The organism is Mesonia sp. HuA40, assembly GCF_008017835.1.
Taxonomy (GTDB): Bacteria; Bacteroidota; Bacteroidia; order Flavobacteriales; family Flavobacteriaceae; genus Mesonia.
On sequence record NZ_VRLT01000056.1, the window covers coordinates 1 to 57,671 of the forward strand.

General features: G+C 35.8%; 53 protein-coding genes and 1 tRNA gene (1 of these 54 running past the window's edge). 31 read left to right on the forward strand and 23 right to left on the reverse strand.

The window, feature by feature from the left end; translation table 11 throughout:
• Positions 1 to 204: hypothetical protein (locus FT993_RS12430; protein ID WP_222708309.1), on the forward strand; the 204-nt coding region annotated here is incomplete at its 5' end.
• A 34-nt stretch (positions 205 to 238) separates the two neighbouring features.
• Positions 239 to 1,120: a T9SS type A sorting domain-containing protein gene (locus FT993_RS08750; RefSeq protein ID WP_147862168.1), complete on the forward strand. Its 882-nt coding sequence runs from the start codon at positions 239 to 241 to the stop codon at positions 1,118 to 1,120.
• Between the two features lie 115 nt (positions 1,121 to 1,235).
• On the opposite strand, the gene FT993_RS08755 is transcribed toward FT993_RS08750, so the two are convergent.
• From FT993_RS08755 to FT993_RS08765, 3 genes are read right to left on the reverse strand one after another with little or no spacing between them, the layout of a single operon-like run.
• The gene (locus tag FT993_RS08755; protein WP_147862169.1) at positions 1,236 to 3,305 is read right to left on the reverse strand and encodes a M13 family metallopeptidase; all 2,070 of its coding nucleotides are present in this window, start codon (positions 3,303 to 3,305) and stop codon (positions 1,236 to 1,238) included.
• A 28-nt stretch (positions 3,306 to 3,333) separates the two neighbouring features.
• A complete protein-coding gene (locus FT993_RS08760; RefSeq protein ID WP_147862170.1) occupies positions 3,334 to 3,858 on the reverse strand; it encodes a nuclear transport factor 2 family protein in 525 nt (174 codons plus the stop codon).
• A 22-nt stretch (positions 3,859 to 3,880) separates the two neighbouring features.
• The gene (locus tag FT993_RS08765; RefSeq protein ID WP_147862171.1) at positions 3,881 to 4,453 is read right to left on the reverse strand and encodes a hypothetical protein; all 573 of its coding nucleotides are present in this window, start codon (positions 4,451 to 4,453) and stop codon (positions 3,881 to 3,883) included.
• Between the two features lie 145 nt (positions 4,454 to 4,598).
• On the opposite strand from FT993_RS08765, the gene FT993_RS08770 reads away from it, so the two are divergent.
• Positions 4,599 to 5,543 (forward strand): NAD-dependent epimerase/dehydratase family protein, encoded by a 945-nt coding sequence (locus tag FT993_RS08770; protein ID WP_147862172.1) that lies wholly within the window; start codon positions 4,599 to 4,601, stop codon positions 5,541 to 5,543.
• A 72-nt stretch (positions 5,544 to 5,615) separates the two neighbouring features.
• On the opposite strand, the gene FT993_RS08775 is transcribed toward FT993_RS08770, so the two are convergent.
• From FT993_RS08775 to FT993_RS08785, 3 genes are all read right to left on the reverse strand, one after another.
• Complete coding sequence (locus tag FT993_RS08775) at positions 5,616 to 6,362, reverse strand: succinate dehydrogenase/fumarate reductase iron-sulfur subunit (RefSeq protein WP_147862173.1); 747 nt, start codon at positions 6,360 to 6,362, stop codon at positions 5,616 to 5,618.
• Positions 6,363 to 6,432: 70 nt separating this feature from the next.
• Positions 6,433 to 8,436, reverse strand: a complete 2,004-nt coding sequence (locus FT993_RS08780; RefSeq protein ID WP_147862174.1) for a fumarate reductase/succinate dehydrogenase flavoprotein subunit — start codon at positions 8,434 to 8,436, stop codon at positions 6,433 to 6,435.
• 12 nt (positions 8,437 to 8,448) lie between these two features.
• Positions 8,449 to 9,111 carry a succinate dehydrogenase cytochrome b subunit gene (locus tag FT993_RS08785; protein WP_147862175.1) on the reverse strand — a complete coding sequence of 221 codons (663 nt, stop codon included), beginning with the start codon at positions 9,109 to 9,111 and terminating at the stop codon, positions 8,449 to 8,451.
• Positions 9,112 to 9,547: 436 nt separating this feature from the next.
• Between FT993_RS08785 and FT993_RS08790 the strand changes: the two genes are divergently transcribed.
• Positions 9,548 to 10,840 (forward strand): aminopeptidase P family protein, encoded by a 1,293-nt coding sequence (locus FT993_RS08790; RefSeq protein ID WP_147862176.1) that lies wholly within the window; start codon positions 9,548 to 9,550, stop codon positions 10,838 to 10,840.
• Between the two features lie 80 nt (positions 10,841 to 10,920).
• On the opposite strand, the gene FT993_RS08795 is transcribed toward FT993_RS08790, so the two are convergent.
• The gene (locus FT993_RS08795; protein WP_147862177.1) at positions 10,921 to 12,471 is read right to left on the reverse strand and encodes a serine hydrolase; all 1,551 of its coding nucleotides are present in this window, start codon (positions 12,469 to 12,471) and stop codon (positions 10,921 to 10,923) included.
• Between the two features lie 44 nt (positions 12,472 to 12,515).
• Between FT993_RS08795 and FT993_RS08800 the strand changes: the two genes are divergently transcribed.
• Positions 12,516 to 13,292, forward strand: coding sequence for an alpha/beta fold hydrolase (locus FT993_RS08800; protein WP_147862178.1), 777 nt, complete (start codon positions 12,516 to 12,518; stop codon positions 13,290 to 13,292).
• 207 nt (positions 13,293 to 13,499) lie between these two features.
• Here the strand turns inward: FT993_RS08800 and FT993_RS08805 are convergent, their stop codons facing one another.
• Positions 13,500 to 14,849, reverse strand: coding sequence for an aspartate kinase (locus FT993_RS08805; RefSeq protein WP_147862179.1), 1,350 nt, complete (start codon positions 14,847 to 14,849; stop codon positions 13,500 to 13,502).
• A gap of 101 nt (positions 14,850 to 14,950) precedes the next feature.
• On the opposite strand from FT993_RS08805, the gene FT993_RS08810 reads away from it, so the two are divergent.
• Both FT993_RS08810 and FT993_RS08815 read left to right on the forward strand, forming a co-directional pair.
• Positions 14,951 to 15,613 carry a hypothetical protein gene (locus tag FT993_RS08810; protein WP_147862180.1) on the forward strand — a complete coding sequence of 221 codons (663 nt, stop codon included), beginning with the start codon at positions 14,951 to 14,953 and terminating at the stop codon, positions 15,611 to 15,613.
• Positions 15,614 to 15,627: 14 nt separating this feature from the next.
• On the forward strand, positions 15,628 to 15,816 hold the full coding sequence (locus FT993_RS08815; protein ID WP_147862181.1) for a hypothetical protein: 189 nt from the start codon (positions 15,628 to 15,630) through the stop codon (positions 15,814 to 15,816).
• Positions 15,817 to 15,871: 55 nt separating this feature from the next.
• On the opposite strand, the gene thiL is transcribed toward FT993_RS08815, so the two are convergent.
• The gene (thiL, locus tag FT993_RS08820; RefSeq protein WP_147862182.1) at positions 15,872 to 16,930 is read right to left on the reverse strand and encodes a thiamine-phosphate kinase; all 1,059 of its coding nucleotides are present in this window, start codon (positions 16,928 to 16,930) and stop codon (positions 15,872 to 15,874) included.
• Between the two features lie 331 nt (positions 16,931 to 17,261).
• On the opposite strand from thiL, the gene FT993_RS08825 reads away from it, so the two are divergent.
• The 11 genes from FT993_RS08825 (at position 17,262) to FT993_RS08875 (ending at position 25,725) form a co-directional block, all read left to right on the forward strand.
• Positions 17,262 to 17,591 carry an iron-sulfur cluster assembly accessory protein gene (locus FT993_RS08825; RefSeq protein WP_147862183.1) on the forward strand — a complete coding sequence of 110 codons (330 nt, stop codon included), beginning with the start codon at positions 17,262 to 17,264 and terminating at the stop codon, positions 17,589 to 17,591.
• Positions 17,592 to 17,825: 234 nt separating this feature from the next.
• Positions 17,826 to 19,274 carry a Fe-S cluster assembly protein SufB gene (gene sufB, locus FT993_RS08830; RefSeq protein WP_147862184.1) on the forward strand — a complete coding sequence of 483 codons (1,449 nt, stop codon included), beginning with the start codon at positions 17,826 to 17,828 and terminating at the stop codon, positions 19,272 to 19,274.
• Between the two features lie 9 nt (positions 19,275 to 19,283).
• Positions 19,284 to 19,682 (forward strand): hypothetical protein, encoded by a 399-nt coding sequence (locus FT993_RS08835; protein WP_147862185.1) that lies wholly within the window; start codon positions 19,284 to 19,286, stop codon positions 19,680 to 19,682.
• A gap of 1 nt (position 19,683) precedes the next feature.
• The gene (gene sufC, locus FT993_RS08840; RefSeq protein ID WP_147862186.1) at positions 19,684 to 20,439 is read left to right on the forward strand and encodes a Fe-S cluster assembly ATPase SufC; all 756 of its coding nucleotides are present in this window, start codon (positions 19,684 to 19,686) and stop codon (positions 20,437 to 20,439) included.
• Between the two features lie 45 nt (positions 20,440 to 20,484).
• Positions 20,485 to 21,798 carry a Fe-S cluster assembly protein SufD gene (sufD, locus tag FT993_RS08845; RefSeq protein WP_147862187.1) on the forward strand — a complete coding sequence of 438 codons (1,314 nt, stop codon included), beginning with the start codon at positions 20,485 to 20,487 and terminating at the stop codon, positions 21,796 to 21,798.
• 3 nt (positions 21,799 to 21,801) lie between these two features.
• On the forward strand, positions 21,802 to 23,022 hold the full coding sequence (locus tag FT993_RS08850; RefSeq protein ID WP_147862188.1) for an aminotransferase class V-fold PLP-dependent enzyme: 1,221 nt from the start codon (positions 21,802 to 21,804) through the stop codon (positions 23,020 to 23,022).
• Positions 23,019 to 23,438: an META domain-containing protein gene (locus tag FT993_RS08855; protein ID WP_147862189.1), complete on the forward strand. Its 420-nt coding sequence runs from the start codon at positions 23,019 to 23,021 to the stop codon at positions 23,436 to 23,438. The genes FT993_RS08850 and FT993_RS08855 overlap by 4 nt, the downstream gene beginning before the upstream one ends.
• A gap of 2 nt (positions 23,439 to 23,440) precedes the next feature.
• A complete protein-coding gene (locus FT993_RS08860) occupies positions 23,441 to 23,869 on the forward strand; it encodes a SufE family protein (protein ID WP_370450890.1) in 429 nt (142 codons plus the stop codon).
• Between the two features lie 4 nt (positions 23,870 to 23,873).
• Positions 23,874 to 24,203, forward strand: coding sequence for an SUF system Fe-S cluster assembly protein (locus FT993_RS08865; protein WP_147862190.1), 330 nt, complete (start codon positions 23,874 to 23,876; stop codon positions 24,201 to 24,203).
• A gap of 8 nt (positions 24,204 to 24,211) precedes the next feature.
• Complete coding sequence (locus FT993_RS08870) at positions 24,212 to 24,724, forward strand: DUF2480 family protein (RefSeq protein WP_147862191.1); 513 nt, start codon at positions 24,212 to 24,214, stop codon at positions 24,722 to 24,724.
• 71 nt (positions 24,725 to 24,795) lie between these two features.
• Entirely contained in the window at positions 24,796 to 25,725 is a 930-nt protein-coding gene (locus tag FT993_RS08875; RefSeq protein ID WP_147862192.1) for a DUF3078 domain-containing protein, read from the forward strand.
• A 75-nt stretch (positions 25,726 to 25,800) separates the two neighbouring features.
• On the opposite strand, the gene FT993_RS08880 is transcribed toward FT993_RS08875, so the two are convergent.
• Genes FT993_RS08880 through FT993_RS08895 form a run of 4 tightly spaced genes read right to left on the reverse strand, consistent with a single transcriptional unit; the run spans position 25,801 to position 32,375 of the window.
• Positions 25,801 to 29,253: an efflux RND transporter permease subunit gene (locus tag FT993_RS08880; RefSeq protein ID WP_147862193.1), complete on the reverse strand. Its 3,453-nt coding sequence runs from the start codon at positions 29,251 to 29,253 to the stop codon at positions 25,801 to 25,803.
• Entirely contained in the window at positions 29,253 to 30,413 is a 1,161-nt protein-coding gene (locus tag FT993_RS08885) for an efflux RND transporter periplasmic adaptor subunit (protein WP_147862194.1), read from the reverse strand. Before FT993_RS08885 ends, FT993_RS08880 begins: the two co-directional genes overlap by 1 nt.
• Before the next feature lies 1 nt (position 30,414).
• Positions 30,415 to 31,776 carry a TolC family protein gene (locus FT993_RS08890; protein ID WP_147862195.1) on the reverse strand — a complete coding sequence of 454 codons (1,362 nt, stop codon included), beginning with the start codon at positions 31,774 to 31,776 and terminating at the stop codon, positions 30,415 to 30,417.
• Positions 31,773 to 32,375, reverse strand: a complete 603-nt coding sequence (locus FT993_RS08895; RefSeq protein WP_147862196.1) for a TetR/AcrR family transcriptional regulator — start codon at positions 32,373 to 32,375, stop codon at positions 31,773 to 31,775. Before FT993_RS08895 ends, FT993_RS08890 begins: the two co-directional genes overlap by 4 nt.
• A 136-nt stretch (positions 32,376 to 32,511) precedes the next feature.
• Between FT993_RS08895 and FT993_RS08900 the strand changes: the two genes are divergently transcribed.
• From FT993_RS08900 to odhB, 3 genes are all read left to right on the forward strand, one after another.
• Positions 32,512 to 33,486, forward strand: a complete 975-nt coding sequence (locus FT993_RS08900) for a polyprenyl synthetase family protein (protein ID WP_147862197.1) — start codon at positions 32,512 to 32,514, stop codon at positions 33,484 to 33,486.
• A gap of 133 nt (positions 33,487 to 33,619) precedes the next feature.
• Positions 33,620 to 36,418 (forward strand): 2-oxoglutarate dehydrogenase E1 component, encoded by a 2,799-nt coding sequence (locus FT993_RS08905; RefSeq protein ID WP_147862198.1) that lies wholly within the window; start codon positions 33,620 to 33,622, stop codon positions 36,416 to 36,418.
• Between the two features lie 32 nt (positions 36,419 to 36,450).
• Positions 36,451 to 37,716: a 2-oxoglutarate dehydrogenase complex dihydrolipoyllysine-residue succinyltransferase gene (gene odhB / locus FT993_RS08910; protein WP_147862199.1), complete on the forward strand. Its 1,266-nt coding sequence runs from the start codon at positions 36,451 to 36,453 to the stop codon at positions 37,714 to 37,716.
• Positions 37,717 to 38,052: 336 nt separating this feature from the next.
• On the opposite strand, the gene FT993_RS08915 is transcribed toward odhB, so the two are convergent.
• The 4 genes from FT993_RS08915 to FT993_RS08925 all read right to left on the reverse strand — a co-directional run bounded on the left by FT993_RS08915 (position 38,053) and on the right by FT993_RS08925 (position 40,531).
• Positions 38,053 to 38,685, reverse strand: coding sequence for a YceI family protein (locus FT993_RS08915; RefSeq protein ID WP_147862200.1), 633 nt, complete (start codon positions 38,683 to 38,685; stop codon positions 38,053 to 38,055).
• A gap of 150 nt (positions 38,686 to 38,835) precedes the next feature.
• Positions 38,836 to 39,000, reverse strand: coding sequence for a hypothetical protein (locus tag FT993_RS12340; RefSeq protein WP_187240793.1), 165 nt, complete (start codon positions 38,998 to 39,000; stop codon positions 38,836 to 38,838).
• Between the two features lie 300 nt (positions 39,001 to 39,300).
• On the reverse strand, positions 39,301 to 39,972 hold the full coding sequence (locus FT993_RS08920; RefSeq protein ID WP_147862201.1) for a T9SS type A sorting domain-containing protein: 672 nt from the start codon (positions 39,970 to 39,972) through the stop codon (positions 39,301 to 39,303).
• A gap of 121 nt (positions 39,973 to 40,093) precedes the next feature.
• Positions 40,094 to 40,531: a retropepsin-like aspartic protease gene (locus FT993_RS08925; protein WP_147862202.1), complete on the reverse strand. Its 438-nt coding sequence runs from the start codon at positions 40,529 to 40,531 to the stop codon at positions 40,094 to 40,096.
• A gap of 75 nt (positions 40,532 to 40,606) precedes the next feature.
• On the opposite strand from FT993_RS08925, the gene FT993_RS08930 reads away from it, so the two are divergent.
• From FT993_RS08930 to FT993_RS08965, 8 genes are all read left to right on the forward strand, one after another.
• Complete coding sequence (locus FT993_RS08930) at positions 40,607 to 41,383, forward strand: TatD family hydrolase (protein ID WP_147862203.1); 777 nt, start codon at positions 40,607 to 40,609, stop codon at positions 41,381 to 41,383.
• Positions 41,383 to 42,414, forward strand: a complete 1,032-nt coding sequence (locus FT993_RS08935) for an asparaginase (protein ID WP_147862204.1) — start codon at positions 41,383 to 41,385, stop codon at positions 42,412 to 42,414. The genes FT993_RS08930 and FT993_RS08935 overlap by 1 nt, the downstream gene beginning before the upstream one ends.
• Before the next feature lie 68 nt (positions 42,415 to 42,482).
• Positions 42,483 to 42,570: transfer RNA gene (locus tag FT993_RS08940), tRNA-Ser, on the forward strand.
• 63 nt (positions 42,571 to 42,633) lie between these two features.
• Positions 42,634 to 43,428 carry a MotA/TolQ/ExbB proton channel family protein gene (locus FT993_RS08945; RefSeq protein ID WP_147862205.1) on the forward strand — a complete coding sequence of 265 codons (795 nt, stop codon included), beginning with the start codon at positions 42,634 to 42,636 and terminating at the stop codon, positions 43,426 to 43,428.
• Between the two features lie 21 nt (positions 43,429 to 43,449).
• The gene (locus FT993_RS08950) at positions 43,450 to 43,857 is read left to right on the forward strand and encodes a hypothetical protein (protein WP_187240794.1); all 408 of its coding nucleotides are present in this window, start codon (positions 43,450 to 43,452) and stop codon (positions 43,855 to 43,857) included.
• Positions 43,858 to 43,868: 11 nt separating this feature from the next.
• On the forward strand, positions 43,869 to 44,471 hold the full coding sequence (locus FT993_RS08955; protein WP_147862206.1) for a biopolymer transporter ExbD: 603 nt from the start codon (positions 43,869 to 43,871) through the stop codon (positions 44,469 to 44,471).
• A 19-nt stretch (positions 44,472 to 44,490) separates the two neighbouring features.
• Entirely contained in the window at positions 44,491 to 44,973 is a 483-nt protein-coding gene (locus tag FT993_RS08960) for a biopolymer transporter ExbD (protein ID WP_147862207.1), read from the forward strand.
• A 76-nt stretch (positions 44,974 to 45,049) separates the two neighbouring features.
• Positions 45,050 to 45,745 carry a porin family protein gene (locus FT993_RS08965; protein WP_147862208.1) on the forward strand — a complete coding sequence of 232 codons (696 nt, stop codon included), beginning with the start codon at positions 45,050 to 45,052 and terminating at the stop codon, positions 45,743 to 45,745.
• A gap of 605 nt (positions 45,746 to 46,350) precedes the next feature.
• Here the strand turns inward: FT993_RS08965 and rpoN are convergent.
• From rpoN to FT993_RS08980, 3 genes are all read right to left on the reverse strand, one after another.
• Positions 46,351 to 47,808 (reverse strand): RNA polymerase factor sigma-54, encoded by a 1,458-nt coding sequence (rpoN, locus tag FT993_RS08970; protein WP_147862209.1) that lies wholly within the window; start codon positions 47,806 to 47,808, stop codon positions 46,351 to 46,353.
• A gap of 87 nt (positions 47,809 to 47,895) precedes the next feature.
• Complete coding sequence (locus FT993_RS08975; protein ID WP_147862210.1) at positions 47,896 to 48,774, reverse strand: RluA family pseudouridine synthase; 879 nt, start codon at positions 48,772 to 48,774, stop codon at positions 47,896 to 47,898.
• A gap of 97 nt (positions 48,775 to 48,871) precedes the next feature.
• Positions 48,872 to 52,273, reverse strand: coding sequence for a hypothetical protein (locus FT993_RS08980; protein ID WP_147862211.1), 3,402 nt, complete (start codon positions 52,271 to 52,273; stop codon positions 48,872 to 48,874).
• Between the two features lie 132 nt (positions 52,274 to 52,405).
• Here FT993_RS08980 and FT993_RS08985 point away from each other — a divergent pair, with 132 nt between their 5' ends.
• Positions 52,406 to 53,170 (forward strand): exodeoxyribonuclease III, encoded by a 765-nt coding sequence (locus FT993_RS08985; RefSeq protein WP_147862212.1) that lies wholly within the window; start codon positions 52,406 to 52,408, stop codon positions 53,168 to 53,170.
• A gap of 2 nt (positions 53,171 to 53,172) precedes the next feature.
• Positions 53,173 to 54,135 (forward strand): OmpA family protein, encoded by a 963-nt coding sequence (locus FT993_RS08990; RefSeq protein WP_147862213.1) that lies wholly within the window; start codon positions 53,173 to 53,175, stop codon positions 54,133 to 54,135.
• An 84-nt stretch (positions 54,136 to 54,219) separates the two neighbouring features.
• On the opposite strand, the gene radA is transcribed toward FT993_RS08990, so the two are convergent.
• The 3 genes in view from radA to FT993_RS09005 are tightly spaced (at most 42 nt apart) and all read right to left on the reverse strand, a layout consistent with a single transcriptional unit that may run on beyond the window.
• A complete protein-coding gene (radA, locus tag FT993_RS08995; protein ID WP_147862214.1) occupies positions 54,220 to 55,587 on the reverse strand; it encodes a DNA repair protein RadA in 1,368 nt (455 codons plus the stop codon).
• A 15-nt stretch (positions 55,588 to 55,602) separates the two neighbouring features.
• On the reverse strand, positions 55,603 to 56,751 hold the full coding sequence (locus FT993_RS09000; protein ID WP_255504457.1) for an alpha/beta hydrolase: 1,149 nt from the start codon (positions 56,749 to 56,751) through the stop codon (positions 55,603 to 55,605).
• A gap of 42 nt (positions 56,752 to 56,793) precedes the next feature.
• Positions 56,794 to 57,671, reverse strand: partial view of a lysylphosphatidylglycerol synthase transmembrane domain-containing protein gene (locus tag FT993_RS09005; protein WP_147862215.1) — the 3' portion only. It continues 91 nt past the right edge of the window; 878 of the gene's 969 nt are visible here — the last part of the coding sequence; its start codon lies beyond the right edge, outside the window — the gene reads right to left on this strand; its stop codon occupies positions 56,794 to 56,796.

Consider the following 57,671-nt stretch of genomic DNA (forward strand, 5'->3'; position numbering starts at 1 on the left):
CAACAAAACAACAAAACAACAAAACAACAAAACAACAAAACAACAAAACAACAAAACAACAAAACAACAAAACAACAGCAACTGCTTAGTCTATGCATCGTTTTTTTAATGATATCTCCTTTTTTGATAGCACAACAAAATTATGATGATTGTCTTTTTTTGGAGAATGCTAACCTACAGAACTATTCAAGTTTAAGTGATTGAAAGCAAAAATTTAGTAATTCAATAAAAAATCATTATGAAAACATTAATAACAACTCTCGTATTTTTGATAAGTTTAGTAGGTTTTACTCAAACTACGTTTATATTCGATAATAATTTTGAGCAAACCTTAATCGATTTGGGAATCGATAGTGATAATACAGTTAATTATCAAGTCTTAACTTCAGATATAGACCAAGTTACGCATTTAGATTTAAGTGCGTCCAGTCATCTTCCTATTTCAGATATCGAAGGAATAAAAGATTTTACTGCTTTACAGGTACTAAATATTAGTGGGATAGGCTTTATTAATTCAGGTGAAGTAGATATACCTCCTTACTTAGATTTGTCAACTTTAACAGCGCTGGAAGAATTGTATTTTACAAGTCAAGGTGATACTCATAATAATATATTAGTTCATTTATATTTAACCAACAATCCTAATTTAACCACCTTAGAATCTTTAGATGTGGGTGCGTTAGAATTTATAGATTTAGAAGGAAGCGATGTCAATCTAACTAATTTAACTATGAATTTTACTGGAGACTGGCAAGACATCTGCATAAATGTAACAGATCCTGTTGCGGCTCAAAATGCACAAGGTGTTTATGCAAGTTGGAACGTTACCTACAACTCACAAACCGGCGTTCTTTCCTATTCAGATGATTGTGAAAAATTGCATACAGCTTCAAAAGAGAAAATAAACTTTAGCCTATACCCCAACCCGGCAAGCCATCAATTTCATATTAAATCAACCAGAAATTTAGATCAAATAAAACTTTACAACCTACAAGGTAAACTGATAAAAACATTTCATCAGCAAGAAACCTATGATATTTCAAATTTAGCTAGCGGAGTTTATTTTTTAAAACTTAGAAGTGGTAAGCAAGTTTATACTCAGAAACTGATTAAAAACTAGTACTCTTCTATAGTAATCAATATAAAATTCTTATTTCATTAAAAATAATCACGAAAAAACAAAACCCATCGAACTTTAGATGGGTTTTGTTTTTTATAAATATATTCAAAAGCGCTTACCAAATAGCAACTCTATCTTTTGGAGCTACATACATAGAATCTCCTTCTTTTATGTCAAATGCTTCGTAAAATGCATCAACATTTTGCAAAGGTACATAAGCTCTATATTGCCCTGGAGAATGCGGATCTGTCTTTATTTGTGAACGTAAGGCTTCTTCACGAGATTTGGTTCTCCAAACAGTAGCCCACGATAAGAAAAAGCGTTGTTCGGGGGTAAATCCATCGATGTTTTCGGGTCTACCGTGCTCTTTAAAGTGGCGTTGTAATCCGTCATAAGCCCCTAAAACGCCGCCTAGGTCGCCAATGTTTTCACCTAACGTAAATTTACCGTTGATATATACGCTGTCTAAAACTTCGATGGCGCTGTATTGTTCGGCCAATTGGTTTCCTCGCTTGGTGAATTCTTCTAAATCTTTATCTGTCCACCAGTTGTTTAAATTTCCTTCGGCGTCAAAGCGTGCACCACTGTCATCAAAAGCATGTGAAATTTCATGACCTATTACTGCCCCGATTCCACCATAATTTACTGCAGCATCTGCTTTGTAATTATAAAATGGTGGTTGTAAAATCGCTGCAGGAAATACAATTTCGTTAAACATAGGGTTAAAGTAAGCATTCACTGTTTGAGGAGACATTCCCCATTTACTTTTGTCTACAGGCTCATAAATTTCGGCCAAATTATCTTGCATAGCCCATTGAGATATGGCTTGCATATTTGCATAGTAACTATTGTCTTGTGTTACGTTTAAATCAGAGTAATCTTCCCACTGATCTGGATAGCCAATTTTAACTGTAAATTTGTCCAGCTTCTCAATAGCTTTCTTCTTGGTTTCTGCACTCATCCAGTCTAATTGCTCAATTCGGGCTTGGTAGGCTGCAATTACGTTGTCTATCATTTCTTTAGCCTTTGCTTTCGCTTCTGGCGGAAACTTTTCATCTACATACAATTGGCCTAAGGCTTCGCCGATAGCGTTATTTACCGTCACTAAAGCACGCTCTCTCGCAGGTCTCATTTTTTGAGCACCATTTAAACGTTTGCTGTAAAACTCCCAGCTAGCTTGCTCTAAATCTGTACTTAATTGACTAGAGGCACTATTTAAGGTGGCCCAACGCATTAAGGTTTTAATTTCATTTAGGTTTTCTGGTTGTAATACTTGTTGTACGGTAGCCATATATTTAGGTTGCATAACCAGTACAGTGTCTAATTCTTTTTCAACTCCAAGTTCTGTAAAGTATTTTTTCCAATCTATAGCCGGAACCATTTGCTGTAATTCCTCTATTGAGGTGGGATTGTTAAAGTTTCTAAAGTCGCGGCTTTGTACCTTATCTAATCTAGGCTCGGCGAGTTTGGTTTCCCAGGCTAAAATTGTTTCGGCTTGAGCTTTAGCGCTTTCTTCGTCTTCACCTATTTTAACTAACATTTTAGCAATATAGGCTTTGTAATCTTCTCGAATAGCTTTTGAGTCTGCATCATCTTTGATGTAATAATCTCTCTCGGGTAAACCAAGACCATCAGGGGCGAGATAGGCAGCATTAATATTTGAATTAGAAGGGTTGGCATAAGCTCCTAAACTAAAGAATGGAGCCGAAACTGCTGTAGGATTCTTTGCTAATGCTTCTTGTAATTCTGCAATGCTTTGTATCTTCTCTATTTGCTCAAGTACTGGCTCAATAGGAGTAATACTAGCCTCATTTCGTGCAAGGGTGTCTAGTTTAGATTTAAACAAAAATAGAGCCTTAGCTTGATCGGTGTCTGGAGCATAGGCTTCGTTTTCAATCGCTTTGTCGATTATTGCCAATACATCGTTGTCTGTACTTTGCCTTAATACTTGGAAACCTCCCCAAGAAGTTCTGTCATCTGGGATTTTGGTTTCTCGTAGCCAAGTTCCGTTCACATATTGATAAAAGTTATCTTTTGGGCTTACCAAGGTATCCATATATTGCAATTCGATACCGGGTGTGGCATTTTCTGTTGATTGTGCTAGTTGTTGGGTATTTTCTTTGCAAGAAAATAATGCCAAACCACCAGCCAAAACCAACAAATGGGGTTTTAATCTTGTTTTCATTAGTATTGTTGTTATTGATCTTTATCTATTAGTTATTGCTTTGCTGATTTGTTACAGACTTTTTATAGTTTTCTTTTAAAAAAATGTTGTCTTTTTCTTTTTTAAATAAAACAACTTGTTTACCCAAAGCATTGGGTATGGTGTATGAAAGAACATACTGCTTTATTAAAAAACCATCTTCGGTTTTTATGATAACGCCAGAGCCACGGCAAACTCCCATAGCTGTCTTTAAAAGTTCGTGAAACCAATATGTATTTTGGTTTCCATTTATTTTTCTGTTAAAAGCTTCAAAGTGCCAAGCTTTTCCTGCGCGAAAATGCGGTGCGGCATAGCGCATAAAAGCTTGCTTGTCCCAGATCTCATCGGCTTGTGTACCAATGAAGGTGGCCTCTTTATGCATTTTATCAAAATAACTGTCAAATTGAGCATTTGCTGCAGCCAAGTGCCAAGCATCTATAAAATTATTTAAAGCTGCTTTGGTAGAATCTTTTACTTGTGCGCTTCCAGCCACTGAAAAAAATCCGATAAGGAGAAAAACACAAAGCTTATTCATTTGTTTTCTTATTTACAGGTCATTATTCTTTTGTTGCTACAGAATCTTTAGATTTTATAGATTCTAGAAGCTCAGCTTCAAATTCTTCTATGCTCGGTAAAAAAACTTCATTGAGTTGCGTCTTTAAGTTATTGAAGGCGATGATGACTTTCTCTAAATTATTTTTCAATAAAGTGGTGTCTTTTACTTGGCGCTGACTCACTTGCTCTAACATTTTGGTATGGGTGTAAAGAACATTTAACCTTGCCGCTATTGCATTTTCCTTAAAAACAAGAGGCACACTGTCGTTTAATTGCTTTGCTATATTGGCTAGATTAGTGGCGTTTTCTACCAAATCTTGGTAATGTGATGATTTTAAATTTTCAAGCTCATTTTCAAAGGTTTTAAAATCGGCCCAGGTATTGGCAGTGTCTTGTGTTTTTTTGCTCAGCTTTACTTGGGTTGAGGTGGGTAAAATAATATCTTTTTGTAAAATGTTAGTTTGTTTTTCTAGGAAAGAATTCTCTTTGGATTTATCAGATTTATTTTGGCAAGAAATCAAACCTATTAAAACTGAAAAGATGAGCAAGAAAGGCAGGGAAAAAATCCTTTTCATATAAGCGCTTTTAGATGCGAAAGATACAATTTTTTAGAAGAATATTGTTTTTTCTGGGTCAATTTACGTGTGGGAAAGTTTTGTAGTGCGCTTAAAAAATTGTTTTTTTGAGGTGCTATTAAAGCCTTTTTAAATATATGAATCAATGGGAAATAAAATATTAATTATGGGAGCCTGCGGGCAGATAGGAACGGAGTTAACCCTTACTTTGAGAGAAAAGTTTGGGAATGAAAATGTAGTTGCCAGCGATATTAGAGAAGGCAATGAACAACTGATGCAAACTGGTCCTTTTGAAATTTTAGATGCGACCAATTATAAGGCAATTGAAGATATTGTAATGCACTATGAAATTGATGAGGTTTATTTGATGGCGGCAATGCTAAGTGCTACCGCCGAAAAATTTCCCATGCGCGGTTGGGAGTTGAATATGAATTCTCTTTTCAATGTATTAAACCTAGCCAAAGACAAGAAGATTAGCAAATTGTTTTGGCCCTCGAGTATCGCTGTGTTTGGACCTACTACTCCAAAGCTTAACACGCCACAAACAACGGTAATGGAGCCTACTACCGTTTACGGAATTAGCAAGCAAACAGGAGAGCGCTGGTGCGAATATTATCATGAAAAATATGGTGTAGATGTACGGAGCATTCGCTACCCTGGCTTAATTAGCTATAAAACGGCTCCCGGTGGTGGAACAACTGATTATGCTGTAGAGATTTTTCACGAAGCTTTAAACCAACAATCTTACACCAGTTTTTTAAGTGAGGATACAGCTTTACCTATGATGTTCATGGATGATGCCATTGAGGCAACTATACGTTTAATGAATGCAGATAAGGAATCTTTAAGCATCAAATCTTCTTATAATTTAGGTGGTATTAGCTTTACACCTAAAGAAATTGCCGAAAGCATTAAAAAGCATATTCCTAACTTTAGAATAGATTACGCGCCAGATTTCAGACAGGCTATAGCCGATTCTTGGCCTTCAAGTATCGATGATAGTCAGGCGCAAAAAGACTGGGGTTGGAAACACCAATTTGATTTAGATAAAATGACGAAAGCGATGCTCGATGGTTTGCGAAATCTGTAGATTATTTTAAACTTAAAAAAAATCCTTTTCATTGAAAAGGATTTTTTTTGGTATTATAAGTAAGGTTATTTCCTAGCCTTTAGCATTTGCACTAAGGTATTCACGATTCATACGTGCGATATTTTCAAGAGAAATACCTTTAGGACATTCAAGTTCACAAGCTCCTGTATTCGAGCAATTTCCAAAACCTTCTTCATCCATTTGACGTACCATAGCTTGAACACGATCTACAGCTTCTACACGTCCTTGTGGTAATAAGGCATATTGAGAAACCTTAGCTGAAGTGAAAAGCATTGCACTTGCATTTTTACAAGCTGCTACACATGCACCACAGCCTATACAAGTGGCTGCATTAAAAGAATCATCGGCGTTATGCTTATTTACCGGAATAGAATTAGCATCTATTGTGTTACCCGATGTGTTTACCGATACGTAACCACCTGCTTGCTGAATGCGGTCAAATGCTGTTCTGTCTACGATTAAATCTTTAATTACAGGAAATGCATTGGCTCTAAAAGGCTCTATGGTAATGGTATCTCCATCGTTAAAAGAGCGCATGTGTAATTGACAAGTAGTAATTAAACGGTCTGGACCGTGAGGCTCTCCGTTAATTTGTAGCGAACAAGATCCGCAAATACCTTCTCGGCAATCGTGATCAAACTCTACTGGTTCTTCTCCTTTGGCCACTAATTCTTCATTCAATACATCTAGCATTTCTAGAAAAGACATATCTCCTTCTATACCATCAATGGGATAGTCGACCATTTTTCCTTTGGTGTTAGCACCGTCTTGGCGCCATATTTTAAGTGTAAGTTTCATAATCCTAATTTGAAGATTGAAAAATTTAAAAGTTTCGCTATTGAGGCGAGCTGCTTTTCAATTTCTCAAATTATTTATAACTCCTTGTTTTTAATTCGATATTATCAAATACTAAATCCTCTTTGTGTAATTTAGCTTCGCGCGGATCACCGGTATATTCCCAAGCGGCAACATATTTAAAGTTCTCATCATCTCGTAATGCCTCGCCCTCTTCGGTTTGATACTCTTCTCTAAAGTGGCCTCCACAAGACTCATTTCTGTGTAGAGCATCTTTAGCAAATAGTTCACCTAACTCAAGAAAATCTGCTACTCTTCCCGCTTTTTCAAGTTCTGCATTTTTGGTTTCAGCCTTTCCAGTCACCTTTACATTCTTCCAAAAATCTTCACGTAAAGCTTTAATTTCTTCTAAAGCCTCTTGTAAGCCTTGAGCGTTTCTAGCCATACCACATTTGTTCCACATAATTTTACCTAATTTCTTGTGGTAATGATCTACTGAGTGTTTGCCACTGGCTTTCATCAAACGATCAATTTTATCCTTCACATTTTTTTCGGCTTCGGCAAACTCTGGTAAATCTGTTGAGATAGCTCCTGTTCTAATGTCATTAGATAAATAATCTCCAATGGTGTAAGGCAGTACAAAATATCCATCGGCTAAACCTTGCATAAGGGCCGAAGCTCCTAATCGGTTTGCACCGTGATCAGAGAAATTGGCCTCTCCTGCAGCATAACAACCAGGAATAGTGGTTTGTAAATTATAATCAACCCATAAACCACCCATTGTATAATGTACCGCAGGATAAATCATCATAGGTGTTTCATACGGATTTTGATCTACAATTTTTTGATACATCTGGAAAAGGTTACCGTATTTTGCTTCGACAACTTCTTTTCCTAAACGAGTAATCTCTTCTTTTGAAGCATTTTTATGGCCAGAGGTAAAAGCTTTTTCCTTACCATAACGCTCGATAGCACTTGCAAAATCTAAGAATACAGCCTCACCTGTTTTATTTACTCCAAACCCAGCGTCACAACGTTCTTTTGCTGCTCTTGAAGCTACATCTCTTGGTACTAAGTTACCAAATGCAGGGTATCTGCGCTCCAAATAATAATCGCGCTCTTCTTCACTTAAATCAGTAGGTTTTAGTCGGCCCTCGCGAATTGCGATTGCATCTTCTTTCTTTTTAGGTACCCATATACGTCCATCGTTTCGTAGAGACTCAGACATCAGCGTAAGCTTAGACTGGTGGTCTCCCGATACGGGTATACAAGTAGGGTGAATTTGGGTGTAGCAAGGATTGGCAAAATAGGCACCGCGCTTATGTGCTCTCCATGCTGCCATCACGTTACTACCCATTGCATTAGTTGATAAGAAGAAAACATTACCGTAACCTCCAGAAGCTAAAACTACTGCGTGTGCAGAATGTCTTTGAATTTCTCCAGTTACCATATCTCGGGCAATAATTCCTCTTGCTTTACCGTCAACCAAGACTAAATCCATCATCTCATGACGGGTAAAAGATTGAATCTTCCCGCGGTTGATTTGTCTGTTCATTGCCGAGTATGCTCCTAATAAAAGTTGCTGCCCCGTCTGACCTTTAGCGTAGAAAGTACGCGATACTAGTACCCCTCCAAATGAGCGGTTGTCTAATAGTCCGCCATATTCTCTTGCAAAAGGCACTCCTTGTGCCACACATTGGTCGATAATATTACCCGATACTTCGGCCAAGCGATATACGTTGGCTTCTCGTGAACGATAATCACCTCCTTTAACCGTATCATAGAATAAACGATAATCAGAATCGCCATCACCCTGGTAGTTTTTTGAGGCATTTATACCCCCTTGCGCTGCAATTGAGTGTGCTCTTCGCGGTGAATCTTGGTAGCAGAAAGTCTTAACATTATAACCCAGTTCGGCTAAGGTGGCAGCTGCACTACCGCCTGCAAGACCTGTACCAACTACAATCACATCTATGTTTCTTTTGTTGGCTGGGTTTACTAAGTTTATTTCGTTTTTATGTTTTGTCCATTTATCGGCTAATGGTCCTGATGGTATTTTTGAATCTAAAACTGACATAAATCTTTCGTATTACAAGTGATTAATATAGTGATAAACGGCTATAAAAATAAACCCTAATGGGATTAAGATTGCGAAGGCCTTTGTGAAACCTTGCAAGCCTTTTGAATATTTGTTATTAAATCCAACCGATTGAAATGAAGAAGCAAAACCATGCAATAAGTGAAGCATTAAGAAAACAAATGAAATCACATAAACACCTACGCGTATAGGATTCTCAAATTTAGCGATGGTTTCTTCATAATAGCGTGTTGGGTCTTCTGGGTGACTTTCAATATACTTGTGCATAATTTCTGGAAACCAAAAATCGTAAAAATGCAAGCCTAAAAAGGCTAAGATAACCGCTCCAGAAAAAATCATGTTTCTAGACATCCAGCTAGAATTAGCAGAGCCCTTATAGTTGGCATAACCTATGCTTCTAGCATTTCGGTTTTGAATTTCAAGCACAAACCCCATAATAAAATGAAAAATCACCCCAAAAATTAAGATGGGTTGCAAGATGGCTTGCACTAAAAAATTAGTACCCATAAAATGAGATATCTCATTGAATACATCGGGGCTTATAACCGATATAAAGTTTATGGTAAAATGTTGTAGTAAAAATAAAACTAGGAATAAACCTGACAGAGCCATAGCAAACTTTTTTGCTACAGACGATTTTAGTAATCCACCCATTGGTTGTAATGATTTTTTTATGAATTTAGCACAAAAATAAGCTATCCTATATCATTTGCAAAGTTTCTAAAGAACAAGCTTCTTATTTAGAATAAATATTAACAAACTGTTTCGTTTTGTTTTTAATTTATTGAGATAATATTTAATGATAACTGATTTATTTTGGCGAAAAAAAAACAATTCCGATAAGGCAAGGGTGTAAAAATGGCAATTTAACAAATATACTTTCCGCTAATTTTTGTTTGCATTCTAATTAGATCAGGATTTTGTTAATAGGGTTTTCTTGTTTTAAACAAGAGTATGGTTTCAAAATCTCAAGTAAATCTGTATAAACTTTGACTTTTTTCTAGCTATATAATTTTGCAATTCAGAATCTAGTGCTATATAAATAGAGCATTCAACGACAAATTATTACCTTTGAAAAAATTCAAGTTTTATGAGATATCAAGCTATAAACAACGACTTATTTATTGAGAACAGAAAGAACTTTATGGCGCAAATGCGTCCTTCTAGTTTGGCTGTTTTTAACTCCAATGATATTTATCCAACGGGGGCAGATAGCACCATGCCTTTTCAGCAAGATAAAAACATTTTTTATCTAAGTGGGGTAGATCAAGACCAGAGTATTTTAGTGCTTTTTCCCGATGCACCAAAACCAGAGCATAGAGAAATTCTTTTTCTTACCGAAACCAATGAGCATATCGCCGTTTGGGAAGGGGAGAAATTAGACAAAGAAAAAGCGCTTGAAATTTCAGGAGTGAAAACGGTATACTGGTTAAAAGATTTTAAAAAAGTTTTTCACGAATTAATGGCTCAATGCGATACCATTTATATTAATACCAATGAGCATTACCGAGCCAATGTAGAAACCGAAACAAGAGAAGCGCGTTTCAATAAATGGATAACAGAAGCCTACCCCGCTCATCAAAGAGCTAAAAGTAATCCTATTTTGCAGCGACTGCGTGCGGTGAAACACAGCTTGGAGTTAGAAGTAATGCAAGCAGCTTGTAAAATTACCGAAAAAGGATTTAAACGTATTTTAGATTTTGTAAAACCTGGTGTATGGGAATATGAAATAGAAGCAGAATTTATGCACGAATTTTTGCGTAATCGCTCACGCGGCTTTGCCTACACACCTATTGTGGCTTCGGGTAACAACGCCAATGTTTTGCATTATATAGAAAATAAAGCACAATGTAAGGCGGGTGAACTTATCTTGCTGGATGTTGGTGCAGAGTATGCTAATTATTCTAGCGATATGTCTCGAACTATTCCCGTTTCAGGAAAATTTACCAAAAGACAAAAAGAGGTGTATAATTCGGTTAATAAAGTGAAAGATTTGGCCACTCAACTATTGGTGCCAGGAGCAGATTGGACCGAATACCACAAAGAAGTTGGTAAGTTGATGACCTCAGAACTGCTTGACTTGAAATTATTAGATAAAGCTGATGTGCAAAATGAAAACCCGGAATGGCCAGCGTATAAAAAATATTTTATGCACGGTACCTCACATAATATCGGTTTAGATACGCACGATTATGGTTTATTGTATGAGCCTTTAAAAGCGAATATGGTGTTTACTGTAGAACCAGGAATTTATATCCCCGATGAAGGTTTTGGTATTCGCTTAGAAGATGATGTGGTTATTCAGGAACAAGGTGAACCCTTAAATCTAATGGCTGATATCCCTATTGAGGCTGATGAAATTGAAGATTTAATGAATAAATAAAAGTAGTATCTTTTCGAGATTATTATTTTTTAAAACAAAAGGAAGCTCAACGAGCTTCCTTTTGTTTGTTTATAAAAAACCTAGTCCTTAATCCGCTTTAGCTTTAAGTCGCCAAAGTCGAAACTAAAATCGGTAATAGGAGCAATATATTGCATACGCGCTTGTTGGGCAATTGCGTTTTCATCTAAACTAAAAATCACAAAAACATCGGCATCAAAACTTCTGTTATCCCACTTGGCAACATAAGTGGTAGCGCTATAAGGCAACAAATCGCCCACCAGTTGAGAAGATCTAAAAGAAGCTATGCGTAATTTACCTTTATCTTGATAGATTTTAAAGGTTCCCATCCAATTGTCTTTGTATTCTCCAATTATTTGTTTTGGAGTAATAATTTGTGGATTTTCTTTGGCTAAATCCACTTGATGGTAAACTGCACGCTTTATACTATCATTTTTGGCTAGCCAATCTTGGTTTTGTTTGTCATAACGTGTTAACCAATCTCTATTTTTGTACCCTAGGTAGCTATCTTTAATCGTATTGGTAATGGTTTTAAAAGCATTGCCATTCATTTGATTGGTGAGAACCACAATACCAAGATCTAATTCTGGAATTAACGTAAATTGAGTTACCGTTCCTAGTAAACCTCCGGTATGTGTTACTTCTTTATAGCCGGCAACATCTTTAACAAACCAACCTAAAGCATAACCAAAAAAATGCGTGTTATAATCGTTTTTTGGGCTTACTGGTAGGGGAGTTTGCAATTGCCAAAGTTGGTGCAATTGCTTGGCAGGTAACAATTGTATGCCATTTTTGGTTTGAGCATTATTCATTAAAAATTGAGCCCATGTAAGCATATCGGGAATATTACTCATAATTCCTCCTGCAGGATTAGCGGTTTCGCTCCAGTCATGCGGTATTTGAATCACTTTACCTTCGGTGCGGGTATGCGCCGCTATACTATTGCTTTTATCGCTTACCCGATTGTAGGCTGCCTTACTGTTTTTCATGCCTACCGGTTGCATAATACGCTGCTCGATAAACTCCTCCCAACTGAGTCCGCTTAAACGTTCAATTACTTCACCGGCAACAATATACATATTATTGTTATAAGCAAACTCACTTCTCAGAGAGCTAGTTGGCGCTATATGTTTTAAATTGGTTACAATTTCTTGAGCGCTAAAGTCATTTCCTTCGGGAAAGAACATCAAATCACCTGCTCCCAAACCAAGACCGCTATTATGGGTGAGTAAATCTTTAATGCGCATATTTTCGGTGGCATAAGCATCTTGTAACCTGAATTCTGGCAGGTGATCACGCACTTTGTCATCCCATTTTACTAAGCCATCTTCAACCAGCATGGCTAGTGCAAAGGCAGTAAAACCTTTTGAATTAGAGGCAACCCCCACCAAGGTTTTTTCGTTCATTGGTAATTTAGACTGCAATGAACGCAAACCGTGGCCTTTGGCGTAAACTACCTTCCCGTCTTTAACAATACCAACAGAAATACCCGGCACTTCAAAGGTTGTTAAGGTGTTTTTTACCAAATCATCAATTTGTTTTTCGCTAAGTTGTGCCTGGGAAATGGCGGTACAAAGCATGAATAAAAATAAAAGGTACGGACTAATTTTCATACGTAGTTAGACTTTTTAAAGGGTGAACATTGTACTTTTGCGCTATGCAAAATTTCATCAAATACAAAAATATACAAATTGCCTATACAGACACGGGGCGAGGTGAGGTAATTGTACTTTTACACGGTTTTTTAGAAAACCTCAGCATGTGGGAGGCTATACTGCCAGAATTGCCTGAAAAAAAGCGCTTTATTTGTGTAGATTTATTGGGGCATGGCAGTTCGCAGCGCTTGGGTTATATTCATACTATGGAAGAGATGGCACAATCAATTAACCATTTGCTCAATCAACTAAATATAAAACAAGCTACTTTTTTAGGGCATTCAATGGGAGGTTATGTTGCACTCGCTTTCGCGGAATTATTTCCGTTAAGGATAAAAAAAATGTTGCTTTTAAATTCAACACCGCTAGCCGATTCCTCCGAACGTGTTGTCAATAGAAATCGAGCCATTCGCCTGGTAAAGCAAAACAAGAATGCTTTTGTGCGGATGGCAATCACTAATCTATTCGGAAAAGAAGGTAGAGAGCAATTACAAGAACACATCAACACGCTCGTTGAACAGGCGCAGCAAATGCCAGTAGAAAATATTGTAGTGGCCATAGAAGGTCTGAAGTCTAGAAAGAATAGAACCCATATTTTGAACAATTTTACTGGAGAGAAAATATTCTTGGCAGGTGAAGAAGATGAAATTGTTCCTTTAGAAAGCTTACAGCAACTCGCCAAAGCAACCCATACTCAACTTAAGACTTTTAAAGGCGGACATATGACACATTTAGAAGCTAGAGCAGAATTGTTGGAGTTTCTTAGGAATTCTATTTAAAACAAATAAGCTCGGAAAACAAGAATATTCTCTTCTTATAAAGGTCATTATAGCGTTTTCCTTTATTTGCCGACGGGTTTGGCTAGGGAAACTAATGATTTATATAATTCCAATTTTTTAAAATAAGAATTAACTAAAAAACCAGCTCCAAAGAGCTGGTTTTTTCGGTTTAACAAAATAAATACTTGGGGTAACCGAATATGAATTTTAGTATTCAACCAATTCAGGCAGTTCTTTTTTTGGGGTGCGAAACACATAGTGGTTAAGTTTATTTAAAACTGCCTTTTTGGCTGAAGTATTTACCAATAAAGATATATTGTTGTTGCTGCCACCGTATGCGATCATACGTAAATTTACATCTTGCATTATTTGAAAAAGTCTTGAGGTATCTGGGTGATTAACAATAGAATTACCAACTAAGCAAATAATACTCATTTCTTGTTCTATTTGAACGCGAGAAAACACCGATAACTCTTTGGCTATTGGTTCTAAATAAGTGTCGTTGTCTATGGTTAAAGAGATGGCAATTTCAGAAGTAGTTATCATATCTATGGCTGTTTGATAACGTTCAAAAATGTCAAAAACCTTTTTTAAAAATCCGTGAGCCAGCAGCATGCGTTCAGATTTTATTTTTATAACGGTAATGCCATCTTTGGCAGCAATGGCCTTGATCCCAGTCTTACAGGTTTTCTGTGTGATTAAGCTCCCTTTTGCTTCTGGTTGCACAGTATTTTTTAAACGTACAGGTATGCCTAGGTTTTTAACAGGCAATACCGTTGCCGGATGCAAGATTTTTGCACCAAAATAAGCCAACTCAGCCGCCTCATCAAAAGATAATTCTGCTAATGGTTTGGTGGGTGTTACATACCTAGGGTCGTTATTGTGAAAGCCATCAATATCACTCCAAATTTGAACTTCTTCTGCTTCTAAACAAGCACCAATAATCGTGGCGGTATAATCGCTCCCGCCACGACCTAAATTGGCAATTTCACCCTTGGCATCTAAACAAATAAAACCTTGGGTAACCCATATAGGATTATTGGGGTAACCTATACATTGTTGTTTAAGCTGTTGCTTGATATAAAAATAATCGGGTTCACCGTCTTTATCGGTGCGCATAAAATCTAGAGCAGGTAAGTATATATGTTCAATTTGTTGTGATTTAAAATACAAACTTATTAATCGACTAGAAAACAATTCTCCTTGAGCAATAATCTCATTTTTTAGGCTTTCGCTGAAGGGCTTTTGGAAACATCCTGCCAACCAGGTAGCTAGTAAACCAACATATTCTAGGGCTACCTGAAGTTGCTCAGGATGATTTTCCAATAGATCACAACTAAATTTTCTAAAGTGATGCGTAATTTGTTCGATTAACTCATTAGTCGCTTTAAAATTTTCTTGCGCCAAAAAATCAGCAAAAAGAGTTAACTGATTGGTGCTTCCGCTCAATGCCGAAAAGACCATAAATTTTGATCCTGATCTTTGAGCTATATGGGCAATTTGTGCAATATTATTTGCACAGCTTACAGAGGTTCCACCGAATTTTAAAACTTTCATATTAGTTTAATCTGAGTTCAAATGTATAAGTACATTTGAATCATTCCATTTTTTTATCAAAAATTGACTAATTTTACACAATCTGTTAAATATATAACATTATGAAGACTGTAGCACAGGCTGTTGGAGAAGTGGTGAAAGGGCAACACTTTTTAGAAGAAGCTTTAGCTCGAGGTATTGTAAACTATAGTGCTTTGGCAAGTGATTTACAGCCTAAAATCAGTGATTTGCTTAGAAAACCTGTAAAGACAGGAGCTATTATGATGGCGTTGCGTAGATATCCTATCCCGCCGCATATTCATCAATCTGGGCAAATAAAAAAAAGCCTACGGCTTTTGGGCGATATAACCTTAAAATCAGATATTGTGGCTTATACATTTGAGAATTCTGCCACTTTAATTCCATCTCAAGTAAAGTTACTCGATAAAATAAACCATCGAGAGCAACTTTTTTATGCGTTTACCCGAGGTATAACCGAGAGTAATTTAATGATTTCAGGTGCACAGAAAGATTTGGTGAATAGCTATTTTAAAGGAGAAAGGCAGATGCATTTTCGGGCAAATTTATCCGCTATAAGCGTAAAACTGCCACAAGATAATTATAAAATTACCGGATTGTACTATCAAATTTTCAAGGATTTGGCCTGGAACGGCATTGCGGTTTATGATGTGGTATCAACCACCAATGAATTTATAGCCTTGGTAGATGATGCGCTGGTTGAAAAAGCTTTTACCGTTATAAAACGTCTAAAATCAAACTATTAAATAATTTATATTAAATGAAGAAAAGATTACTCGCTGTTCTAGTTCCTGTTGTGCTTTTAAATGCAATTGTTTTATGGCAATTATTGAATCAAATTATAAATTATGAAGATCAGCTTTGGAGGTTATTAGCTCTTTTAGGAGGTTTTTTGTTAATAACTCCGTTTTCAATTTGGATTATACTAAAGCTAATGAAATCAAAATAAATCAATTAAAAATCCCGCTCATTGGCGGGATTTTTAAATAATATAAGCTTAGGTTTTATTCTTTATCCTTTTCATCTTCAAAAGAATTCCATCCTCTTGCTTTAATAGGTATTTTTTGGTTCGCACGAGTTATTAAGTGCATGCCTTCTTTTTCTTCGGTCATATGGCCAATTACGGTTAAATTAGGGTTGCCCTTAATCTTATCGTAATCGTTTTGATCTATGGTAAACAATAATTCATAATCTTCGCCACCACTCAAAGCAATGGTTGTACTGTCAATATTAAATTCTTCGCATACCGAGATAACAGCTGGGTCTAACGGAATTTTTTCTTCAAACAAATTTGCTCCAACCTTAGCATTTCTGCATAAATGTATTATTTCAGAAGAAAGACCATCGCTAATATCTATCATACTGGTAGGTTTTACCTCGAGCGCCTCTAGGAGTTGAGGAATGTCTTTTCTAGCTTCGGGCTTTAATTGCCGTTCAACTAAATAGGCGTAAGGTTCTAAATCGGGTTGCGCATTAGGATTTACTTTAAACACCTCATTTTCTCTTTCTAAGACTTTAAGTCCCATAAAGGCAGCGCCAAGATCACCCGTTACTACCAATAGGTCATTCGGCTTTGCTCCACTTCTATAGGTAACTTTATTGGTTTGCACTTGTCCAATTGCGGTAATGCTAATTACCAGACCACTTTGTGAGGAGGTAGTGTCGCCGCCTATCAAATCAACTTTATAAGTGTCGCAAGCTAAAGTGATACCAGCATATAATTCTTCAAGCGCTTCTACAGGAAAACGGTTAGATACCGCTACAGACACGGTTATTTGTGAAGCTTGGGCGTTCATGGCATACACATCAGATAAATTTACCATCACGGCTTTGTAACCTAAGTGTTTTAAAGGGGTGTAGGCCAAATCAAAATGAACTCCTTCAATCAGCATATCGGTGGTGATCACACTTTGCTCTTTTTCGTGATTAATCACCGCGGCATCATCGCCAATGCCTTTATGGGTGGTTGGCTGGTGGGTTTTTACAAAGCGAGTAAGGTGATCTATAAGTCCAAATTCGCCTAATTCAGATAAGCTGGTTTTGGGTAAATTGTCTTCAAACATAAGTGATTTTTCCAATATTTATAAAATGCAAAATTAGTAGAATAATGACTAACAGAATGCATATTAGTAAAAATTTATCGCTTCCGCGGAAGCGATTCTAGATTTAAAATTTAAAAAGTAAGTTTAGCACTGGCTGCTCAAGGATAAGGCATTTTGTAAAATTATAACCTATTTATTTCTAGGTAATTATGGTTATCGTATTGTAAGATAGAAATGGATTATGCTTTATAATTTAAACCTATGCATAAATAAATAAAATAACTAAAGTCGCTATGGGATTAAGCGGGCTATATTGTATCTTTGTGGGCAATATAGTTTAAATAAAATTAAGATGATAAAAGTAAGTGAACAAGCTAGGCAAAAACTTTCTGGATTAATGACAGAAGAAGGTTTTGATGCCCAACAAGATTTTGTGCGCGTAGGAGTGAAAAGCGGCGGGTGCTCTGGTCTTTCTTACGACTTAAAATTTGACAAAACTAAGCAAGACGAGGATAAGATTTTTGAAGATAATGGCGTAAAGCTAATCGTAGATAAAAAAAGTTTTTTGTATTTGTTGGGTACAACCTTAGAGTATAGTGGTGGGCTTAACGGCAAAGGCTTTGTTTTTAATAACCCCAACGCGCAACGCACCTGTGGTTGCGGAGAGTCTTTTTCACTTTAATTAATTGCGAAAAAAAGCTTAATACGGGTTTGTAATAACGACAAAATTTAAGAGCCGTAAAAATGGTTTGCTTTTTATCAACCAAACAGCCTTAGGGCACAGTAGAAAAATAAAAAATTTCAAATTTTGAAAATAAAAGTTAATGACGCATCGGGAAAACGGTTTTTAGTATTACAGAAGAATAAATACTTGAGATTTTATGCTAGTAGCTGAATTAACCTTAAACTTGATTAAATGAATAAATTTACCGAAGACGACTTAAGAGAAGAGTTAAAAACCAAAGAGTATGAGTATGGTTTTTACACCGATATTGAGTCTGATACATTTCCAGTAGGACTAAACGAAGACGTAGTACGTGCCATTTCAAAAAAGAAAGAGGAGCCCGAATGGATGACCGAGTGGCGATTAGAAGCCTTTAGAATTTGGCGAGAAATGGAGGAGCCAGAATGGGCAAATGTGAAATATGAAAAGCCAGACTTTCAAAATATCTCTTACTACTCGGCTCCCAATAAAAAGCCAAAGTACGAAAGTTTAGATGAGGTAGATCCTGAACTATTAGACACATTTAAAAAACTGGGTATTTCACTTGATGAACAGAAGAAATTGGCTGGTGTAGCTGTAGACGTTGTAATGGATTCAGTTTCGGTAACTACTACATTTAAGAAAACTTTAGCCGAAAAGGGTATTATATTTTGCTCTATGTCTGAAGCGATTCAGGATCATCCAGAACTAGTAAGAAAATACATCGGGACGGTGGTGCCTAAAAAAGATAACTTTTATGCGGCTTTAAATTCAGCTGTGTTTAGTGATGGATCTTTTTGCTATATCCCTAAAGGGGTAAGGTGTCCTATGGAACTCTCTACTTATTTTAGAATTAACCAGGCTGGTACAGGGCAGTTTGAACGTACCTTGGTGGTTGCTGACAAAGGAAGTTATGTAAGTTATTTAGAAGGTTGTACAGCGCCACAACGAGATGAAAACCAGTTGCACGCCGCAGTGGTTGAGCTCATCGCGCTAGACGATGCCGAAATTAAATACAGCACCGTGCAAAACTGGTACCCTGGTAATGCCGAAGGAAAAGGAGGAGTGTTTAATTTTGTAACTAAACGAGGCCTTTGCGAAACCAATTCCAAAATAAGCTGGACTCAAGTAGAGACAGGAAGTGCAGTAACGTGGAAATATCCAAGCTGTGTATTAAAGGGAGACAACAGTATAGGTGAGTTTTACTCGGTTGCTGTAACCAACAATCACCAACAAGCTGATACGGGTACCAAAATGATTCATTTAGGTAAAAATACCAAGAGTACTATTATTTCAAAAGGAATCTCTGCTGGTCAGTCGCAAAATTCTTACCGCGGACTAGTGCAAATTAGCAAAAGAGCCGAAAATGCACGAAACTTCTCAGAGTGTGATTCTTTATTGATGGGCAACGAATGTGGAGCGCATACTTTTCCTTATATAGAAACCAAAAATAAATCGGCACAAGTAGAGCACGAGGCAACGACAAGTAAAATTGGTGAAGATCAAATTTTTTATTGCAACCAGCGGGGTATAGATACAGAAAAAGCCATAGCGCTAATAGTAAATGGTTTTAGTAAAGAGGTATTAAACAAACTACCGATGGAGTTCGCTGTTGAAGCACAAAAATTACTAGAAATATCTTTAGAAGGTTCTGTAGGATAAAAAATAAATATGAGAAAAATAGCGCTTATCTTTATTGTGGCAAGTTTGTTTATGGCTTGTAACGATAGTAAAAAAGAAGACCAAAAAGAAGTTGAGTCAACTACAACTACAGAACAAGAAGATGATTTAGTAGTATTAAATGGAGAGTTTATTTATTTAAACGAGGCCGCCGTTTTAAAAGGCGATAGCTTTTTGTATGCGGTAGAGCAAGATAGTATGATGCGTGTATTAGATAAACAAGCAAAAGTGCTAAAACGCGATAAGTTTGACATGATTCCTGTTGAGGTAAAAGCAAGCGTAAAACCAAACCCAGTTAAAGGAGGTTGGGAACAAATTATAGAAATTAAAGAAATAATAAAGGTGTCACCGCCTACACAAGAAGGTGTAATTAAGGTTAAAGCAAATTAATATGTTAAAGATAAAAAATTTACACGCCAACGTAGAAGGCAAGGAGATTTTAAAAGGAATTAATTTAGAAATTAAAGCCGGAGAAGTTCATGCTATAATGGGGCCAAACGGCTCGGGTAAAAGTACATTGGCTTCTGTTATTGCAGGTAAAGAAGAATACGAGCAAACAGAAGGTGAGATTATTTTAGAGAACGAAGAGATATCAGAACTAGAGGCCGATGAGCGCGCGCGAAAAGGTGTTTTTTTATCCTTCCAATATCCAGTTGAAATTCCAGGTGTTTCGGTGACCAATTTTATTAAAACTGCAATAAACGAAACGAGAAAAGCGCAAGGTCTTGAAGAGATGCCGGCTAAAGACATGTTGAAAAAGATTAAAGAAAAATCTGAATTGCTCGAAATTAAGAGGGGATTCTTGTCGCGCTCTTTAAATGAAGGCTTCTCTGGTGGAGAGAAAAAAAGAAATGAGATCTTTCAAATGGCTATGCTCGAGCCCAAATTTGCCATGCTTGATGAAACTGACTCAGGATTAGATATCGATGCATTGCGTATTGTTTCGAATGGTGTAAATAAATTAAAAACTAAAGATAATGCGGTTATGGTAATCACCCATTACCAACGCTTATTAAATTATATTGTTCCTGATTTTGTTCACGTTTTAATGGATGGAAAAATTGTGAAATCTGGAGGTAAAGAGTTAGCTCATAAATTAGAGGAGCACGGTTATGACTGGATCAAAGAAGAAATGAAAATGGCCTAAAGAAGTGCTTTTGAGAATTATTAATGAACGACTGAATTAAGATCTATGGATTTAAAAGAAAAATTAATATCTTCTTTTTATGCTTATGAAGACCATTTGCAAGTAACCAATCAGGTTCACGATGTGAAAGTACAGGCAATAAAAGATTTTGAAACGCTAGGTTTTCCTAAGAAAAAAGAAGAAGCATGGAAATATACCTCCTTAAATAAATTACTTAAGCAAGATTATAATTTGTTTGCTCAGGTTGAAGATGCGTTAGATTATAAAGAAGTAAAAAAATACTTTATACATGAGATAGACACTTACACTATAGTGTTTGTAGATGGCGTGTATGCTTCTCAATTATCTAGTACCACGCATGATAAAATTGATGCCTGCTTGATGTCTTCGGCTATGGAGAAGGATAAATATGCCCATTTGCTCGAGAAATATTTTAATAAAATTGCACCAAAATCCGGTTTAAACGCCCTAAATACTGCGTTTGCCAGACAAGGAGCTTTTATTAATATTCCTAAGAATACCGTAGCAGATAAACCAATACAAATTATCAACTTTTCAACGGGTAAAGAAAATAATCTTATGATTCAGCCCCGAAATTTGATTGTAGTAGGGGAGAACGCCCAGGTAGAAATTATTGAGCGTCACCAGAGTTTAAGCGAAAATCCTGTTTTTACTAATTCGGTTACAGAAATCTTTGTTGAAAAACGCGGTATGCTCGATTTCTATAAAATACAAAACGATACCCACCAAGCCTCTCTGATTGATAATACTTTTATCGAGCAAATGGCAGATACGCATTGCTCGGTGCATACCTTTTCTTTAGGAGGAGCTTTAACTAGAAATAACCTAGAGTTTTACCAAAAAGGAGAGCACTCTAACTCTACCCTTAAAGGCGTTACTTTAATCGAAGGTAAACAACATGTAGATCATAATACTTTAGTGCACCATACTCAACCTAATTGTGAGAGTCATCAAGATTATAAAGGTATATATGATGAAAAATCGGTTGGCGTATTCAATGGTAAAGTTTTGGTTGATAAAATTGCCCAGAAAATTAACGCTTACCAAAGTAATAACAATATTTTGGCCCATGATGATGCCACTATCAACTCTAAGCCGCAACTAGAAATTTTTGCAGATGATGTAGCTTGTAGTCACGGGTGTACCATTGGGCAATTAGATGAAGAAGCATTATTTTATCTTAAATCTAGAGGAATACCGGCCAAAGAAGCTCGTGCTTTATTAACCTATGCATTTGCCAACAATGTCTTAGAAAGTGTAAAAATTGGAGCCATCAAAAAACGGATTAATAAATTAATAGCCAATAAATTAAATGTAAATTTAGGCTTTGACTTATAAATTATGACAAATTTCCCCATAGATAAAATACGTCGAGATTTTCCAATCCTACAGCGAAAGGTAAATGGAAAACCTTTGGTGTATCTTGATAATGCAGCCACATCGCAAACCCCTAAACAGGTAATAGACTGTATAGTAGAGTACTACTCGCTTTACAATGCCAATATCCATCGGGGGGTGCATACGCTATCTCAAGAAGCCACAGATGCGTATGAAGCTGCTCGGGAAAAAATTAGAGTTCATTTTAATGCAAAACATCGTGAAGAGATAATATTTACTTCGGGAACCACCGAGGGAATCAATTTGGTGGCTCACGGTTTTTCAAAACGATTGAAAAAAGGAGATGAGGTTGTTGTTTCGGCTTTAGAGCATCATTCCAATATTGTGCCGTGGCAAATGATGTGTGAAGAAACAGGGGCTAAATTGCGGGTTCTTCCTATGTTGCCTAATGGCGAATTAGATATGAACGCTTACGCGGATTTGGTAAATGCCAATACGAAATTGGTTTTTGTAAATCATATTTCAAACGCCTTGGGAACCATTAACCCAATAAAACAAATTATTGAAAAGGCAAAAACGGTGGGAGCTGCTGTCTTAATAGATGGAGCTCAAGCTGCACCTCATATTAAAGCCGATGTTCAAGCCTTAGACGTAGATTTTTATGTTGTTTCTGCACATAAAATGTGCGGTCCTACAGGCGTTGGGGTATTATATGGTAAAAAAACTTGGTTAGAAAAACTTCATCCTTATCAAGGCGGTGGAGAAATGATAGACCAAGTGAGTTTTGAGCAAACAACTTACGCCGGTTTACCTCATAAATTTGAGGCCGGAACCCCAAATATTTGTGGAGGTATAGCCTTTGGTGCCGCCATTGATTATATGAATACAATTGGCTTTGAGGATATAGCACAATATGAGCATGATTTATTAGAAAAGGCAACACAAGCTTTACTTGAAATTGATGGCCTTAAAATTTATGGTACGGCAAAAGAAAAAACTTCGGTAATTTCATTTAATATAGAAGGAACACATCCGTATGATATCGGTACTATCGTAGATAAATTGGGTATTGCAGTTAGAACAGGGCATCATTGTGCTCAACCTATTATGGATTATTACAAGATTCCCGGTACGGTTAGAGCCTCTTTTGCATTTTATAATACCTTTGAAGAAGTAGAAGCCTTAGTGCAGGCAGTTAAAAAAGCTAAACAGATGCTATTATGAAAAGAATATTAAGTTTATTCACGGTACTGCTATTGTTTGTGGGCTGCCAAGAAAAGCAATCCGATAAGCAAAAGATGGATGCGCTCAAGCAACTTGAAAGTGGCGCTTATGATATTGAGTACATAGACGATAAAGATGTAACACCAAAAAAGATAAATCTTATTGCTATGCTTGAAGAGATGCAGTTAGTAGGCAATATAGTTTGTAATAAATATACTACTAGCTTTAAGTTAGAAGATGATTTTGGAATATTTGTAAAACCCGCAGGAGTAACCCAAGCAGCATGTGAAGATCAGGATCTAGAAAGAGAGTACTTAGAAAGACTGGCGAAAGTTCGGTTTTATGCCTACGATGGTGAACAGCTGATCTTGAAAGATGAGAATAAGAAAGAATTAATGCGTGGAAAAAAGAATTGATTGTGAATACGATTAAAGAGATACAAGAAGAAATAGTAGATGAGTTTTCTATGTTCGATGATTGGATGCAGCGCTATGAATATATGATTGAGCTGGGAAAATCATTACCACTTATCGAAGAACAGTATAAAACCGATGATTACAAAATCAAAGGCTGTCAAAGTCAAGTATGGGTCCATGCCGACTTTCAAGAAGGTAAAGTAGTATTTACCGCCGATAGTGATGCTATAATTACCAAAGGTATTATAGCTCTTTTGGTGCGTTCATTTTCGCATCAAAAGTCAGAGGATATCATTGCAGCAGATACTAAATTTATAGATGAAATTGGTTTAAAAGAGCATTTATCTCCAACCCGAGCAAACGGTTTGGTTAGTATGATAAAACAATTAAAAATGTATGCAATAGCTTATCAAGCTAAAGCAAATAATTAAAACTATGGGTAAATTAGAAGATATAAATGTAAATGAACTGGGTGAGAAAGTTGTAAAGGTAATTAAGACCATTTATGACCCAGAAATACCTGTTGATATTTATGAACTAGGACTTATTTATGATGTTTTTGTGAATGAAGATTACGAAGTTAAAGTGTTGATGACACTTACCACTCCTAATTGTCCGGTTGCAGAAAGTTTACCTCAAGAGGTAGAAGAAAAAATTAAAAGTATTGACATGGTGAAAGATGCAGAAGTAGAAATAACTTTTGACCCGCCATGGTCACAAGATTTGATGAGCGAAGAGGCTAAACTTGAACTTGGTATGCTTTAATTATTGATATGAAAAATCAGCCTATCATAAACCGAGTAGCGAATAGTGCATTAGTAAGCATAGATTTGGAAGATTTATATCAACCTGGCCCAAGACTAGGTATAGATTTAGCCCAATGGTTACTAGAAGGTATAGTCTTGCGTGAGAAAGACTTTCGTAAAGCTGTAAATAGCCAAGATTGGAAGAAATATCAAGGAGCCTACGTTTATCTATATTGCAGCACAGATGCTATCTTACCCGGTTGGGCGTATATGTTTGTAAGTCTACAATTAGGAGATTTTGCCAAAAAGGTTGTGGTGGGTGATGAATTTACGTTAGAAAACACCTTGTTTACAGAAGCAGTTCGAGATTTTGATGCTTCCATTTATCAAGATAAACCAGTTATTATAAAAGGCTGTGCTAAACGTGAAATTCCACCCAATGCTTATGTGCTGTTGGCTCAAAAACTCCAAGTTTATGCTAAAAGTATTATGTATGGCGAGGCTTGTTCGGCTGTACCAATGTTTAAACGCCAAAAGTAGTGGCTAAACTATTGTTGGTTATGAATTAGATTGTTATATTTTTGTGATTGATAAAAAATAAAAATCAATTCATGAAAAAAATTACAATCACTTTACTTTTGTCGCTAATTGTGCAAATGGGATTTGCACAAGAAGAGAATCAAGAACAATCAGGATGGTTGGGTACAGGAACGTTATCACTGCTATTTAATCAAGCGGCTTTCAACGCCGAATGGCAAGGAGGAGGTACTTCTAACTATGCTGGTAGCCTTAATTTTAATTACGATTTAAACTATAAAAAAGGCGACCTTACTTGGGATAATAAATTTATTGCCGATTTTGGTTTAACGAAAGTCAAAGATCAAGACTTTACTCGTAAAACAAATGATCGAGTTGAAATCAATTCGATTTTAGGTAAGCAACTGCAAGAATCTGTCTGGTATTACTCTTTCTTTTTAAATTTCAGAACCCAATTTGCAAAAGGCTATGAATATAGCGAAGCCGATGTGATTGATCCTATTACCAATGATGTGATTGGGGTAGAAACTGTACGAACAGAAACAACTCACTTTTTATCGCCAGGTTATTTACAAGCAGGTCCGGGTATGTTATGGAAGAAAAGCGACAAAATAAAAGTGAACATCGCTCCTGCAACTGCAAGATTGATATTTGTAGATGATGCCTTTACCAGCGTGGCAGGTTATACAGATGGTGACTATTTTGGTGTAGACAGGGGAGAGTCTACCCGATTTGAATTTGGAGCTTCTTTAAACGCATTTGCTAATTTTGAATTGGTAAAAAATGTTAGTTTAGATAATATATTAAGCTTGTATACCAATTATTTAGAAGACCCTCAAAACGTTGATTTAGATTATACTGCAACGCTAAATATGAAAATCAATGATTATTTATCTACCAGCTTTATTTTTCAAGCAATATATGATGATAACGCTATAAGCGGATTTCAAATTAGAGAGGTATTGGGAGTAGGGTTTACTTATAAACTTAATCCTCAAGACTAAAACAGGCTTTTACATAAGAGAAATAAAAAAGGAAATCTGTAAAATGATTTCCTTTTTTATTTTTCAAGATAAATTCTAAGCCACTGCCTTTTTCTTAAATCTTATTTTGGCACGGTTACTAAGGTAGAACATAATAGGCACAATAATTAAAGTTAAGAAAGTGGCAAATATGAGCCCGAATATCACGGTCCAGGCCAAGGGTCCCCAAAAGATAACATTGTCTCCACCAATATAAATACGCGGATCATAGTCTGTAAACAAACTAAAGAAATCTATATTTAAACCAACTGCGAGCGGAATTAAACCTAAAACCGTGGTTATAGCAGTTAACAAAACAGGTCTCAATCTTGATTTTCCTCCCGCAACAATAACTTCAAAATACTGTTTTTTGCTAAGTAGTTGGTCTGAGTCTATATTCAATTGTTCTTTTTTACGGTCAATTAGAATTTGGGTATAATCGATAAGGACAATAGCATTGTTTACCACAATTCCGGCCAAAGAAATTATACCCATCATGGTCATGATAATGATAAAATCCATCTGAAAAACAATTAAACCATATAAAACCCCTACAAGACTTAAAATTACTGCCATTAAAATAATTATTGGTTTAGAGATAGAATTAAATTGGGCCACTAAAATCAATAGGATACCTCCAAGTGCAATTAGCAGTGCTTTCACTAAGAAGCTCATATTTTTTTCTTGTTCTTCTTGCTCTCCAGTAAATTTAAAATTAACATCTTTAGGAAGCTCGTAGCTTTTTAGCTCTGATTTTAATTTGTTAACGATTTCGGTAGGATTATATCCCGTAAGAACGTTTGAGTACACGGTAACCACCCTTTTTAAATCTTTTCTTTTAATTGCACTAAAGGCAGCCGATTCTCTTTTATTTACGAGTGTTGAGATAGGAATTTGCATAATTTCACCCGTATTTTGGTTTTTAAAAGTAATGGGCTGATTGAACAAAGCACTTTCGTCAAATCGTTTACTTTCGTCAAATCTTATATTGATTTCGTAATCATCGTCACCTTCTTTGTAAGTAGAAATCTCTTCGCCATAAATGGCCCTTCTAAGCGTTTGACCTATTTGAGCCGTGCTTACTCCAAGTCTACCTGCTTTTTTTCGATTAACACTTACATTGAGTTCTGGTTTGGCTTTGTTAACATCAATTTTAAGCTCCTCTATACCATCAAGCTTTAAATCATTGATATAAGCACGCATTTGTTCGGCTTCGTGAAGAAGTTCGTTATAATCTTCTCCTGTAACTTCTATATTTATTGGGTATCCCGTAGGAGGTCCTGCTTGGTCTTTTTCAACGATGATAGAAACACCGGGAAAACCTTTTACCGCCTCACGTACTTCAGATAAAACCGTACTACTTTTTACTCCTCTACGAAGGTTAAACTCACGCATGGAGAGAGTAATTTTTGCTTTATGAGGCATTTCATTCTGTTGGCCTCCATCGGTTTGTGGGTTTCCAGCTCCCTGACCCACTTGAGAAATTCCAGATTCGACCATATAGTTATAACCGTCTGCATCTTCGTATTTTTTTATACTATTAAAAATACGCTCTTCTATTTGCTTTGTGAGTTCATTGGTTTTTTCTATAGCCGTACCTTCGGGGTATTCGATATAAGTGATTATCTGGTTAGGTTCATTTTCAGGAAAAAACAAAACTTTGGGTTGAACCACTTTAAGTAAAGCAAAACTGGAAATCAAAAGACCTAAAGTTCCAAAGAAAAACAGATAAGCCCGTTTTCCGCGTAAAGCGAACTTTAGAGTATTCTCATAGAAATTCTCTAATTTTTTTAGTGATTTATATTGAAAATAATCAACTGCTTTTACCAAGAATAGACGGTACACCCATATTAAAATAGAAATTAGAATAGCTAGGTTTCCTAAACCACGCAGTAATCCAGAATCGGCTACAAAGCCTAAAATCAGTAGGATTAATCCGAATATTGCAACAATAGCGGTTATAAAGATTATACGTTTGCGACTTACTTGTTTTTCCTGAACCAGCATATACTTAGAGGTAAGCATAGAATTGATGATCAAGGCTACGAAAAGCGATGACCCCAATACTACCGACAAGGTAATGGGAAATATAACCATAAATTTACCAATGGTTCCTGGCCAAAGTCCAAGGGGGAAGAAAGCTGCTAGGGTGGTAGCTGTACTAGCGATGATAGGCCAAGCAATTTCTCCTAATCCTTGTTTGGCTGCTTTAATTCGTGGCATGCCTTCGCTCATTAGCGTATAAACATTTTCAACAACTACAATACCATTGTCTACCAACATACCCAGACCCATTACCAAAGCAAAAAGCACCATGGTGTTTAAGGTATATCCCATGCTAGACAGGATGATAAACGACAAGAACATAGAGAGCGGTATGGCGATTCCTACAAATAATGCATTCCTAAATCCTAAGAAAAACATAAGAACCCCAACCACTAAAATAACTCCAAAAATAATGTTGTTTACCAAGTCATCAACTTGGCTTTCGGTTTTTATAGATTGGTCGTTGGTTAAGCTAATATGTAGTTGCTCTGGCAGGTAATTTTCTTGTTCATTTTTAATGATATCCTTGATGCTTTCTACCGCCTCAATCATATTTTTACCTGCTCTTTTTTTAATGTCAAGCATTACCACAGGTTGCCCATATTCTCGTGCAAAGGTGCTAGCATCTTTCTCAGAAAAATTAACTTTTGCTACGTCTCGTAAGTAAACAAGACCCCCTTCACGTTTTATGATTACATCTTCAATTTCCTTTGGGTTCTCAAACTCCCCAACAACCCGAATATTTTTTTCGACTCCATTTGTGGTTACATTACCTCCCGAGATAGTTTTATTTTCAAAATTTACAGCGTTTATAATATCATCAAAACTCACCTTAGAAGCGGTCATCTTATAAAGGTCTACCGCGATTTCTACTTCTTTTTCTTCGGCACCACGTATAGTTGCCTCTTTAATTTGTGGTAAAATTTCAATCTTATCTTGCAGATACTCGGCGTAATCTTTAAGCTGAGGCACTGTGAAATTCCCCGTTAAATTTACATTCAAGATTGGCATCTCTTCAGAGATATTTAAATCGAAAACGTTAGGTTCTACTTTGGCGCCATTGTCTAGTGTTGGCCAAGTAGTTTCAGCTTTCACCAGATCAACTTTATCTTTTACTTTTACTTTAGCATCTGAAACCGACACGTCTTCTTCAAATTCTACGATTACCATTGAGTAATCTTGTAAGGTGCTTGAGCTTATTTCTTTAACCCCAGCTATGTTGTTAAATTCTTCCTCAAGAGGTTCGGTAATAAATTTTTCTACATCCTCGGCAGCGTTACCCGGGTTAATAGAACTAACGTAAATTTTGGTTTCTACTACCTCTGGGAAAGCCTCTCGGGGCATACTGTAGTAACTTAAAAGGCCTCCTAACAAAACGATACTAATGATAACAAAAACAGTCATGCTGTTTTCTATCGCCCAAGTAGATATGGAGAAATCTTTATAGGTATTTTTATTTGCCATTATGCTTTGGTTTTCACTTTTTGTTGATCGCGCATGCTACGAGCTCCTTCAATAATTATTATTTCTCCGGCTTTCAATCCAGCTTTAATTTCAATTTTATTGTCGTAAGTTAAGCCCGTTTTTACTTTGCGTTTGTGTGCTATGCCTTTATTTTTTTCTGTAGGTTTGAAAGCATAGGCTATATGTTCTCCAGCAGCGTTTTCTTGTAAAATGCTTTGCGGAATGACAATCGCATTTTGAGCAGTATAATCGTTTATTTTTAAAGTAGCAATCTGGTTAGGTTTTATGCCTTGAGTTTTTGCTGGTAAATTTATCTTAACTTCAAAACTACGGTTATTAGGATTAATATAATTGGCTACTTGATCTATGCTGCCAGCTATAGATTTGTCTAAAGCAGCAAATTGAATTTGTACCTCTGTGCCTTTATTAATTTTACCTAAATAACTTTCGGGAACCTCTGCGGTAATATACATTTCATTTAGATTAACCAGTCTAAAAAGAGCGTTTTGGCCTGGATTCACCACTTGACCTTCGTCGGCAATAACCTGGTCTATGGTGCCCGAAAATGGTGCCCGTACAATCGTTTTGGCTAATTGAGCACGTAATTGCTTGGCTGAATTTTGAACGGACTCAAAGTTTGATTTAGCCTCTAAAAATTGTATTTCGCTACCTATCTTTTGTTTCCATAAACGTTCTTGACGTTCAAAAGTGGTTTTTGCCAACGATAATTGGGTCTCTATTTGAGCAAGTTGACTACTCAAGCCGCCATCATCTATACGCGCTAAAATTTGACCTGCACGAACTTGATCACCTTCCTTTACGGATATGGTTTTTAGAATTCCACTATATTCTGGATATATTACGATATTTTTATCGGTGTCAACATCTCCTTGAATTTCTAGATAATGCTTGAATAAGGTGTCATTTAATTGAAGTGTGGTGACCAAGGTACCTTGATCTGTGGTATCCAACTTCTGTAATTTTTGATTTATTTTATTTAAATCATCTTTGATTTGCATCTGTTGTTGTGAAAGTTGTGATTTCATTTCGCGTAAGCGCTCCATATCATTACTTTCTAACACTTCTTCAATATTGGCCTGTTTATTTGAACAGCTCCAAAGACTAATGAATATAATTAATAAGCTAATTGATTTTTTCATACTAGTTGTTACTTAGAGTTATATTGGGTGTGTTTAATAAGGTTTCTAATGCCGCCTTTGCATTCAAGACATTCACCATAGATTCTAAAAATTCTTGTTGGGAAGTGTATAATTGGGTTTGAGCTTGTCTTAATTCAAAACTTGAAGCTAATCCTTCTTGAAATTTTATTTGGTTTTTATTTTCAATACGTTCTGCTAAATCTAGATTACGCTTAGCGGTTTGGTAATTTTCAACGGCAAATTGGTAATCATTACGAGCTTTCTCCACCGCTAACCGAATTTGCTCTTGAGTTTGTGTAAATTGTGTTTCGGCTTGCTCTAATGCAATTCTGGCTTGAGCAGATTTAGCACTACGCTTTAATGAACTGAATATAGGAATGGATAGATTCACGCCCCACATAGAAGATTGAAACCAATTTTGGTCGCTGTCTAAAAAACTAAATTCTTGACTATAAGCAGCTGTACCATAGTTTAAAAAAGTGGTTAATTGTGGTAAAGCTTTGGCTTTTTCTAGGTTATATTCGTGGGTGCGTTGCTCAATTAAATTTTGCGCTAATTGGTAATCTATTGTATTTTCTAGATTTAAATTTTCATTCATCAAGCTTAGACTTATATTTTCTTCGGTGAGATCGTTTAAGTTTTCGGCTAAATTTACCTGATGCTCTAAAGGAATACCTAAAGTTAAATTAAGCACATCTTTTGTGACTTCTACCAAGCGTTTTGCATTATTCAATTGGTTATTCACTTGTGAATAAGTAATCTCTATCTGCTCTACAGCTTCTTCTTCTTGTAGGCCATTTTCATAAATAGCTTTTGTTTCTCTATAATTCTTTTCTAGGGTAGCTAAATTACTTTTAAGAATCTCAACGCTTTCTTTGGCTAATAGTACATTCCCGTAAGAATCAATCACGTCTTGCCTAATTTCTAAAGCTGTTTTTCTTGCGTTGGTATTGGTGTATTTTAGATAGGTTTTTGCTGCCCGAACCGCTACAATATAAGAACCGTCAAAAAGTATTTGTGAAGCGGTAGCGGTGATATTCATATTCTGTTTGGTCCCAAATACTACTGGGATAAATGTACCCGGTTGCCCACCCGTAAGTTCTGCAGGAAGCAGGTTTACTGGTTGTTTTATATTGTTTTGATAAGCAATATCTGCATTAATTTGAGGTAAACCATCGGCGGTAGTTTCCCACTTTCGTTTCATAGCTTTTGTAATATCTCGCTTTGCATTGATTGCTGTGTAGCTGCTGTCTAACGCAAATTGAATAGCTTCTTCTAAGGTGAAAGTGTACGATTTTGCCAACTCTTGTGCTTGAGTAATGCAAGTGCATAAAACCAAGCAAAATGTGACTATTTGTTTCATGAATTTGAAGTTTTAAGAGATTTTAAGTGTTTTAACCCAAGCGGACTTACTATTGCTCTCAGGTGATAATCAAGAAAATTATTTATAATAGTGTTTATGCTTAAATGGTCTATTAAAAGATTTTCGTTGTTACGAATTCCTTCAATCAAGGTGCGATAAAATTCTGCTACTATTTTTGGGTTTAAATCTTCACGATAGTAACCTGCCTCCATCCCTTTTTCTAGATTTTTTTGTATTACCACCAACATTTTTTCACTCTTTTTTTCTTTTAAAGATTTATAGACGCTGGGGTAATAACGATTGAGTTGGTATTGAATCGAAGCTTTCTCCTCCCGTAAAGAATTGATGATAAATTGATGAATAGCAATCATTTCATCTATTGCATTTAAATTCTGTTCAAGAATAGTGTTTACACCTTGACTAATTTGGTAAAATAAATACTGCGTGCAAGAACTTACAAGTTCGTTTTTGTTTGTGTAGTAGGTATAAATGGTTTTCTTAGATATGCCTAGATTTTGGGCGATTACATCCATGGTTACATTTTTAAAACCAAAGCTTAAAAATAAATCGGTGGCTGTTTTTAGAATCTTTTCTTTCACGGTGCAAAATTAAGCAAAGAAACTTTTTATACTATTATAGTTTCTTTGTTTTTTCTGTTAAACTTTAGTTAAGCGATAAAACTGATGATGTTTCTGTAAAAATTAATATTTTAGCCCATATTTTAGATATTATATCATGGTAGAAGTTGAGAAGTATAGAGAGCACTTTTTAAAATATATGAATGAGAAGGTGAACCTAAAGGAACCAAAGAATTTATATGAACCAATATTATACATTTTAAATTTAGGTGGTAAAAGACTTCGACCAATTTTAACGCTTTTGGCGACAGATGCGTTTGAAGGCGATGTTGAAAAAGCATTAGATGCCGCATTAGCTATAGAAATATTTCATAATTTTTCTTTAGTTCACGATGATATTATGGATGATGCTCCTTTGCGCAGAGGTAAGGATACTGTTCATGAAAAGTGGGATATTAATACAGGAATACTTTCTGGCGATGCCATGTTAATCAATGCGTATCAATTGTTTGAAAATTACAATAATGATATATTCAAGCAGTTAGCTCAATTATTTACAAAAACGGCTATTGAGGTTTGCGAAGGACAACAATACGATGTTGACTACGAAGAGAGTGATACGGTGAGTATTCCTGAATACCTACAAATGATTAAATACAAAACCGCTGTATTGGTGGGGGCAGCACTTCAAATGGGGGCTATAATTGCTAAGGCAAGTAAAAAAGATGAACAACTTATTTATGATTTCGGCTGTAATTTAGGTCTAGCCTTTCAATTGCAAGATGATTATCTTGACGTCTTCGGCAACCCAGAAACTTTTGGTAAACAAATAGGGGGAGATATTATAGAGAATAAAAAAACTTTCTTATATCTAAAATCTCTAGAACTACTCGACCAAGACGAAAGTGAACAATTAAAGCATTTATATTCAATAAGTCCATTAAATCCCGCACAGAAAATAGAAACCGTAAGAGGGTTGTTTGTAAAAAGTGGGGCAGCTGGGTTGGCCAAACAAGAAATAGAAAAATATACCAGTACTGCATTAAAACACCTTCAAGACTTAGAAATGAAGCCAGAAAAAAAACAAAGGTTTACAACTTTCGCTAAAGATTTAATGACCCGTAATGTTTAAGTTTAATCATGAAAAAGTTCTACTTTGCAGTTTAAATAGGACTATAACATAAATTTATGTTTATAAACTGGTCATGTATATGAAATGTTGTATTTTTGAAATGTTTATAAAAACATAAGATTAGCATCCAAACATGGACCAATTTTCATTTCTAAATGCGGCACATACCGCATATTTCGCAGAGCTATACGATCAATACCTGCAACATCCCGATAGCGTAGAACCCAGTTGGCGGGCTTTTTTCCAAGGTTTTGACTTTGGAGTAAAAGAGTCTCAAGAAGAGCAAGAGCTTCGGCCTGTCCCTAATTCACAAGCGGTACAATCCAATAATGCCAATCCCTCAGTAGCACCAGTTGAGCTTCCTGAAGAGCTTAAGAAAGAGTTCAAGGTAGTTCAATTAATTGATGCTTACCGAACGCGCGGGCATTTATTTACAAAAACAAATCCGGTAAGGGAGCGTAGAAAATACGCACCTACTTTAGATATTGATAATTTCGGACTTAGTCAAGCCGATCTAGAAATGACTTTCTCTGCTGGAGAAATTTTAGATTTGGGCAAGACCACTTTAAAAAATATAATAGATCATTTGCAAAAAGTGTATTGTGCTTCAATTGGAGTAGAATATATGTATATGCGTAATCCAGAGGAAATTAAATGGATTCAAGACTGGCTCAACGTTAACGAAAACAAACCGCAGTTTACACCAAAACAAAAGAAACAAATTTTAAATAAACTTACCCAAGCCGTAGGTTTTGAGTCGTTTTTGCATACAAAATTTGTAGGTCAAAAACGCTTTTCGCTTGAAGGTGGCGAGAGTTTAATTCCAGGTTTAGATGCTTTAATAGAAAAAGCAGCAGAAAAAGGAGTTAAAGAATTTGTTATGGGTATGGCTCATAGAGGCCGCCTAAATACGCTTACCAATATATTTGGTAAAGCACCCAAAGATATCTTTAGCGAGTTTGAAGGAAAAGATTACGAACAAGAAGTTTTTGATGGCGATGTAAAATACCATTTGGGTTGGACATCCTGCCGTAAAACCGATAGCGGTAAAGGTATTACTTTAAACATTGCTCCCAATCCATCACACCTAGAGACAGTAGGGCCTGTGGTAGAGGGAATTACCCGATCTAAGCAAGACAGACATTATTTAGAAACACCAAAAGCAGTCTTACCTATAATAGTTCACGGTGATGCCGCAATTGCTGCACAAGGAGTGGTTTATGAAACCATTCAAATGGCTCAGCTTGACGGTTATAAAACACAAGGAACCATTCACGTAGTAGTAAATAACCAAATTGGGTTTACCACAAACTATCTCGATGCGCGATCTTCAACTTATTGTACAGACGTAGCAAAGGTAACCCTTTCGCCTGTTTTACACGTTAATGCAGATGATACCGAAGCGGTTGTACACGCCATGTTGTTTGCTTTAGATTATCGAATGGAATTTGGTAAAGACGTGTTTATTGATTTATTAGGCTATAGAAAATACGGACATAACGAAGGAGATGAGCCGCGTTTTACACAACCTAAACTTTATAAAGCCATTGCTAAGCATAAAAATCCTAAAGAGATATATAAAGAACAACTGCTAAGCCAAGGCATTATAGATCAAGCTTACGCTGAAGAGCTTGAAAAAGAATACAAAACTTTCTTAGAACAAGATTTTGAAAGTTCTAAAAAAGAAGATACTACCATTATTACTCCTATAATGCAAGAGGAGTGGGAAGGCTTTAGCTATGGTTCTGAAACAGAAATGATGCAGAAGGTAGACACTAGCTATGACCAAGAAAAATTAGATCGTGTTGCCAAAAGGATTACACAATTACCTGAAGGTAAAAAATTCTTAAAGAAAATTACTAGACTTATTAAGGCTAGGGAAAATATGTACTTTGAGAAAAACCAATTAGATTGGGGATTGGCAGAGCTATTAGCTTATGGTAGTTTACTAGAAGAGGGTCATGACGTGCGTATGACAGGGCAGGATGTTGAAAGAGGTACCTTTTCACATAGACACGCTGTTTTAAAAGTTGAGGAAAGTGAAGAAGAAGTTATTCTTCACAATAAAATAAGCGAAGATCAAGGTGAGCTATATATCTACAATAGTTTATTGTCTGAATATGCCGTGTTAGGCTTCGATTATGGTTATGCCATGGCAGATCCTAATGTCTTAACCATTTGGGAAGCTCAATTCGGAGACTTTAGCAACGGAGCTCAAATTGTAATCGACCAATATATCTCATCAGCCGAAGATAAATGGAAACTGCAAAATGGTCTTGTAATGCTGTTGCCTCACGGGTATGAAGGTCAAGGGGCCGAGCACTCATCTGCACGTATGGAACGTTACTTGCAACTTTGTGCAAAAGACAATATGTACGTAGCAAACTGTACTACACCAGCTAACTTTTTTCATTTGCTCAGAAGGCAAATTAAATCTAACTTTAGAAAGCCTTTAATTGTTTTTACACCAAAAAGTTTATTGAGACACCCCAAAGTAGTGTCTACTAAACAAGAATTAGCAGAGGGAAGCTTTAAACCGCTTATCGATGATCAAGTGGAAAACCCTAAAAACATAAAATCATTAGTGTTTTGTATGGGTAAATTCTATTATGATTTATTAGAGCGTAAAGAGAAAGAAGGTAGAGATGACGTAGCCTTGGTGAGGTTAGAACAACTTTTCCCACTGCCGATAAATGAAATTAAAGAAACAATTGCCAAATATAGTAACGCCGAAGAAGTAGTTTGGGCTCAAGAAGAACCGAGAAATATGGGAGCTTGGAGTCATTTGCTTCTACACCTTGATGAGGCTAAATCATTTAGAGTAGCAAGCCGTAAATTTTATGGTGCACCAGCCGCTGGTAGTGCGACAAGATTTAAGAAAAGACACAACAAGGTGATAGATATTGTATTTGACAAATCACAAGATAAATAAAAAATAAAACCGATTCCGAAATAATAGAAATTATGGCTTTAGAAATGAGAGTCCCTTCACCGGGAGAGTCAATCACAGAAGTTGAAATTGCAGAATGGCTAGTATCAGACGGCGATTATGTAGAAAAAGATCAAGCTATTGCAGAAGTAGATAGTGATAAAGCAACCCTAGAATTACCTGCAGAGGCAAGTGGTATTATTACGCTTAAAGCGGAAGAAGGAGATGCCGTGCAAGTAGGTGAGGTGGTTTGTTTAATTGATACCGATGCCAAGAAACCAGGCGCTGATGAAAAAAGCGCAGAAGAAGAGGAGAAAAAAAGACAAGAAGCAGCTGGCAGCAAAACCGACAGCGAAAAAGCAGAAGCAAAGACAGAGGAGCCTTCAAAACCTTCTACGCCTCCACAACAGCAAGATGATAATTATGCCAGTGGAACACCTTCTCCAGCCGCTAGAAAAATAATGGATGAAAAAGGCGTTGATGCTAGTAGCGTTAAGGGTAGTGGTAAAAATGGACGTATAACCAAAGAAGATGCTGTTAAAGCAAAACCTTCTATGGGAACTCCAGGCCCAGGAAGTAGAAGTGAAAAACGCACAAAAATGTCTATGCTTAGACGTAAAGTAGCAGAAAGGTTAGTAGGTGCTAAGAATGAAACCGCCATGCTTACGACCTTTAACGAGGCAGATATGTCGCCAATTTTTGATTTGCGTAAACAATATAAAGAAGATTTCAAAGAAAAACATGGGGTTAGTCTTGGTTTTATGTCTTTTTTCACTTTAGCTGTAGTACGTGCTCTAGATATGTATCCTGCCGTTAACAGTATGATTGATGGTAAAGAAATGATCACCTATGATTTTAAAGATATTAGTATTGCTGTATCTGGACCAAAAGGTTTAATGGTTCCGGTAATTAGAAATGCAGAAAACTTAAGCTTTAGAGGAGTAGAGGCAGAAGTAAAACGTCTTGCTTTACGTGCCCGTGATGGAAAGATTACCGTAGATGAGATGACCGGCGGTACCTTTACTATATCCAATGGTGGTGTATTTGGTAGTATGCTATCTACCCCAATTATCAATCCACCTCAAAGTGGTATTTTAGGAATGCACAATATAATAGAGCGTCCAGTAGCTATTGATGGTAAGGTAGAAATAAGACCTATGATGTACCTAGCGCTATCTTATGACCATAGAATTATAGATGGTAAAGAATCTGTCGGATTCTTGGTGGCTATTAAAGAGGCTTTAGAAAATCCTGTAGAGCTACTGATGAATGGAGATGTTAAAAAGGCCTTAGAGTTGTAATCTAATAATGTATTCATAAAAAAAACCTGCAATTTTGCAGGTTTTTTTTATGAAAAGAATTAAAACGAATAGCCTTTTACGCCTATTATAAAACACAAAAAGTAATATATCTAAAAACTTTGTATATCAAGACTTGCATCTTTTTTCTTTAGAATGCTACATGGGCATTATTATGATAAAGGGTAGAATATATCTTTTTCGCTGTCAAGAGGCTTAAACAGTAAGTAAATTTCAATTTTGGGTATATAGATAATTGTTTTCAGGTTTTAATAACATCCTCATAAAAAAAGGCGACCCAAAACGGGGCGCCTGCTAAAAAATTTTATTTTATAGCTTTTATAAAGTTGCTTTAATTTCAAGAGCAACATCTTCCCAAGTTTTACTCACACCGTCTCCTCCTTTATGTAAATCAAAACAAGCTTCGTTTAATGAAGCTAACGCTTCTAAGGCTTCCCAATCTTCTAAGTTCATAGTACCAGTTAACGTTACAACATTTTTATTAGAAATACTGTAATTTAGTGGTAAATCGTGGGTTTGATTATTCATTTTAATCTGTGCCTTCAACTCCTCGTTTTCTAACTTTATTTTTCCTGAAATTAGTTCGGTGTTATCCATCTTTTCAAAAAAGAAAGCTAGTATTTTAGGATCACGTGTACCTGTTCCATCATTGGTAAATAAGCTTGAAACAGGAATGCTAAAGTCTAATTCTTGAAATAATTCTTTTGGATCTTTTCCTTCACGACTGTCGAATTTCAAGGTTTTAAAAGTACCGTTCACAGGCATTTTATCGGTAGTTTTATAGGCTGTCCAAGTTAGAGTGGTTTTGTCTGGGGTTAATTGATAAACTACCTCTTGGGTTTTGGTTTGTTCTACTTGATTGGAAATGGTCTCATCTTGCTTAGAATTTTCTTTACAACTAAAGTTGATTAATAAAAAGCTAAGCATTAAAAAGAGTGAAGTTTTTCTCATGGTTTAAATTTTAAAATATGGCCATAAAGCTAAACATATACTTGCATCTTAGCAATTTTTAGAACTACTAATTGTTTGCTTAAACCATAAAAAGTATTTAAACATCTAGGAATTTGTGTTTAAAAGTTCTTGGTTATAACAGACTTAAAATTACTGAAGTTTTAAAAACATCGATTGTGTTTCATAGTCTATAACAGCATTCGTAGCTAGTAGAATATCTGCACCGATTATACCGTGAATCTGTTCAGATTCATATTGCTCTAAGGCTAAATTTACATGGCTTAATTCAAATAAAACCAACTCTATTTCTTTCATGCTCCAGGAGCCTATCTGTAAATTATTGTCTTTTGAAATTTCGGTTAACATATCTGCTGCTCCAGCCCCAGCAGCTTTTACTTCGCTTTCTTGAGCTAAAACCTTAAAATGTTCTACATATTTAAAATCTATGCAAGAATCTGTTGGTTTCTTAGTGGCTATTAAAGAAGCCTTAGAAAGTCCTGAAGAATTATTGACGGATAATGATGTTAAAAAAGCGTTAGAGCTTTAATTGAATGGCATATATAATTTTATAAAATAGCCTTTAAAAATTTCAAAGGCTATTTTATTTTTTAAAATTTATTGTTTTACAATTTTCTTAATACTCTTTCCTCCTTCAATTTCAATTTCTACAAAAAAAACTCCTTTAGCAAGTTGCGAAATATCATAAATAGCTTGAGCCTTTTTAAAGCTTAAAACTTCTTTTCCGTTAATGGAAAAAACACTGATAGAGTTTATTTCTTTACTTGAATCCATTTCCAGCTGAAAGCTTTTTGTCACAGGATTAGGATATAGTTGAATCGCTACTTTTTCTTTGCTCACCACCCCTAGTTGTTGACTCTGGTAAAACGCTTGATCTCCAGTACTAGTGTTTGTAATTACTAAAAAATCTAGACTACCTTGCTGCGATACCGTATAGGTGTAAGTACTTGTATGATTCTGAATCTCAAAAAAATCACTAAAATAAAATTGTTCAAAATTTCCCATATTTATATTGAAGCAGAATTCACTAAAAAACAAACTTTGATCTATTACAAAAGAATTTGATAAATCATTATGAATGATTTCTGTAGAAGCACCACTACAACAGTCAATTATAAGTTTGTCTAAAGGAGCCACTATTTCATAGATGAATATTGTCGATTGCAAATCATCAGGCGTAAAAATAATCGTATCGTTGATATCTATTTTTTCTAAATACCATTTACCATATAAATAATTACCTTGTGAAATTCCTTCTTGTGCCCACATTGCTAAACTAGCTAATGTAAGTAAGTAATTTTTTTCATAATTTGTTAGTTTAGTTGATGTTATAAAGCTACGATTAAAATATCCCTAATGCAATTAATTACTTAAACCGTTAAATAAAAATTTATTTCAAATACAAACAATTGTTTTTATAATCGATCACGGCTTTTCCTTTTTTTAGTATATCTGCACCAATAATGCCGTGTACTTTTTCTGCATTATGATTTTCTAAAGCTTGGTTTATATGACTTAGGTCGAACAATACCAAGCTTACTTTTTTCTTTTTCCAACCCTTAATCTTTAGTTCATTTTTTAAGGAAACTTGCGTTAGCATATCGGTAGCTCCAGCTCCAGCAGCTTTTACATCGCTGTCTTCGGCAAACAAATTAAAATATTCGGCGGTGTCAAGTCCAACACAAGAACTAGAAGCACCGGTATCTAAAATAAAATTACCTTCTACTTTATTTATCTTGGCTTTTAACTCTAAATGATTGGTGACAGTGGTTTTTAATTTAATGCGGGTGTAACCTTTTTCCTTCATTAATTTTCGTAGCGTAGACATTCTTTCGTTTTTTGGCAAAGATAGCCGAAGAATTTAAATTAGTTTTGCAACATCAGATTACCTAAAAAAATATTCATGCATTTTGTAGATACGCATACCCATTTATATAGCGAAGCCTTTAAAGAAGATCAGGATCAAATGATAAGTCGTGCTTTAGATGCCGGAGTGAAATCTTTTTATTTACCGGCTATAGATTCTGAAACTACCCAAGCAATGTATAATCTTCAGCGTCGCTACCCCAAGGCGATGCACTTAATGATGGGTCTTCACCCCACTTCGGTTAAGCCAGAGTCCTTTAAAACTGAATTGGCGCATGTAAAAAAACAGCTTGAACTGCGTGATTTTTGTGCTATAGGTGAAATAGGAGTAGATCTATATTGGGATAAGTCAACTTGTAGTTTGCAACAAGATTGTTTTCGTATTCAAATACAATGGGCTAAAGAAAAAAAGCTACCTATTGTTATTCATTGTCGAGAAGCTTTTGATGAGGTTTTTGAGGTGTTAGAAGAAGAAAAGTCTGAAAATCTTTACGGAATTTTTCATTGCTTTACTGGCACTTTGGAGCAAGCTAAACGGGCAATTTCTTTCAATATGAAATTAGGAATAGGTGGAGTGCTTACTTTTAAGAACGGAAAAATTGATCAGTTTTTAAATCAATTGTCTATCGATCACATGGTTTTAGAAACCGACTCACCATACCTAAGTCCCAAACCATTCCGCGGAAAGCGAAATGAAAGTAGTTATTTAGTTTATATTGCTCAAAAATTGGCCGATATTTACAATATTAGCTTAGAGAAAGTGGCAGAAAAAACTACCCAGAACGCTTTGTCTGTTTTTAAAAATTATAAGTAATGTATCAGAATTCAGCTAAAATTCTTCTAATTTATACCGGAGGTACAATCGGGATGATTAAAGATTTTGAAACCGGGGCGCTAAAAGCCTTTAATTTTGACGACCTGCTGGCCAACATACCAGAGCTAAAACTTTTAGAACATCAAATAGAAACCTATAGTTTTGAAAATCCGATTGATTCGTCAGATATGAATGTTGGGTATTACCGTAAATTAGCTGAGATCATAGAGGGAGCTTACACCAAGTTCGATGGGTTTGTAGTACTGCACGGTAGTGATACAATGTCTTATACGGCATCGGCACTTAGCTTTATGTTAGAAAATCTAAATAAACCTATAATCTTTACAGGTTCTCAGTTACCCATAGGAGATTTGCGAACTGATGCCAAAGAAAATTTGATTACCTCAATACAATTAGCTGGATTAAGGAAGGCTAATAAAAGTGTGATTACAGAAGTTGGACTTTATTTTGAATACAAACTATATAGAGCAAATAGAACTACCAAAATAAACGCCGAGCACTTTCAAGCTTTTGCATCCTTAAACTATCCAGCTTTAGCTGAATCTGGTGTTAATCTTACCATTAATAAACCTAAATTAAAACAAGCTAACTATAAAAAAGATCTTATAGTGCATAAAGAGCTTGATGAAAATGTGCTAGTGATTAAAATTTTTCCAGGTTTGCATCCAAAGACGCTAGCTTATTTGTTGGATGCTCCACATATAAAAGCCGTTATTTTAGAAACCTATGGGGCAGGTAATGCTTTTAGCGAAGATTGGTTTATAAGGTTACTAAGCGACCATATTGCTAGAGGGTTAAAAATTATCAATGTAACTCAATGTATCGGGGGTTCGGTAAATATGGGATTGTATGCGACAAGCACCCGATTAGAAAAGATAGGTGTTATTTCAGGAAAAGATATTACTACAGAAGCAGCCGTTGCAAAGGCCATGTATTTGTTGGGTAAAAATCTGTCTCCTACCGTATTCAAAACTATTTTTGAAACCGCTATTCGAGGTGAAATGATGTAAAATTTGTTAAGTTTCTTTTTTGGCTTAATTTTTTTTTGTTATTTGCTGACCTTTAATGAAGAGTGTGAAGAGAGGTGGCCGAGTGGTCGAAGGCGCACGCCTGGAAAGTGTGTATACGTCAAAAGCGTATCGAGGGTTCGAATCCCTTCCTCTCTGCTTTTTTTTAAAAAATAATTTATATCTTTAAACTTTAATAATAATTAATTAAGACAACAAGTAATGAAAAGATTATTCTCAATCCTTGTCATCGCAGCCATTATGGTATTTGGAGGTTTAACTGCAAACGCGACAAGCAATGTAAATGCTTTTACAGCAAATGTAACGATTGTTCAAGAAGATGATGGCGCAAATGCTGGTGCGACCGAAGAAAAAGAGTCTTTAGGTTTTCATCAAGAGCTTAAGAAACGATTTATAGAAGGTGGTGCCGGATTTATGGGTATCGTTCTATTATGTTTGATTTTAGGTTTAGCCATAGCTATTGAAAGAATTATTTACTTAAATCTTTCAACCACAAACTCAAAGAAATTAGCTCAAAATGTTGAAGACGCTTTAAATAGCGGAGGCATCGAAGCAGCTAAAGAAGTTTGTAGAAACACAAAAGGTCCTGTAGCTTCTATCTATTACCAAGGTTTAGATCGAGCAGATGAAAGTACAGATGCAGCAGAGAAAGCCGTTGTAGCTTACGGAGGAGTACAAATGGGACAATTAGAGAAAAACGTTTCTTGGGTTTCTTTATTTATCGCATTGGCACCGATGTTAGGATTTATGGGTACTGTAATTGGTATGATTCAAGCTTTTGATAAAATTGAGGCAGCTGGAGATATGCAACCATCTTTAGTAGCAGGAGGTATTAAAGTGGCCTTATTGACTACTGTATTTGGACTTATTGTAGCTATTATTCTTCAGATATTTTATAATTACATTATCGCAAAAATTGATAGCATTGTTAATGATATGGAAGATGCGTCAATTACATTAATCGATATCCTTGTAGATTACAAGAGAAGAAAGTAATAACCCTATAAATCAATTGTAATGATTATACATAAAATATTAAAAATTGTATCACTAATACTAGGTGCTATTGCATTGGTAATGGGGATATGGTTGTTCTCAACAGGCGACGAGTCTCTTGTGCAACCATTGATGACAATTGCCTATGCTGTTTTTGGTATCATTTTGTTATTGGTGCTGGTCTTTGTTCTTAAAGACCTATTTACTGGAAATGTTAAAAGTACATTGATTGCTATTGGCTCATTTGCTGTTGTGGTACTTATTGCTTACTTTTTATCTGAAGGAACCGCTACTGAATTGAAAAACGGTGAAATGTTAACGGCCAGTCAATCACAATGGATTGGTGCAGGATTGAGAACTTTTTACATTTTAGCAGCAATTGCTATTGGAGCAATGATTTATTCAGGAATTAAAAAATTAATCAAGTAATATAAACCCTTATGGCAAAAAGAAGTGCACCAGAAGTGAATGCAGGATCAATGGCAGATATTGCCTTCTTGCTGCTTATCTTTTTCTTGGTAACTACAACTATCGAAACAGATACTGGTATCAATAGTAAATTGCCACCTATAGAAGAACAGCCTGAAAATCCGCCACCACGTAAAGAAAAAAATATCTTTATCGTGTTAATAAATCAAAATGAAGAACTGCTTGTTGAAGACGAGCGTATGGAACTTAAAGATTTAAGACAGGCGGCAATAGACTTTTTAGATAATGGTGGAGGCGATTGTAATTATTGCCAAGGAGCAAAAGATCCAGCATCATCAGACAATCCGCTTAAAGCGGTGATCTCTTTGCAGAACGATAGAGAGACCGAATATGGCGCTTATATCGCCGTGCAAAATGAGCTCGTTGCAGCTTTTAACTATTTGAGAAACCGAGAAGCCAATCGTTTGTTTGGTAAGTCTTTTATCCAGATGGAAAAAGATTTCAATGATTCTCAATATAGGGGAAATAAAGATAAATTAGAAGAACAGATTAAGCAAATACGTGAAATGTTTCCTTTAAACTTATCTGAAGCGGAGCCGAAAGAAAGAGAATAAAAGACCTAAAAATTAAATTATGTCTAAATTTAAAAAGAAAAAGAGCGGAGATTTACCAGCGATATCTACAGCATCTTTGCCCGATATTGTTTTTATGTTGCTTTTCTTCTTTATGGTGGCAACAGTTATGCGTCAAAATACACTTATGGTAGAAAATAGACTGCCGTTTGCTGACCAAACTGAGAAACTAGAAAAGAAAGATTTGGTAATGTATATTTATGCTGGTAAACCTAGTGAACGTTACCAGAAACAATTTGGTAAAGAAGCCCGGATACAGTTGAATGATAAATTTGCTGATGTTAACGATATACAACAGTTTATTATCGAGGAGCGTGAGTCTAAACGTGAAGAGCTACAAGGTTTATTAACAACTTCTCTAAAAATAGATTCAGAAACAGGAATGGGCCTAGTATCTGATATTAAATATGAGTTGAGAAAAGCAGAGGCTTATCGCGTAAATTACACCACTAAGAATGGTGAAGCTATAAAAAATATGCAATAATTTTTGTTGTTGTTTTAACCAGCTTAAAAGACCGCTTTATTTTAAAAAGCGGTCTTTTTTTAATTAAATTAAGTCTATGAAGACATACCTTGTTTTATTATTAGTTTTTCTTGGTTCTATTTCATCTTCAAGAGGCCAAAATGTTGTGCGTGTAACAGATAGTACTAGTATAGACAGTCTATACCGAGAAGATCAATTTTATGCAGGTCTCGGTTTTAACCTGTTACTAAATAGGCCCAAAGGGATTCGACAGTCTGGCTTTTCGGGTGGTCTAAACTTTGGGTTTATTCGCGATATGCCTATTAATAAACGAAGAAACGTCGCTTTGGGTGTGGGCTTGGGCTGGTCGGCGAATTCTTACGGATTTAATTTGTTGATCGATGAAAGCCAACCCAATCCTGTTTATACCAAATTAGAGCGTTATAAAAGCAATAGACTTAGTTTATACCTTATAGAAATGCCCTTAGAATTTAGATGGCGCACTTCGACTCCTACGAGCTACAAATTTTGGAGAATATATGGTGGTTTACGCCTCGGTTATATTCATTATTCTAAAATAAAAAGTGAGTATGAAGACATTCGTCTGGCACAATATAACCTAGATGAGCTCGAACGACTACGATATGGCCTTACGTTTACATTTGGGTATAATACTTTTAATTTTTCGGTTTATTATAGTTTGAATAGTCTGTTTAATGGTACTTTGCAAGACACCAATGCTCCCGTTAGATTGAATCCGATTAAGGTGGGACTTACTTTTTATATTCTTTAATTATGTATAAAAGAATAAAAGTGAATAAGGAGCTAAACCCGATAAAACGCCCCAAAGTAATTCGTTTACGGTGTGCGCTTTTAGATATAGCCTAGCTGTAGCGACTAATCCTGTTAGAGCAATACAAATGCCGATAAACCAGTAAAACGATGTCTGGTATAAAAAAGAAATACTTATAATGAATCCTACCAGCAAGCTACTTGCCATTAAGTGTAAGCTCGCTTTTATTTTAAGATAACATAGGCATAGCGCTATAAAACAAGCGTATATCCAATTTGAGAAGTAAAAATATAATTCGGATTGGGAAATATCTCCTAAAACAAAATTTTTGATGCTCATAAATATAAGTATGTATAACATCAAAGGTATTTTTCGTTCTGTGTAGGTTTTTAAGTGAACGCTACTGATTATTTTAAGGTTTTTGAGTAGAAAAAAAATACAAATGGGAATAAAAATACTCAATACCGAAATACCTAGCAGTTTAGCCTTTACAATAGCTTCTGGTAAAAACCTGGGAGTCACCAAAAAATAAATTACACTACCTAAAAAGGGTAACCATAAAGGATGAAAAAGAGCACTTATAAATTTAAAAAAGAACTTCAAGATTAAATTTCTTTGCGTAATCTTGCTACAGGAATATCTAATTGTTCTCTGTATTTTGCTACAGTTCTTCTAGCAATAGGATAGCCTTTATCTTTTAATATTTTAGCTAATTTCTCATCGGTTAAAGGCTTTTTCTTGTCTTCTTTTTCAATGGTAATTTGTAGAATCTTTTTTATCTCTAGCGTAGAAACCTCTTCACCTTCTGAATTTGTCATAGATTCAGAAAAGAATTCTTTAATCAATTTTGTACCGTAGGGCGTGTCAACATATTTTGAATTTGCCACCCGACTAACAGTAGAAACATCCATGCCAATCTTATCGGCAATGTCTTTTAAAATCATTGGTTTTAAGTCTCTCTCGTCTCCAGTCATAAAATATTCGTACTGGTGATGCATAATAGCATTCATCGTTACAAATAGCGTTTCTTGACGTTGCCTAATAGCCTCAATAAACCATTTTGCGGCATCTAATTTTTGTTTAATAAACATGACCGCATCTTTCTGCTTTTTTGTTTTTTTGTCGGTTTCTTTATAGCCCTTTAGCATATTACTATACTCTCTAGACACGTGCATGGTGGGCGCGTTCCTGCCGTTTAAGCTAAGTTGTAACTCACCATCTTTGATTTTGATTGTAAAATCGGGTACAACGTGCTCTACAATTCGATTATTCCCAGCATAGGAGCCTCCCGGTTTAGGGTTTAAATGAGAAATTTCATCAATAACATCCCTTAACTCATCTTCACTAATTGAAAACTTAGACAGAAGTTTCTGATAATGTCTTTTGCTAAATTGCTCAAAAGCTTCCTCAATTATTTTTATAGATAAAGCAGTACTTTGGGTTGGGGTTTTTCTTTTTAATTGTATTAATAAACATTCTTGTAAGCTACGTGCTCCTACGCCAGCAGGATCTAGTTTATGTACTATCTGAAAGATTTTTTCAACTGTTTCTTCATCGGTATAAATATTTTGAGTAAAAGCTAAATCGTCTACAATCTCGATTGTCTCCCGTCTAATGTAGCCGCTTTCATCTACGCTGCCTACCAAAAATTCTGCTATTTGCTTTTCTTCTTCACTCAATCTAAAACTTTGCAATTGAGTTTTAAGATACTGCGAAAAAGATACCCCAGAAGCATAAGGGATGGTTTTCTCATCATCATCCTTACTATAGTTGTTGGCTTGAGTACGATAATCTGGAATTTCATCATCACTCAAATACTCATCTACATCAATTTCCGAATCTGTTTCTATAATTTCTGAATCGCTTTCTACTTCTTCATTTTTAAATTCATCATCAAAATTATCCTGATCCTCTTTTCCACTATCTAAAGCAGGATTGTCTTCTAATTCCTGTTTTACCCTTTGCTCAAAAGCTTGAGTAGGAAGTTGAATCAATTTCATGAGCTGGATCTGTTGTGGAGATAGCTTTTGAGATAATTTTAAATTTAATTGCTGCTTTAGCATAGTGAAAAATTAATATAGATTAATACAAAAATAATGAATTATTTAACAGATCTAGCACTAAAATTATGTTAAGCTTAGTTTTTGAGATTAATTTGGCACGTTACATCTATTTATGAATTGGCGAAATCGTTTAGGTAAAACCCCTTCAATATTTAATTTACTATTTGTAATAGGGTGCGTAAATCTTAATCCGAATGAACATAACATCAATCCGTTTTTATGATTATCTTGTTGACATCCATAAGTTTTATCGCCAAGTATAGGGAAGTTTTGTCTAGAAAGATGTATTCTTAATTGATGAGTTCTACCTGTAATAGGGTTTAACTGTAAAAGACTGTAGATCTGTTCATTTTTTTGGAGTATTTGTTTTCTTAAAATTTCTGTTCGAGCCGATTTAGATTCTATTGCGTCAAATGAGCAAAGGCCCTTATAATATTGGCCAGTAACAATGGCTTGATAAGTTTTAAAAATTTGTTTTCGTTCAAATGCTACAGAAAGTACCTGCTGCGCTTTTTTGGTTTTTGCTATTAGTAGCAATCCGCTTGTAGGGTTGTCTAGGCGATGAACGGGTTGCGGCCAAGGGAGTGCATCTTTTTGCTGCGATTTAACCAAGTTATGGGGCAAAGCATTCTCAATGGTTTTAAAATAATTGCCATTGGTAGGATAACCCGCAGGCTTTTGAATTACAGCAAGGTAATCATCTTCAAAAGACACATGAAAATCTAACTTGAAAATTTTTTTTGATTCTTCAAATTCTTTAAATAGCTCTAACATCATCCCCTCTTCGATAAAATCGGCGGTGCTCGCTACCTTACCGTTGATATGAATTAGACCTTTCTTTATTGCTTTTTTCGCGGCACTTCGGCTATAAAGATATTCAAATGCTTCTGCCGCATATTCTTGTATTCTATATGAATTGATCAAAGCTGGAACCTTATGTTTCTCTAAACTAATTTTCTTATTCATTGATAGCTGTACTCTTTTTCTTTACAGATTTAATTTTCTTAATTTATTTTACTATTAAAAAAATAAATATCCACGAGATTGAATCCGTAAAGTAATTCTAAAAATAAGCCCTTAGCTGAACGTTTCCTGTATGAATGGCTGCATTGTTAGGACTCTTTCTTCCTTGATAGTTTAAATTTAAGTCAAGGTAATTGGTGATTTTTTTTTGCGCGAGTAATTTCCAAGTATAATTGGTTTTAGGTTGTAAACCAGATAGCATTTGATACCCAACGGGGCTAAAAGCATCACCTTTAAATTCATTATAGATATAATTGAATTCTGTAGAAATACTATAGATCTGACTCTTTGCCCATTGCAAAGATAAGCCTAATCGCTGTTTTTGTAGTGTTTCTAGATTATTAATGATGTTTTCTTGTATGTCTAGCTCATAAAACAATTCAAATCGTTTATTTTGATCTAAAAGATAGGTCACTTTAGGGAAAATACGCAGGCTATTGATGTTGAAATTACGTGAAGGGAAGTTTTGATAGCTATTTTCATTTTTTGAAAGCTGCTGTTCTAAGCCCAACAACCAAACCGAGGCAATTCGGTGCAGATAATTTATTTGGTGACTTCTAATTTTGCCTTCTTGAACTCCTGTTATTAGAAAATTTTTGTTTTTGGCGTTTAAATAAGTGTAGGTGGTAGAGTGCTTTTGCTTACCCCGCTTATAAAAAAGACTGTTTCTAAAGTTGATATTGGCTCCTAATTCTTCTTGATCTTGTTGAAAAGGATTTAGGTTAAACTTGCCCGACGCTCTTCGAATTTTACGCTCTAGTAAATAACTGGTTTGATTATAAAAGTGATGCCAAAAGGCTGCTTTTTTCTGCTGATTTAATCGGGAGCCATCCAGAGTTAATACTTGACTAATTTTATTTTGATTGGTTTTAATAAAGATTTGATTTGGTAATAAAACCCGGACGTACTTCCCTTCGTTAGGAAAAGGGCTTATTTCAAACTCATCTAATTCTTGGGTGCCATTTTGATTGTAGTCAATCCAAATAAATTGCCCTTCTCCCGTATTAACTTCTACGTAAGTAAATTCCTGTTGCGCTAAGGTCCCGCTGTTGGTCTGGTAAAGCGTGTTGCTTTGTATAAACCGGTTAGCAAAATTTTGCCTGTACCTTATTTGGGCATTCAAAGAATTTTCAGCCGGAATGCTATTGGTATATTTTAATTTTCTGTAATTGGCAAAGAAGCTTAGTTGACTGTTTTCTTTTTTTAATACATTACCTTTTATGTAATAATTGTACGCGGTATTTACGTGGGTTAGACGGTTATTTCTAATGCTATCATTAGTACGCAGTTTAAAACCAACTTCGGTAAAAACTCCCGTACTGTCGCCAACACCCAAATATATTGTACCGCTTTTAAAGGCTTGCGAGTTTAAGGCTAAATCGTCACTTATTTTATTTTGCTCTTTCAAGTGTTCTGTGGCTATTCGAGTACCTGTATACCATTTGTTAAGTTGTAAATTTAAATCTAAATAAGCTTTTAAAAACTTGGTTTTCTCATATTGAGATTGACTGTTTAAATAGCTAGCATTTCCTGTTATATTAAAGCGATTAAATCGATTTTGCGTAGAAAAAACATGGCGGTTACCCGAATAGTTATTCTTGTAATTAAGATGTTCAAACCAATATTCTGTTTGATGAGAAGTGGAGTCAATGTACTTAAATCCGCTGCGATTAAAAATTTGATTTCCTTTTTGATTTTCTAAATTCCAATCTCTATCGAATTCAATAGCATAAATACGTTCAATAGGAGAGAAGGTATTTTCAATATAAGTAAGATCTTGTTGTATAAAAAATTGCGCTTTATTTGCGAAAGTTTTAAGCAGTTGCTTGCCTTCTCCTTTTAAAGCCAAACCAGTATTGTTTTGATCATCTATAGAAGAAAATAAATTTAAATCTCTTTTACTGGCGGCAAATTCAATATTCATGGCTGTTTGCTTATCACTGTATTGAGCTTTGGTCATTGCCACCTGTAACCTCTCGGGTGCATATAAACGTATTATGGGTGCGAAGTTACCTTGTTTTATACCATTTACTGGAGCCACATAGGTGTAAATTTTGCTTATAGCCGAATTACTTGCAAGAATGTAATCGCCCTGGTTGGGACCTACAAGTGTGAACTTAACTTGAAATAATTCTTCCTCTGGATCATTAGAATACACAAAAACTTCTTGACCGTTTACTTGGGTTTTGGTGTACAGCACTTTGTTTTCAGAAAAATTGCTTTCTTGGGCACTGGCAATAAACATCTTTTCTTGATTATCGCCTGCTTGTGCTAATTGATCTACCTGCTCTTGATTAAGATTTTGTTGAAGAGGCTGGTTTTTTAAATCGGTTTCGTGGTAAACGAATCCGCTTATTCGCCATTTTTCATCTTGAAAATCACCGCCAGCAGTGGCTATAATACGGCTGTAATTTTGCTCGGTATATTGAAACTCCACACGAATTCTCATCTCTGATGTGATAGGGAATGTGGGATTAAAAATTATTTCTCCAGCGGTATAATCAATAATATAATCTTCATTTTCTCCACGTGAAAGGAGATTGCCATTTACAAACACGCGTTCGCTTCCCGATATGATTAAAACAAATATTTCGTTATTGGGTCCAGTTAATTTGTACGGTCCTTGGTTACCTTCCTGCGCAATAAATTCATTTTGAGTGTATACCCCTTGCACAAGAGCAGCCGAAGCATGCGTTCTAATTTGGTAATCGTCACCTGAACTCAAATTGGCTTGAAGGTTTATGCCTTGTACCTTTTTTCTATAAGCGGCAAAAAAGCTCTGGTTTTCTACCAAATCTACATCACCAGCCCTTACCTTCCAATTTTTACTTTCTAGTTCAATAAAAATTTGATCAAATTCACTTAAGGTTTGAGCATAACCCTGCTGCTGTAGCGGAATATTAGCATCTTGTAGTGAAGCCCTTAGACTCACTCCGGGAGCAATTTCTCCAACTATTTGTAAATCAAGTTCAGAATTTAGTACCGCGCTTTGATTGGTGCCTACCGTAATCCCTCGAGAAATGCTTCCGGTGGTCGATAAACCTTCGAAAGGATTATAATTTTTAGGATCAGAAGGACTTTCTAAACTATAGGGTATGGCATTTTTAGGGTTTGAATTGACAATAATTACAGGATCAAACTGCTGGTACTTTCTCGTTAAAAAATCGGGGTATTTTTTATAACTGATATAAATGCTGTCATTGTTTTTCTGGTAAATAGGCGAGAAATAAATCCGCGCCAAGCGAAAGTCAACCCGGTATAGTGAAGTGTCAATAGCTTGTTGTTGATCATCTAGCACTTGAAACCTATAGGGGTTTATACTTACGCTATCTATCTGTATGCTATCTTGTAATTTGAGTTTTTTTAACTGTATACCATTCTCAACCTGACCTCTAGTCAAAAAAGAAAGAAAAAGAAAGAGAAAGGTAAGCCGTGATTTCATCTATATATAAAACTCAGTTTAGCATTCAATTATTACAATTGGCGTAAAAAAATACTACGGCAAAATTAGTAAGATGAACCTAATAAATTTGATTAGCTGGCGGGTATTTCTATTTTTGTAAAAACTATAAGAATGGTACTACTTTCTTACAATGTAAATGGTATACGCGCCGCTTTGCGTAAAAATTTAACCGATTGGCTTGCCAACACACAAGCAGATGTGGTTTGTTTTCAAGAAATAAAAGCCACGGCAGATCAATTTGATGATACTGTTTTTAAAGAATTGGGTTATGAATATTGTTATTGGTACCCGGCTCAAAAAAAAGGGTATAGTGGGGTAGGAATCATTAGTAAAAAGAAGCCCTTAAACGTAGCTTACGGTACAGGTATTGATTATATGGATGCTGAAGGAAGAAACTTACGCGTAGATTTTGAAAAATTTTCTGTTATGAGTCTCTACCTTCCCTCTGGTACCAATATAGCGCGACTAGAGCATAAATTAGGCTACATGGACGATTTTTACACTTACGTGGATCAATTAAAACAAGAAATACCCAATTTGATAATATCGGGAGATTATAATATTTGCCACGAGCCTGTTGATATTCACGATCCGGTACGTTTAAAAAAGGTATCAGGATTTTTACCTGTAGAAAGGGAGTGGTTGTCAAAGTTTTTGAATAACGGAATGATAGACTCGTTTAGGTATTTGCATCCAGAACGAGAGGAGTATTCTTGGTGGAGTTATAGAGCCAATGCAAGAGCTAATAATAAGGGGTGGCGTTTAGATTATCATCTAGTAAGTGAGCCACTGCAACAAAATATTAAGCGTGCCGTTATATTACCAGAAGCCAAACACAGCGATCATTGTCCAGTTTTGGTTGAAATAGATAAATAATTATGAAGAAATTTTTATTTGCATATTCCATTGCCGTTGGAGCTTTGGTAAGTTGTGTTCCGGCTAAAAAGTTAGCCGATTTAGAAGAGCAACACAAAGAGCTTAAATTACATGCGCAAGAGCTAGAAGCAGAAGTAGCCGATTGTGATAAAGCACAGAATAAATTAGAAGAGACACTTGAAGCAGAAAAATCTGCTTTTACAGCATTGAAACAAGAAAAAATGCATTTGAAAGATGAGTTAGAGGGTAAAACCCGGGCTTTAAGTGAACTGCAGGATTCTTATGATGCTTTAGAATCAAATAGCGCAGCCAATCTAGAAGCAAATTCAAAAAGGAACAGAGAATTACTTCAAGAGTTAGAGGAGAAAAGAAAACGCATAAATGCAGAGCAACAGCGACTAAGCGATTTAGAACAAAAACTAAGTGAACGCTCTGGCCGGATTGATGAACTAGAGCAATTGATTGGCGCAAAAGATGCAAAACTTAATGCTTTAAAGACAAGTTTGTCAAAAGCACTTACCAATTTTGAAGGTAAAGGTTTAAGTGTAGAGCAAAAGAATGGTAAGGTGTATGTACTAATGGAGAATAAATTGCTATTTGCTTCGGGAAGTTGGACAGTGGGTATGCAAGGGATTCAAGCCGTTAATCAATTGGCCGAAGTATTATCTAAAAATAACGACATCAATGTTCTTATAGAAGGCCATACAGACAACGTTCCTTATTCTGGAAATGGTGTATTAAAAGACAATTGGGATTTATCAACCAAACGTGCCACAGCCATTGTGCATTTATTGCAGCGAAACAAAAAGATTAAGCCCAATCGTTTAACAGCTGCGGGGAGAGGAGAGTTTGCTCCTGTAGCTAGCAATACTTCGCCAGAAGGGCGCGCTAAAAATAGAAGGATTGAGGTTATACTAGCACCTAACTGGGATGAATTAAATTCTCTTTTGAGTGTTCAAAATTAAGCTAGCTGTAAACTAATAATCAGTTAGGGGTAACAAATAAAAATGATTTAGAATTTTAAAAGCAATTCTAAATCATTTTTATTTTTAAGCAAAAAGATACTCTATTACCTCCTCAACTTTATTCACAAATAAGATTTTAATACCGTATTTTCCTATACTTATTTTGCTCTGTCCAGATAGCATTATGCTAGCAAAGCCTAGTTTTTCTGCCTCTAAAACACGTTGTTCGATTTTAGGAACTGGTCTAACTTCTCCTGCAAGTCCCACCTCGGCGGCAAAACAAATATCTTTAGCAATAGCTATATCTTCATTAGAAGATAAAATGGCTGCGATCACGGCTAGGTCAATTGCTGTGTCATCAACATTAATACCACCAGTGATATTCAAAAACACATCTTTGGCCCCTAATTTAAATCCTGCACGTTTTTCTAGAACTGCCAGTAACATGTTTAGACGTTTGGCATTATATCCTGTTGTTGAACGTTGAGGAGTGCCATAAACGGCAGTGCTTACCAACGCTTGTATTTCGATCATAAGTGGGCGTAATCCTTCAAGGGTAGCCGCTATAGCGGCGCCACTTAAATCTTCTTGTTTTTTTGAAATAAGAATTTCCGAAGGGTTGTTAACTTCTCTTAAGCCTTCTCCTTGCATTTCATAGATGCCTATTTCGTGGGTAGAGCCAAATCTGTTTTTATGTGCTCTCAATATGCGATAGAGGTGATTTCGGTCCCCTTCAAACTGCAAAACAGTATCTACCATGTGCTCCAATACCTTGGGGCCAGCAATACTTCCTTCTTTGTTAATGTGCCCAATTAATAGTACTGGAGTATGAGTTTCTTTAGCAAATTTTATAAGCTCTGCAGTACACTCTCTAATTTGAGAAATACTCCCAGCAGAACTATCAATATAATCAGTTTGTAATGTTTGAATAGAGTCAATAATTAAAATCTCGGGACTCAATTGCTCAATTTGTCTAAAAATATGTTGTGTTTTGGTTTCTGTAAGAATGTAACAATTCTTGGTGTCGTTTCCAATGCGTTGGGCACGCATTTTTATCTGTTGTAAGCTTTCTTCTCCAGAAACATATAAGGTTTTGTAGGGTAATTGAAGCGATACTTGTAACAACAAAGTACTTTTCCCTATACCTGGTTCGCCGCCCAATAAGGTTAAAGAACCAGGTACCAATCCGCCACCAAGCACACGATCTAGTTCTGTATTGTTGGTTTTAAATCGTTTTTGCTTTTCGTATTCAATTTCTTCAATCAAATGGGGCTTTGAGAGGCGTTTATGAGAGGCGGTTATATCTTTACTTTTCCAATCTTTAGTCTCATTTTTTTCAATGACCTCTTCTACTAGGGTATTCCATTGTTTGCAAGATGAGCACTGCCCTTGCCATTTTGCATGCTGTGTGCCGCAATTCTGGCAGTAAAAGGTAGTTTTTATTTTAGCCATTATTTTTGGTAACGTTTACAACCCAAAATCTTTTTTCAAGGTATTTATTTTTTCTAAAATTAGGTCTTTATTAATGAAAGCGACCTCTTCTTTCCCAAAAGCGACTTGATATTTCCGTAAGGCTTTTTTTGGCTTTCCACTTGTTTCATAATAGCGAGCCTCAAAATAATCACCCAGCATGGTTTTTTCGTGTGCTTTTGAAGCTAACTTGCTTAATTCTTTATATTCATCATATTTTTCATTTACTTCAATAGCTTTGGCAATCATTACAAAATCGCTTACGCGGATTTTTATAGCTAAACCATATTGATTTTCTATGGTTTTATATTTCTCGATTAAATGATCAACCAGTGCATTCGTTTCAAGAAGTATTTCATAATCTTTTGCAGAATAAGCTCTAAAGACCGAAAATATCTGTTCTAAAGCACTGGGGATAGCTTTTCCTACTAGGGTGTAATGTGTAGCGTTCTCGATGTTGTCAAAATAATAAAACAACTTTTGGTTTTCTAGTGTTCGTAAACGCTTGTCGGTGGCTAGAATTGTTTCGTGAAGGGCAGGGATGTCATTGCTACCCGTGGCTATGTAATACCATATTTTTTGGTCAATAGCTTTTAATTGGGTAGCAAGATTGTTAGATACAGGTCTTAGGTAATCTGGACTCAAGTTGATGTAGGCATCAAATATCGATTTGTCTTTAAAAAGATAATAATTCATGAAATTAGCGGTTCTGTTTTGCCCAATAATCATTTTAAAGGGAGCAATTCTATAATTTTTTTCGAGTAACGGAAGCAATTCCATTCCTAAAAATTCAAAAAACAGAGCGCCCTCGTCGGCTGGTAAGAGTGTTTCAAAATCTACCTTGGTATCGTTTTCTCTGCTGCCTATTTGATTTACACCCACCACTATCGCCTCAGGGATATCCTCCCAATAGCTGTAATAATCTATGTTGCCTGCAACTGGTTCAAAAAGATAGTCGCCATCAAGTACCACCACAAGGGGGTATTTTTTGTCTGTATTCTTATTATAATTCCGGGGGAGTTGAATTTTGAGTTCGCGTTCTACCTGTAATTTTTCAGATTTTATAATCTTGTAGGTAACTTGCGCTGATATAAAAAATGGAGAAATAAGGATTGATAAAATAACGATAAAATGCATCCTTTTCATATGAGCGGTTTCTAGTTGATTAACTGCTGGAAGATAAAAAATTTAATTCTTATTCTGAAATATAGGCAATAAAAATAAAGAAAGGCTTCCTAAAATGATATTTACTAAGGTTTGGGAGCCCCATAATACCCAACCGAAGGCTTCGCCAGTTTCTCTAGGTATGCCATATAAAAACATCGCACTACCTATGGCAATGGGGTATATGCCTATTCCGCCGTTGGAGAGCGTAATGGCAAAACTACCCACTACGAAGGCTAGCATAATTACATTGGCAGGAATATCTTCGGCACCATAAATGGCATATTTCATTACAAAAAACATGCTTATATACATAGCCCATATAAAAATAGTATGAAAAAGAAACCACCCTCGTTTTTCCATTCTTAAGATGCTTTTCATCCCAAGCAAAATGCCTTGGCCAAAATCTCGTAATTTACTTAGCCATTTATTTTTAGTTCGTTTAATAATCCGTAAAAACAAGACACCTCCACTTATTAAAATGGCAAGGGCCAATAATCCTATAAAAGGGTTGATTTCAAATCGGTTAAAAAGAAATATAAGTTGTTCGCTCTGCAAAAAGAAGGTAAAACTTACCACTAAAAAAAGCATAATTAAATCGGCTACCCGCTCAGAAATAATGGTGCCTAGACTGGTTTCAAAAGGTATTTTTTTGTAGCTGGCAACGGTAGCGGCCCGTAGTACTTCTCCCGAACGAGGAACGCCAAGATTTGCCAAGTAACCACTCATTACAGCCGGGAAACTAAGTTTAAAAGGTAATTTGTGGCCTAAAGGTTCTATTAAAAATTTCCAACGGTAGGCACGGGAAGCGTGGGAAAGCACACCAAAACTTACCGATAATAAGACATAGCCTATTTTCGCTTCAAGAATATTCTCATACAAAGCTTGACGTTCTTGTGGGG

What these genes read in the sequence shown, in the direction of transcription:
- FT993_RS08750 (WP_147862168.1), top strand. Translation starts at nt 239, where the DNA reads ATGAAAACATTAATAACAACTCTCGTATTTTTGATAAGTTTAGTAGGT.
- FT993_RS08755 (WP_147862169.1), bottom strand. Translation starts at nt 3,305, where the DNA reads ATGAAAACAAGATTAAAACCCCATTTGTTGGTTTTGGCTGGTGGTTTG.
- FT993_RS08760 (WP_147862170.1), bottom strand. Translation starts at nt 3,858, where the DNA reads ATGAATAAGCTTTGTGTTTTTCTCCTTATCGGATTTTTTTCAGTGGCT.
- FT993_RS08765 (WP_147862171.1), bottom strand. Translation starts at nt 4,453, where the DNA reads ATGAAAAGGATTTTTTCCCTGCCTTTCTTGCTCATCTTTTCAGTTTTA.
- FT993_RS08770 (WP_147862172.1), top strand. Translation starts at nt 4,599, where the DNA reads ATGGGAAATAAAATATTAATTATGGGAGCCTGCGGGCAGATAGGAACG.
- FT993_RS08775 (WP_147862173.1), bottom strand. Translation starts at nt 6,362, where the DNA reads ATGAAACTTACACTTAAAATATGGCGCCAAGACGGTGCTAACACCAAA.
- FT993_RS08780 (WP_147862174.1), bottom strand. Translation starts at nt 8,436, where the DNA reads ATGTCAGTTTTAGATTCAAAAATACCATCAGGACCATTAGCCGATAAA.
- FT993_RS08785 (WP_147862175.1), bottom strand. Translation starts at nt 9,111, where the DNA reads ATGGGTGGATTACTAAAATCGTCTGTAGCAAAAAAGTTTGCTATGGCT.
- FT993_RS08790 (WP_147862176.1), top strand. Translation starts at nt 9,548, where the DNA reads ATGAGATATCAAGCTATAAACAACGACTTATTTATTGAGAACAGAAAG.
- FT993_RS08795 (WP_147862177.1), bottom strand. Translation starts at nt 12,471, where the DNA reads ATGAAAATTAGTCCGTACCTTTTATTTTTATTCATGCTTTGTACCGCC.
- FT993_RS08800 (WP_147862178.1), top strand. Translation starts at nt 12,516, where the DNA reads ATGCAAAATTTCATCAAATACAAAAATATACAAATTGCCTATACAGAC.
- FT993_RS08805 (WP_147862179.1), bottom strand. Translation starts at nt 14,849, where the DNA reads ATGAAAGTTTTAAAATTCGGTGGAACCTCTGTAAGCTGTGCAAATAAT.
- FT993_RS08810 (WP_147862180.1), top strand. Translation starts at nt 14,951, where the DNA reads ATGAAGACTGTAGCACAGGCTGTTGGAGAAGTGGTGAAAGGGCAACAC.
- FT993_RS08815 (WP_147862181.1), top strand. Translation starts at nt 15,628, where the DNA reads ATGAAGAAAAGATTACTCGCTGTTCTAGTTCCTGTTGTGCTTTTAAAT.
- thiL (WP_147862182.1), bottom strand. Translation starts at nt 16,930, where the DNA reads ATGTTTGAAGACAATTTACCCAAAACCAGCTTATCTGAATTAGGCGAA.
- FT993_RS08825 (WP_147862183.1), top strand. Translation starts at nt 17,262, where the DNA reads ATGATAAAAGTAAGTGAACAAGCTAGGCAAAAACTTTCTGGATTAATG.
- sufB (WP_147862184.1), top strand. Translation starts at nt 17,826, where the DNA reads ATGAATAAATTTACCGAAGACGACTTAAGAGAAGAGTTAAAAACCAAA.
- FT993_RS08835 (WP_147862185.1), top strand. Translation starts at nt 19,284, where the DNA reads ATGAGAAAAATAGCGCTTATCTTTATTGTGGCAAGTTTGTTTATGGCT.
- sufC (WP_147862186.1), top strand. Translation starts at nt 19,684, where the DNA reads ATGTTAAAGATAAAAAATTTACACGCCAACGTAGAAGGCAAGGAGATT.
- sufD (WP_147862187.1), top strand. Translation starts at nt 20,485, where the DNA reads ATGGATTTAAAAGAAAAATTAATATCTTCTTTTTATGCTTATGAAGAC.
- FT993_RS08850 (WP_147862188.1), top strand. Translation starts at nt 21,802, where the DNA reads ATGACAAATTTCCCCATAGATAAAATACGTCGAGATTTTCCAATCCTA.
- FT993_RS08855 (WP_147862189.1), top strand. Translation starts at nt 23,019, where the DNA reads ATGAAAAGAATATTAAGTTTATTCACGGTACTGCTATTGTTTGTGGGC.
- FT993_RS08865 (WP_147862190.1), top strand. Translation starts at nt 23,874, where the DNA reads ATGGGTAAATTAGAAGATATAAATGTAAATGAACTGGGTGAGAAAGTT.
- FT993_RS08870 (WP_147862191.1), top strand. Translation starts at nt 24,212, where the DNA reads ATGAAAAATCAGCCTATCATAAACCGAGTAGCGAATAGTGCATTAGTA.
- FT993_RS08875 (WP_147862192.1), top strand. Translation starts at nt 24,796, where the DNA reads ATGAAAAAAATTACAATCACTTTACTTTTGTCGCTAATTGTGCAAATG.
- FT993_RS08880 (WP_147862193.1), bottom strand. Translation starts at nt 29,253, where the DNA reads ATGGCAAATAAAAATACCTATAAAGATTTCTCCATATCTACTTGGGCG.
- FT993_RS08885 (WP_147862194.1), bottom strand. Translation starts at nt 30,413, where the DNA reads ATGAAAAAATCAATTAGCTTATTAATTATATTCATTAGTCTTTGGAGC.
- FT993_RS08890 (WP_147862195.1), bottom strand. Translation starts at nt 31,776, where the DNA reads ATGAAACAAATAGTCACATTTTGCTTGGTTTTATGCACTTGCATTACT.
- FT993_RS08900 (WP_147862197.1), top strand. Translation starts at nt 32,512, where the DNA reads ATGGTAGAAGTTGAGAAGTATAGAGAGCACTTTTTAAAATATATGAAT.
- FT993_RS08905 (WP_147862198.1), top strand. Translation starts at nt 33,620, where the DNA reads ATGGACCAATTTTCATTTCTAAATGCGGCACATACCGCATATTTCGCA.
- odhB (WP_147862199.1), top strand. Translation starts at nt 36,451, where the DNA reads ATGGCTTTAGAAATGAGAGTCCCTTCACCGGGAGAGTCAATCACAGAA.
- FT993_RS08915 (WP_147862200.1), bottom strand. Translation starts at nt 38,685, where the DNA reads ATGAGAAAAACTTCACTCTTTTTAATGCTTAGCTTTTTATTAATCAAC.
- FT993_RS12340 (WP_187240793.1), bottom strand. Translation starts at nt 39,000, where the DNA reads ATGAAAGAAATAGAGTTGGTTTTATTTGAATTAAGCCATGTAAATTTA.
- FT993_RS08920 (WP_147862201.1), bottom strand. Translation starts at nt 39,972, where the DNA reads ATGTGGGCACAAGAAGGAATTTCACAAGGTAATTATTTATATGGTAAA.
- FT993_RS08925 (WP_147862202.1), bottom strand. Translation starts at nt 40,531, where the DNA reads ATGTCTACGCTACGAAAATTAATGAAGGAAAAAGGTTACACCCGCATT.
- FT993_RS08930 (WP_147862203.1), top strand. Translation starts at nt 40,607, where the DNA reads ATGCATTTTGTAGATACGCATACCCATTTATATAGCGAAGCCTTTAAA.
- FT993_RS08935 (WP_147862204.1), top strand. Translation starts at nt 41,383, where the DNA reads ATGTATCAGAATTCAGCTAAAATTCTTCTAATTTATACCGGAGGTACA.
- FT993_RS08945 (WP_147862205.1), top strand. Translation starts at nt 42,634, where the DNA reads ATGAAAAGATTATTCTCAATCCTTGTCATCGCAGCCATTATGGTATTT.
- FT993_RS08950 (WP_187240794.1), top strand. Translation starts at nt 43,450, where the DNA reads ATGATTATACATAAAATATTAAAAATTGTATCACTAATACTAGGTGCT.
- FT993_RS08955 (WP_147862206.1), top strand. Translation starts at nt 43,869, where the DNA reads ATGGCAAAAAGAAGTGCACCAGAAGTGAATGCAGGATCAATGGCAGAT.
- FT993_RS08960 (WP_147862207.1), top strand. Translation starts at nt 44,491, where the DNA reads ATGTCTAAATTTAAAAAGAAAAAGAGCGGAGATTTACCAGCGATATCT.
- FT993_RS08965 (WP_147862208.1), top strand. Translation starts at nt 45,050, where the DNA reads ATGAAGACATACCTTGTTTTATTATTAGTTTTTCTTGGTTCTATTTCA.
- rpoN (WP_147862209.1), bottom strand. Translation starts at nt 47,808, where the DNA reads ATGCTAAAGCAGCAATTAAATTTAAAATTATCTCAAAAGCTATCTCCA.
- FT993_RS08975 (WP_147862210.1), bottom strand. Translation starts at nt 48,774, where the DNA reads ATGAATAAGAAAATTAGTTTAGAGAAACATAAGGTTCCAGCTTTGATC.
- FT993_RS08980 (WP_147862211.1), bottom strand. Translation starts at nt 52,273, where the DNA reads ATGAAATCACGGCTTACCTTTCTCTTTCTTTTTCTTTCTTTTTTGACT.
- FT993_RS08985 (WP_147862212.1), top strand. Translation starts at nt 52,406, where the DNA reads ATGGTACTACTTTCTTACAATGTAAATGGTATACGCGCCGCTTTGCGT.
- FT993_RS08990 (WP_147862213.1), top strand. Translation starts at nt 53,173, where the DNA reads ATGAAGAAATTTTTATTTGCATATTCCATTGCCGTTGGAGCTTTGGTA.
- radA (WP_147862214.1), bottom strand. Translation starts at nt 55,587, where the DNA reads ATGGCTAAAATAAAAACTACCTTTTACTGCCAGAATTGCGGCACACAG.
- FT993_RS09000 (WP_255504457.1), bottom strand. Translation starts at nt 56,751, where the DNA reads ATGAAAAGGATGCATTTTATCGTTATTTTATCAATCCTTATTTCTCCA.